Source organism: Pseudomonas pergaminensis, from assembly GCF_024112395.2.
In the GTDB taxonomy this organism is placed as follows: domain Bacteria; phylum Pseudomonadota; class Gammaproteobacteria; order Pseudomonadales; family Pseudomonadaceae; genus Aquipseudomonas; species Aquipseudomonas pergaminensis.
The window spans coordinates 5,899,072-5,954,765 of sequence record NZ_CP078013.2 but is presented as its reverse complement, the minus strand read 5'-3'; the positions used below and the strand labels follow the sequence as shown (position 1 = coordinate 5,954,765).

Genomic DNA, 55,694 nt, shown 5'->3' with positions numbered 1-55,694 from the left:
GGGGATAACAGGCTGATACCGCCCAAGAGTTCATATCGACGGCGGTGTTTGGCACCTCGATGTCGGCTCATCACATCCTGGGGCTGAAGCCGGTCCCAAGGGTATGGCTGTTCGCCATTTAAAGTGGTACGCGAGCTGGGTTTAGAACGTCGTGAGACAGTTCGGTCCCTATCTGCCGTGGACGTTTGAGATTTGAGAGGGGCTGCTCCTAGTACGAGAGGACCGGAGTGGACGAACCTCTGGTGTTCCGGTTGTCACGCCAGTGGCATTGCCGGGTAGCTATGTTCGGAATAGATAACCGCTGAAAGCATCTAAGCGGGAAACTAGCCTCAAGATGAGATCTCACTGGAACCTTGAGTTCCCTGAAGGGCCGTCGAAGACTACGACGTTGATAGGTTGGGTGTGTAAGCGCTGTGAGGCGTTGAGCTAACCAATACTAATTGCCCGTGAGGCTTGACCATATAACACCCAAGCAATTTGACTACTCTAACGAGCATCAGATTGCGGTGTGTGAAGACGAAATGAACCGAAAGTTCGACGTTCACAAAACACCGAAAGCTGTCACATACCCAATTTGCTGAAGCGAGGCCATCTGGCCACGACTCAGTACCCGAATTTCTTGACGACCATAGAGCATTGGAACCACCTGATCCCATCCCGAACTCAGTAGTGAAACGATGCATCGCCGATGGTAGTGTGGGGTTTCCCCATGTGAGAGTAGGTCATCGTCAAGATTAAATTCCGAAACCCCATTTGCGAAAGCAGATGGGGTTTTGTTTTGGGCGGTCGAAAAGTACGTAGCGGCTCGCGTCAATAGTCTCCAGTACTAAAGTCCGGCCTTTCTATGCAATGACCCTGCGCATAGCTATCATGCGTGCCTCATTGTGAGGCGATACTTGCATGCTGACGTTGTTGAAACTTCTGAAAGATGGCCGGTTCCACTCCGGAGAAGCACTTGGTGCTGCCCTTGGCGTCAGTCGTAGTGCTGTCTGGAAGCAGCTCCAGCACCTGGAGGCTGAATTGAACCTGCCCATCCATAAGGTTCGTGGCAAGGGGTATCAGTTGGCATCACCGCTGGTGTTCTTGAGTGCTGAAGATATTGCGCTGAATGCGCCGTCCTTGGCGTGGCCCGTTCATATCTCTGACTCCATTGACTCCACGAATGCCGAGGCTTTGCGACTTGTGGGTGCTGAGTGCACCGCGCCGTTTCTGGTGCTAGCGGAGCAGCAAACGGCGGGGAGAGGCAGGAGGGGGCGAAAGTGGGTTAGTCCGTTTGCACAAAACGTTTATTACAGTCTTGTATTGCGTATTGAGTCGGGGTTGCGCCAGTTGGAGGGGCTAAGTCTTGTTGTCGGCTTGGCAGTCATGCAGGCCTTGCGTGAGACAGGTGTGCAGGGAGCGGCGCTGAAATGGCCAAACGATGTATTGGTGGGGCAGAAGAAGATTGCCGGGATTTTGCTGGAGTTGGTAGGAGACCCTGCTGATATCTGCCACGTTGTCCTGGGAATAGGCATCAACGTCAATATGCAGAGGGCTGATGAGGTCGATCAGCAATGGACTTCGGTGCAGCTCGAGACAGGTTCGCCTGCTGATCGTAACGTTCTAGTTGCGCAGTTAGGGCTGCAGCTGCAGGGCTACCTTTATCGACATCGGGAGGGCGGTTTTGTCGCTCTTCAGCAGGAGTGGGAGCAGTATCATGCCTGGCAGGGGCGGTCGGTATCCCTCATCGCAGGTGTCAACCAGGTCGATGGAGTTGTGCTGGGGGTAGATCGCCAGGGGGCATTGCGCTTGAGTGTCGATGGTGTCGAGAAAATATACAGTGGTGGTGAGCTAAGCCTGAGGTTGCGTGATGATTCTTGAGCTCGACTGTGGGAATAGCTTTATCAAATGGCGCGTGCTTGGTTCGGATGACGCCAGTGCATCGAACGAGGGGGTTGTCGGTTCGGATCTGGCGTTGATTGAAAGCCTGGTGGCACTTCCTGGATTGTTGCTCACGCGCTGCCGATTAGTGAGCGTTCGCGCCCAAGAAGAAACAAGCAAGCTCGTGTTGGCTCTGCAGGAGGCTTTCGGTGTTGCCGTTTCCTGTGCTGCTCCTGCAAGGGAGATGGCTGGGGTACGAAACGGTTACGAAGATTTCGAGCGTCTGGGGCTTGATCGCTGGCTGGCGATGCTGGGTGGGTTCAAGCTCGCTCGCGGCGCTTGTCTGGTGCTTGATTTCGGCACGGCTGCCACAGCAGATTTTATTGCGGCAGATGGTGATCACTTGGGTGGTTTCATTTGTCCAGGTATGCCCCTCATGCGCAACCAGCTACGAACACACACGCGCAAGATACGCTATGACGACGCCGCTGCTGAAAGGGCGTTGGAGCGCCTTTCGCCAGGGCGTACGACTGTAGAGGCGGTAGAGCGCGGGTGTACGCTCATGCTGAGAGGGTTTGTGCTCACTCAATTAGAATTGGCGCGAAGCTATTGGGGTGATGAATTTACCGTGTTCCTGACCGGGGGGGATGCTGATTTGGTGGCGGACGCAGTGCCGCAAGCGCGACTCGTCCCTGATCTGGTGTTTGTCGGTTTGGCGATGGCTTGCCCTTTGTCCTGAGGTGATTATGCGTTGGCTGTTTTTGCTTTTACTTGTTCTCAACGCCTTCTACTACATTTGGCATCAGCAAGAGGCGCCGTTGCGCGCTAAAGATGTCACGCCTTTGAGTCTATACAAGGGCTCGCAGCAGGACATTCGCCTGCTCAGCGAGTCCTCTGATGCTGTGGTGCGAAGGGACCGTGCAAAAGCAACCGATGCGCAGAACACTTGCTTGTACATCGGTGGTTTTGCCGATCAGCGCCAAGCGCAGTCAGTTGAGCAGCGGCTCACGAGCCTGGATATAAAGGTCAAGGTCCAATTGTTGAATACTGCGGATGCTTCTGGCTACTGGCTCCGTGTGGCTCCTGAAAGTCGACGCTTGGCTGATGATCTGTCCTTTGAAAACCTTGCTAAGGAATTCAATGAGTTAAAACATAAAATAATGTTGTGCGAAGGCGTTGCAACTCTCGAATAGTTTGCATAGAATGGCGCCCGCTTCGCAGTGAAGACCTTTAAGGTCAGCGATGTGAAGCAAAGGTCAACGCAGCTAACCTCATATTTTTAAATGAGAAAATGCTTGACAGAAGGTCGGCGTAATGTAAAATGCCGGCTCGCTTAGGAGGGGTTCCCGAGCGGCCAAAGGGATCAGACTGTAAATCTGACGTCTACGACTTCGAAGGTTCGAATCCTTCCCCCTCCACCATTTTTAGCGTGAGCTGCAAGCTCCGCGGGTATAGTTTAGTGGTAGAACCTCAGCCTTCCAAGCTGATGATGCGGGTTCGATTCCCGCTACCCGCTCCAAGTTTGCAGGTTGTGCAGGTGTTTTGCTCTTGTAGCTCAGTTGGTAGAGCACACCCTTGGTAAGGGTGAGGTCAGCGGTTCAAATCCGCTCAAGAGCTCCATATAACAAGGCAGATATGAAAATATCTGCCTTTGTTTTAACAGCTATCTCGGCTTGATGGTGTTGGCCTGGTGTTATCAGGTGATTTCAAGTCTCTTGGGGTTGGTTGTTGTAAAGTCTTTTTCAGGCCTGCATAATGGTCGGCCTGATTTTGTTTTAGGTCAGTAGCTCAATTGGCAGAGCGACGGTCTCCAAAACCGTAGGTTGGGGGTTCGATTCCCTCCTGACCTGCCAGATTCACGTGGTGTATCTGGCTTTCTTTTCACAGGATCTTCATAGATGACTCCTAAGGCTGAAGCTCAAAGCTCTCGTTTCGATCTCGTCAAGTGGCTCGCTGTAGTCGCATTGGTGGTCGTAGGCGTTGTTGGCAATCAGTACTATTCTGCTTCGCCGATCCTGTACCGTGTACTCGCTTTGCTTGTCCTTGCTGCTGTAGCTGCCTTTGTAGGTCTGCAGACTGCCAAAGGCAAGTCTTTCGCGGTCCTGGTAAAGGAAGCTCGCACCGAAATTCGTAAAGTCGTTTGGCCGACTCGCCAAGAAACCACGCAGACCACGTTGATTGTTGTGGCTGTTGTTCTGGTTATGGCGTTGCTGTTGTGGGGTCTTGATTCCCTGCTCGGCTGGCTTGTTTCCTTGATTGTTGGCTAAGGGTGTCCCGTGGCTAAGCGTTGGTACGTTGTGCATGCTTACTCGGGTTACGAGAAGCATGTTATGCGCTCTTTGCTGGAGCGCGTAAAGCTGGCAGGCATGGAAGATGGCTTCGGCGAAATTCTGGTTCCCACTGAAGAAGTGGTTGAAATGCGGAATGGTCAGAAGCGCAAAAGCGAACGCAAGTTCTTCCCTGGCTATGTGCTGGTTCAGATGGACATGAATGAAGGTACTTGGCACTTGGTCAAGGACACTCCTCGTGTCATGGGTTTCATTGGCGGTACTGCTGATAAGCCTGCTCCTATCACTGATAAAGAGGCAGAAGCCATTCTGCGTCGTGTTGCTGATGGTAGCGACAAGCCTAAGCCGAAGACGCTTTTCGAGCCGGGTGAGGTTGTTCGTGTCACAGATGGTCCGTTTGCTGATTTCAACGGTACTGTCGAAGAAGTTAACTACGAAAAGAGCCGGATCCAGGTGGCAGTGCTTATTTTCGGTCGCTCTACTCCGGTAGAGTTGGAGTTCAGCCAGGTCGAGAAGGTCTAGCTGAGCAAGCATCCCAACCCCGCAGCCTTAGGCTGTGGGGTTTTGTCGTCACTGGGATAAACGCGCAAGTAACCGGGGAGCCTTTCGAGGCGTTTGAACCCGTAATTGGAGTGCCTCATGGCCAAGAAGATTACCGCTTACATCAAGCTGCAAGTGAAGGCCGCTCAGGCCAACCCTAGCCCACCCGTCGGTCCAGCTTTGGGTCAGCACGGCGTGAACATCATGGAATTCTGCAAGGCCTTCAACGCCCGTACTCAGGGTCTTGAGCCAGGTCTGCCGACTCCAGTGATCATCACTGTATACAGCGACCGTAGCTTCACTTTCGAAACCAAGTCGACTCCGGCTTCGGTTCTGTTGAAGAAAGCTGCTGGTCTGACTAGCGGTTCCGCTCGTCCGAACACCGTTAAGGTTGGCACCGTAACTCGTGCTCAGCTGGAAGAAATCGCGAAAACCAAAAACGCGGATCTGACTGCAGCTGATATGGATGCAGCCGTGCGTACCATCGCCGGTTCTGCTCGTAGCATGGGCCTTAACGTGGAGGGTGTGTAATGGCTAAGCTGACCAAGCGCCAAAAGGCTATCGCCGGCAAAATCGAAGCAGGCAAGGCCTACAACTTTGTAGACGCCGCTGCCCTGCTGACTGAGCTGTCGACTGTCAAGTTCAGCGAGTCCGTTGACGTTGCTGTAAACTTGGGTGTTGACCCACGTAAATCCGACCAGGTCGTTCGTAGCGCAACTGTGCTGCCACACGGTACTGGCAAGACTGTACGTGTAGCTGTCTTCACCCAAGGCCCGGCAGCTGAAGCTGCTCTGGCCGCCGGCGCTGACCGCGTTGGCATGGACGACCTGGCTGCCGAAATGAAAGGCGGCGACCTGAACTACGACGTAGTTATTGCTTCCCCGGATGCAATGCGCGTTGTAGGTCAGTTGGGTCAGATCCTGGGTCCACGTGGCCTGATGCCTAACCCTAAAGTCGGCACCGTAACACCAGACGTAGCCACCGCGGTTAAAAACGCCAAGGCTGGTCAGGTTCGTTATCGCACCGACAAAAACGGCATCATTCACACCTCCGTTGGCAAAGTCGGCTTCGATGCCGTCAAGCTGAAGGAAAACGTTGAAGCCCTGATCGCTGATCTGAAGCGTATCAAGCCTGCTTCCTCGAAAGGTATCTACGTCAAGCGCGTTACCCTGAGCACCACTATGGGCCCGGGTCTGGTCATCGACCAAGGTTCGCTGGACGTATAAGACACAGATTGGCGTGAGCGATCACGCCAGTTGAAAAAATTGGGGTCCCTGCCTGGCGGGGGCTATCCAAGACCGTAGGCGGCGCAAGTCTTAAACCACAAGCCTACGCAGATGGTGCTCCCGGTTCCTTACCGAATCAGACACCAAAACGACATCCGGCTCCGGCCAGATGAAACGGTAACAAGCAGGAGTTAAACCCGTGGCAATTAATCTCGAAGACAAGAAGGCCATCGTCGCTGAAGTCAACGAGGCTGCCAAAGCTGCTCTGTCCGCTGTCGTGGCTGATGCCCGTGGTGTGACAGTAGGCGCTATGACCGGACTCCGTAAAGAGGCTCGTGAAGCTGGCGTATACGTACGTGTTGTACGTAACACCCTGCTCAAGCGCGCCGTTGCTGACACTGAATACAGTGTCCTTAACGACGTGTTCACCGGCCCGACTCTGATCGCGTTCTCCAAAGAACATCCAGGCGCTGCTGCCCGTTTGTTCAAAGAATTCGCCAAGAGTCAGGAAAAGTTCGAGATCAAGGCAGCTGCGTTCGAGGGCAAGTTCCTCGCAGCTAACCAAATCGACGTACTGGCAACACTGCCGACCCGCGACGAAGCCATTTCGCAGCTGATGAGCGTGATTCAAGGCGCTACCAGCAAGCTGGCTCGTACTCTGGCCGCAGTTCGCGAGCAAAAAGAAGCCGCCGCAGCCTAAGGCTGAGCGACTTATCTCGCGTATTTTTGTTTATTTCGATGGCCGAGTAGGCCGTCCCCCAATTCAGGAAATACAGCAATGTCTATCTCCCAAGACGATATCCTCAACGCCGTAGCTGAAATGTCGGTTCTGCAGGTTGTTGAGCTGATCAAAGCTTTCGAAGAAAAATTCGGCGTTTCCGCTGCCGCTGCTTCCGCTGGCCCAGCTGTTGCTGCTGTTGCTGCTGAAGAGCAAACCGAATTCAACGTCATGCTGGTGGAAGCTGGCGAGAAGAAAGTAAACGTGATCAAGGCAGTACGTGAACTGACCGGTCTGGGCCTGAAAGAAGCCAAGGCTGTAGTTGACGGCGCTCCTGCCCAGGTTCTGGAAGCAGTGTCGAAAGACGCCGCTGACAAAGCCAAAGCTGTTCTGGAAGAAGCAGGCGCTAAAGTCGAGCTGAAGTAAGCATCGACCTTGCGTCTCCAGCCCAAGCGTTAAGCTGAAGGCTGATGGCTGGTGGCTCTTGCCACCGGCCTTTTTCCGTTCTTGGCTGTCGACTCGGTCGCCGCCATTAACGCGCTGTAGCCACCCGATGCGGTGGTGCAAACCATGGGGTTTGCGAGATTTTCTGGCTGCTCCCGTCGGGGGGGCCAAACAAGCAGGTGACCAAGCTGGGGAACGCTGATGGCTTACTCATATACTGAGAAAAAACGTATCCGCAAGGACTTTAGCAAGTTGCCGGACGTCATGGATGTCCCGTACCTTCTGGCTATCCAGCTGGATTCGTATCGTGAATTCTTGCAGGCGGGAGCGACCAAAGATCAGTTCCGCGACGTGGGCCTGCATGCGGCCTTCAAATCCGTTTTCCCGATCATCAGCTACTCCGGCAATGCTGCGCTGGAGTACGTCGGTTATCGCCTGGGCGAACCGGCATTTGATGTCAAAGAATGCGTGTTGCGCGGTGTTACGTACGCCGTACCTTTGCGGGTAAAAGTCCGCCTGATCATTTTCGACAAAGAATCGTCGAACAAAGCGATCAAGGACATCAAAGAGCAAGAAGTCTACATGGGCGAAATCCCACTGATGACTGAGAACGGTACCTTCGTTATCAACGGTACCGAGCGTGTGATCGTTTCCCAGCTGCACCGTTCCCCGGGCGTGTTCTTCGACCACGACCGCGGCAAGACGCACAGCTCCGGTAAGCTCCTGTACTCCGCGCGGATCATTCCGTACCGTGGTTCGTGGTTGGACTTCGAGTTCGACCCGAAAGACTGCGTGTTCGTGCGTATCGACCGTCGTCGCAAGCTGCCGGCCTCGGTACTGCTGCGCGCGCTCGGCTATACCACTGAGCAAGTGCTGGACGCTTTCTACACCACCAACGTATTCAGCCTGAAGGATGAAACCCTCAAGCTGGAGCTGATCGCTTCCCGTCTGCGTGGTGAAATTGCCGTCCTGGACATCCAGGATGAAAAGGGCAAGGTCATTGTTGAGGCGGGTCGTCGTATTACTGCGCGCCACATCAACCAGATCGAAAAAGCCGGTATTACAGAGCTGGAAGTGCCTCTGGACTACGTCCTGGGTCGCACGACCGCCAAGGTTATTGTTCACCCGGCGACAGGCGAAATCCTGGCTGAGTGCAACACCGAGCTGAACACCGAGATCCTGGCCAAAATCGCCAAGGCTCAGGTTGTTCGCATCGAGACCCTGTACACCAACGACATCGACTGCGGTCCGTTCATCTCCGACACGCTGAAGATCGACTCCACCAGCAACCAATTGGAAGCGCTGGTCGAGATCTATCGCATGATGCGTCCTGGTGAGCCACCAACCAAAGACGCTGCCGAGACCCTGTTCAACAACCTGTTCTTCAGTCCTGAGCGCTATGACCTGTCTGCGGTCGGCCGGATGAAGTTCAACCGTCGTATCGGTCGTACCGAGATCGAAGGTTCGGGCGTGCTGTGCAAGGAAGACATCGTCGCGGTACTGAAGACCCTCGTCGACATCCGTAACGGTAAAGGCATCGTCGATGACATCGACCACCTGGGTAACCGTCGTGTTCGCTGCGTAGGCGAGATGGCCGAGAACCAGTTCCGCGTTGGCCTGGTACGTGTTGAGCGTGCGGTCAAAGAGCGTCTGTCGATGGCTGAAAGCGAAGGCCTGATGCCGCAAGACCTGATCAACGCCAAGCCAGTGGCTGCGGCGGTGAAAGAGTTCTTCGGTTCCAGCCAGCTTTCCCAGTTCATGGACCAGAACAACCCGCTCTCCGAGATCACCCACAAGCGCCGTGTATCTGCACTGGGCCCGGGCGGTCTGACCCGTGAGCGTGCTGGCTTTGAAGTTCGTGACGTACACCCGACGCACTACGGTCGTGTTTGCCCGATCGAAACGCCGGAAGGTCCGAACATCGGTCTGATCAACTCCCTGGCTGCTTATGCGCGCACCAACCAGTACGGCTTCCTCGAAAGCCCGTACCGCGTGGTGAAAGACGCTCTGGTCACCGACGAGATCGTGTTCCTGTCCGCCATCGAAGAAGCCGATCACGTGATCGCTCAGGCTTCGGCCACGATGAACGACAAGAAAGTCCTGATCGACGAGCTGGTAGCTGTTCGTCACTTGAACGAGTTCACCGTCAAGGCGCCGGAAGACGTCACCTTGATGGACGTTTCGCCGAAGCAGGTAGTTTCGGTTGCAGCGTCGCTGATCCCGTTCCTGGAGCACGATGACGCCAACCGTGCGTTGATGGGTTCCAACATGCAGCGTCAAGCTGTACCCACTCTGCGTGCCGACAAGCCGCTGGTAGGTACGGGCATGGAGCGTAACGTAGCCCGTGACTCCGGCGTTTGCGTCGTGGCTCGTCGTGGCGGCGTGATCGACTCTGTTGATGCCAGCCGTATCGTGGTTCGTGTTGCCGATGACGAAGTTGAAACTGGCGAAGCCGGTGTTGACATCTACAACCTGACCAAATACACCCGCTCGAACCAGAACACCTGCATCAACCAGCGTCCGCTGGTGAGCAAGGGTGATCGCGTTCAGCGTAGCGACATCATGGCCGACGGCCCGTCCACCGACATGGGTGAACTGGCACTGGGTCAGAACATGCGCATCGCGTTCATGGCATGGAACGGCTTCAACTTCGAAGACTCCATCTGCCTGTCCGAGCGTGTTGTTCAAGAAGACCGTTTCACCACGATCCACATTCAGGAACTGACCTGTGTGGCCCGTGACACCAAGCTTGGGCCAGAGGAAATCACTGCAGACATCCCGAACGTGGGTGAAGCTGCACTGAACAAACTGGACGAAGCCGGTATCGTTTACGTAGGTGCTGAAGTAGGTGCAGGCGACATCCTGGTCGGTAAGGTCACTCCGAAAGGCGAGACCCAACTGACTCCGGAAGAGAAGCTGTTGCGTGCCATCTTCGGTGAAAAAGCCAGCGACGTTAAAGACACCTCCCTGCGTGTACCTACCGGTACCAAAGGTACTGTCATCGACGTACAGGTCTTCACCCGTGACGGCGTTGAGCGTGATGCTCGTGCACTGTCCATCGAGAAGACCCAACTCGACGAGATCCGCAAGGACCTGAACGAAGAGTTCCGTATCGTTGAAGGCGCGACCTTCGAACGTCTGCGTTCCGCCCTGGTAGGCCACAAGGCCGAAGGCGGTGCAGGTCTGAAGAAAGGTCAGGACATCACCGACGAAGTCCTCGACGGTCTTGAGCACGGCCAGTGGTTCAAACTGCGCATGGCTGAAGATGCTCTGAACGAGCAGCTCGAGAAGGCCCAGGCCTACATCGTTGATCGCCGCCGTCTGCTGGACGACAAGTTCGAAGACAAGAAGCGCAAACTGCAGCAGGGCGATGACCTGGCTCCAGGCGTGCTGAAAATCGTCAAGGTTTACCTGGCAATCCGTCGTCGCATCCAACCGGGCGACAAGATGGCCGGTCGTCACGGTAACAAAGGTGTGGTCTCCGTGATCATGCCGGTTGAAGACATGCCGCACGATGCCAATGGCACCCCGGTCGACGTCGTCCTCAACCCATTGGGCGTACCATCGCGTATGAACGTTGGTCAGATCCTCGAAACTCACCTGGGCCTCGCAGCCAAAGGTCTGGGTGAGAAGATCAACCGTATGATTGAAGAGCAGCGTAAGGTCGCAGACCTGCGTAAGTTCCTGCACGAGATCTACAACGAGATCGGCGGTCGCAACGAAGAGCTGGACACTTTCTCCGACCAGGAAATCCTGGATCTGGCGAAGAACCTGCGCGGCGGTGTTCCAATGGCTACCCCGGTGTTCGACGGTGCCAAGGAAAGCGAAATCAAGGCCATGCTGAAACTGGCAGACCTGCCAGAAAGCGGCCAGATGCAGCTGTTCGACGGCCGTACCGGCAACAAGTTCGAGCGCCCGGTTACTGTTGGCTACATGTACATGCTGAAGCTGAACCACTTGGTAGACGACAAGATGCACGCTCGTTCTACCGGTTCGTACAGCCTGGTTACCCAGCAGCCGCTGGGTGGTAAGGCTCAGTTCGGTGGTCAGCGTTTCGGGGAGATGGAGGTCTGGGCACTGGAAGCATACGGTGCTGCTTACACTCTGCAAGAAATGCTCACAGTGAAGTCGGACGATGTGAACGGTCGGACCAAGATGTACAAAAACATCGTGGACGGCGATCACCGTATGGAGCCGGGCATGCCCGAGTCCTTCAACGTGTTGATCAAAGAAATTCGTTCCCTCGGCATCGATATCGATCTGGAAACCGAATAACACGTGACGCGAATCGAGAGCGGGGCCGTTTAGCCCGCTCTCTGCTCCGCCAGGAGGAAAGGCCTTGAAAGACCTACTGAATTTGCTGAAAAACCAGGGTCAAGTCGAAGAGTTCGACGCCATCCGTATTGGATTGGCATCGCCTGAGATGATCCGTTCGTGGTCGTTCGGTGAAGTTAAAAAGCCGGAAACCATTAACTACCGTACGTTCAAACCTGAACGTGACGGCCTGTTCTGCGCCAAAATCTTTGGCCCGGTAAAGGATTACGAGTGCCTGTGCGGTAAGTACAAGCGCTTGAAGCACCGTGGTGTGATTTGCGAGAAGTGCGGCGTTGAAGTTGCACTGGCCAAGGTTCGTCGTGAGCGCATGGCGCACATCGAACTGGCTTCGCCAGTTGCCCACATCTGGTTCCTGAAATCGCTGCCGTCCCGTATCGGCTTGCTGATGGACATGACCCTGCGTGATATCGAACGCGTTCTCTACTTCGAGAGCTATGTCGTTATCGATCCAGGCATGACTACCCTTGAAAAGGGTCAGCTGCTGAACGACGAGCAGTACTTCGAAGCGCTGGAAGAGTTTGGCGACGATTTCGATGCCCGCATGGGTGCCGAAGCTGTCCGCGAACTGCTGCACGCTATCGATCTGGAGCACGAGATTGGCCGCCTGCGTGAAGAAATTCCGCAAACCAACTCCGAAACCAAGATCAAGAAGCTGTCCAAGCGTCTGAAGTTGATGGAAGCCTTCCAGGGTTCCGGCAACTTGCCAGAGTGGATGGTGCTGACTGTTCTGCCGGTTCTGCCGCCAGACCTGCGTCCGCTGGTACCGTTGGATGGCGGTCGTTTCGCGACTTCCGACCTCAACGACCTGTACCGTCGCGTGATCAACCGTAACAACCGCTTGAAGCGCCTGCTTGATCTGTCCGCTCCGGACATCATCGTGCGCAACGAAAAGCGTATGTTGCAAGAAGCTGTCGATGCCTTGCTCGACAACGGTCGTCGTGGCCGCGCTATCACCGGTTCCAACAAGCGTCCTCTGAAATCCTTGGCTGACATGATCAAGGGTAAGCAAGGTCGTTTCCGTCAGAACTTGCTCGGTAAGCGTGTTGACTACTCCGGTCGTTCGGTAATTACCGTAGGCCCGACCCTGCGTCTGCACCAGTGCGGTCTGCCTAAGAAGATGGCACTGGAGCTGTTCAAACCATTCATCTTCGGCAAGCTCGAAATGCGCGGTCTCGCGACCACCATCAAAGCGGCCAAGAAAATGGTCGAGCGCGAACTGCCAGAGGTTTGGGACGTTCTCGCTGAAGTGATCCGCGAACACCCGGTTCTCCTCAACCGTGCACCGACCCTTCACCGTCTGGGTATCCAGGCGTTTGAACCGGTACTGATCGAAGGTAAGGCTATCCAGCTGCACCCGCTGGTCTGTGCTGCGTACAACGCCGACTTCGACGGCGACCAAATGGCCGTGCACGTACCGCTGACACTGGAAGCCCAGTTGGAAGCGCGCGCGTTGATGATGTCGACCAACAACATTCTGTCGCCAGCCAACGGTGAGCCAATCATCGTTCCGTCGCAGGACGTTGTATTGGGTCTGTACTACATGACGCGTGAAGCGATCAACGCCAAAGGCGAAGGTCGTGTGTTCGCTGACCTGCAAGAAGTTGACCGTGTGTTCCGTGCCGGCGAAGCCGCACTGCACGCCAAGGTCAAAGTGCGGATCAACGAAACCGTCAACGACCGTGACGGCGGCAGCGTGAGCAACACTCGTATCGTCGACACCACTGTTGGCCGTGCGTTGTTGTACCAGGTTGTGCCAAAAGGTCTGTCGTACGATGTCGTCAACCTGCCGATGAAGAAGAAGGCGATCTCCAAGCTGATCAACCAGTGCTACCGCGTGGTTGGTTTGAAAGAGACCGTGATCTTCGCTGACCAGTTGATGTACACCGGTTTTGCTTACTCGACCATTTCCGGCGTTTCCATCGGTGTTAACGACTTCGTTATCCCGGATGAAAAGGCCCGCATCATCAGTGCTGCTACTGATGAAGTGAAAGAGATCGAAAGCCAGTACGCCTCCGGCCTGGTAACCCAGGGCGAGAAGTACAACAAGGTAATCGACCTTTGGTCCAAGGCGAACGACGAAGTTTCCAAGGCGATGATGGCCAACCTCTCGAAAGAGAAAGTCATCGACCGTCACGGCGACGAAGTTGACCAAGAGTCCTTCAACTCGATGTACATGATGGCCGACTCGGGCGCACGGGGTTCTGCTGCGCAGATCCGTCAGCTCGCCGGTATGCGTGGCCTGATGGCCAAGCCGGACGGTTCCATCATCGAAACGCCGATTACTGCGAACTTCCGTGAAGGTTTGAGCGTACTTCAGTACTTCATCTCGACTCACGGTGCTCGTAAAGGTCTGGCGGATACCGCGTTGAAAACCGCGAACTCCGGTTACCTGACTCGTCGTCTCGTAGACGTTGCGCAAGATCTGGTCGTAACCGAGATCGATTGCGGCACCGAGCATGGCTTGCTGATGACTCCGCACATTGAAGGCGGTGACGTTGTAGAGCCGCTGGGTGAGCGCGTATTGGGTCGTGTTATTGCCCGTGACGTATTCAAGCCAGGTACCGAGGAAGTTATCGTTCCTGCCGGCACCCTGGTAGATGAGAAGTGGGTCGAGTTCATCGAACTCAACAGCATCGACGAAGTGATCGTTCGCTCGCCGATCAGCTGCGAAACCCGCTACGGCATTTGCGCCAAGTGCTACGGCCGTGACTTGGCTCGTGGTCACCAGGTGAACATCGGTGAAGCGGTCGGCGTTATCGCTGCCCAGTCCATCGGTGAGCCGGGTACCCAGCTGACCATGCGTACGTTCCACATCGGTGGTGCGGCAAGCCGGACCTCCGCAGCTGACAGCGTTCAGGTGAAGAATGGCGGTACCGTCCGCTTGCACAACCTGAAGCACGTAGAGCGAGTGGATGGCCACCTGGTTGCTGTGTCCCGTTCCGGTGAGCTGGCAATCGCTGATGACTACGGTCGTGAGCGTGAGCGTTACAAGCTGCCGTACGGTGCTGTGATTTCGGTTAAAGAAGGTGACAAGGTCGACGCTGGCGCAATCGTGGCCAAGTGGGATCCGCACACTCACCCAATCGTTACCGAAATGAAAGGTACCGTGACCTACGTGGGCATGGAAGAAGGCATCACGATCAAGCGTCAGACTGACGAATTGACCGGTATGACCAACATTGAGGTACTCGACGCTAAAGATCGCCCAGCTGCCGGTAAAGACATCCGTCCTGCCGTGAAGATGGTCGATGACAACGGCAAGGATCTGTTGCTGCCAGGCACTGACGTAATCGCTCAGTACTTCCTGCCAGCCAACGCCCTGGTCGGTGTAGCGGACGGTGCGAAGATCGCGATCGGTGATGTTATCGCGCGTATCCCGCAAGAAACTTCGAAAACCCGTGACATCACCGGTGGTCTGCCGCGTGTTGCTGACTTGTTCGAAGCTCGTCGTCCGAAAGAAGCGTCGATTCTGGCTGAAGTCAGCGGCACCATCGCGTTCGGTAAAGAGACCAAGGGCAAGCGCCGTCTGGTCATTACTCCGAACGACGGTAGCGATCCGTATGAAGAGCTGATTCCGAAGTGGCGTCACCTGAACGTGTTTGAAGGCGAACAGGTAAACCGCGGCGAAGTCATCTCCGACGGCCCGAGCGATCCACACGACATCCTGCGCCTGCTGGGTGTGAGTGCGCTGGCCAAGTACATCGTTAACGAGATCCAGGACGTTTACCGCCTGCAAGGCGTGAAGATCAACGATAAGCACATCGAGACCATCCTGCGTCAGATGCTGCGTAAAGTTGAGATCGCTGAATCCGGCGATTCCAGTTTCATCAAGGGCGACCAGATGGAACTGACTCACGTACTGGTAGAGAACGAGCGTCTGGGCGCGGAAGACAAATTTGTCTCCAAGTTCACTCGCGTACTGCTGGGTATCACCAAGGCGTCGCTGTCCACTGAGTCGTTCATCTCGGCGGCCTCCTTCCAGGAGACCACTCGTGTTCTGACCGAAGCAGCGGTAACCGGCAAGCGCGATTACCTGCGCGGCCTGAAAGAAAACGTGGTTGTGGGTCGTCTGATCCCAGCCGGTACCGGTTTGGCTTACCACAGCGAGCGCAAGCGCCGCCGTGATGCTGACAAGCCGTTGCGCGTAAGCGCCAGTGAAGTGGAAGCTGCACTGACCGAAGCGCTGAACTCAAGCGGTAACTGAGTTCTGCGGTAAATAAGTCTGGGCCCTGGCAGCCCCATTCGTCGGATCGAGGCATTTTTGCCCCGGTTCGATGAGAGGGGAGGTCGGGGCCTTGCCTTGACTGGGGACAAGATCCTCTTTAGACTCTTGTACCCCTAAATTTGGCGGGAATTCGTTCCTGCCATTTTGCTTTTCTTGCAAGACAATAGCGTCGCAAGACAACAGTGGAGCTAGTAGATGGCAACTATCAACCAGCTGGTACGTCAGCCGCGTAAGCGTATCGTCGAGAAATCCGACGTACCTGCGCTGCAGAACTGCCCGCAACGTCGTGGCGTATGCACTCGCGTGTATACCACTACGCCGAAAAAACCTAACTCGGCACTGCGTAAAGTATGCCGTGTGCGCCTGACCAACGGTTTCGAGGTTTCCTCGTACATCGGTGGTGAAGGTCACAACCTGCAAGAGCACAGCGTGGTACTGATCCGCGGCGGTCGTGTAAAAGACTTGCCAGGTGTTCGTTACCACACCGTACGCGGCTCCTTGGATACTTCCGGCGTTAAAGGTCGTAACCAGGGTCGTTCGAAGTACGGTACCAAGAAGCCTAAGTAGTAGCGGCTTTTTGTAAAACTGAATCATCTTATTTTCTGAGTCGATAAGAGTAAGGTCGGAGGCGTCCCGCAAGGGCACCGATTCCGAACGAACCTGAAGACCGTTTGAGGGCTTATCCATGCCAAGAAGACGCGTAGCAGCCAAGCGCGAAGTGCTTGACGATCCAAAATACGGAAGCCAAATCCTGGCCAAGTTCATGAACCACGTGATGGAAAGCGGTAAGAAAGCCGTTGCCGAGCGTATCGTTTATGGCGCGCTGGAAAAGGTTAAAGAACGCAAGAACAGCGACCCCCTGGAAATCTTCGAGAAAGCTCTCGACGCCATCGCTCCGCTGGTCGAAGTGAAGTCGCGCCGTGTAGGCGGTGCTACTTACCAGGTTCCGGTTGAAGTTCGTCCGTCCCGTCGTAACGCTCTGGCAATGCGCTGGTTGGTAGACTTCGCCCGTAAGCGCGGCGAGAAGTCTATGGCTCTGCGTTTGGCCGGCGAGCTGTTGGACGCTGCTGAAGGTAAAGGTGCTGCTGTTAAGAAGCGTGAAGACGTGCACCGTATGGCTGAAGCTAACAAAGCTTTCTCGCACTACCGCTTCTAATCTTAGCTTCACTAATTTTGCGAGGGCTTTATGGCTCGTACTACTCCGATTAGCCGCTACCGTAACATCGGTATCGTTGCTCACGTGGATGCTGGTAAAACCACCACCACCGAGCGCGTACTGTTTTACACCGGCAAAAGTCACAAAATGGGCGAGGTGCATGACGGCGCCGCGACCACAGACTGGATGGTTCAGGAGCAGGAGCGTGGTATTACCATTACTTCTGCTGCTATTACCGCCTTCTGGAAAGGTTCCGAGAAGCAGTACAAAGACGAGCATCGCTTCAACGTAATCGATACCCCAGGCCACGTAGACTTCACCATTGAAGTTGAACGTTCCCTGCGCGTACTCGACGGCGCTGTCGTTGTGTTCTGCGGTACCTCGGGTGTTGAACCTCAGTCGGAAACCGTATGGCGTCAAGCCAACAAGTACGGCGTTCCACGTCTTGTTTATGTAAACAAGATGGACCGTGCTGGTGCCAACTTCCTGCGCGTGATCGGTCAGATCAAGCAGCGTCTGGGTCACACTCCGGTGCCAATCCAGTTGGCTATCGGTTCCGAAGATAACTTCCAGGGTCAGATCGATCTGATCAACATGGAAGCGGTCTACTGGAATGATTCCGACAAAGGCATGGTGCCTGTTCGTAAGCCTATCCCTGCAGAACTGCAGGAGCTGGCTGACGAGTGGCGCAACAACATGGTTGAGGCTGCCGCCGAAGCCAGCGAAGAGCTGATGAACAAGTACCTCGAAGGTGAAGAACTCACCAACGTGGAAATCAAGGCTGCTCTGCGTCAGCGTACTATCGCTGGTGAGATTGTCTTGGCTGTTTGCGGTTCTTCCTTCAAGAACAAGGGTGTTCCCCTGGTTCTCGACGCCGTTATCGACTACCTGCCGGCTCCAACCGACATTCCTGCTATCAAGGGTACCAACCCGGATAACGAGGAAGAAGAGATGGAGCGTCACGCCGATGACAGCGAGCCGTTCTCGGCTCTGGCGTTCAAGATTGCAACCGACCCATTCGTGGGTACTTTGACCTTCGTCCGCGTTTACTCGGGCGTGTTGGCCTCCGGCGACGGCGTGATCAACTCGGTTAAAGGCAAGAAAGAGCGCGTGGGTCGTATGGTGCAAATGCACGCAAACGCCCGTGAAGAGATCAAGGAAGTGCGCGCTGGTGACATCGCGGCCCTGATCGGCATGAAGGACGTCACCACTGGTGAGACTTTGTGCGACGCTGCCAAGCCAATCATCCTGGTTCGCATGGACTTCCCGGAGCCGGTTATTTCGGTTGCCGTAGAGCCTAAGACCAAGGATGACCAGGAAAAAATGGGTATCGCTCTGGGTAAACTTGCTCAGGAAGATCCATCTTTCCGCGTCAAAACTGATGAAGAGACTGGTCAAACGATCATCTCCGGCATGGGCGAGTTGCACCTGGACATCCTGGTTGACCGGATGCGCCGTGAGTTCAACGTCGAAGCCAACATCGGTAAGCCTCAGGTTTCCTATCGTGAGCGCATCACGAAGAACTGTGAAATCGAAGGCAAGTTCGTTCGTCAGTCCGGCGGTCGTGGTCAGTTCGGTCACTGCTGGATCCGTTTTGCTCCTGCTGACGAAGGTCAGGAAGGTCTGCAATTCGTGAACGAAGTAGTTGGTGGTGTGGTTCCTAAGGAATACATCCCGGCTATCCAGAAGGGTATCGAAGAGCAGATGAAGAACGGTGTTGTTGCCGGCTATCCGCTGATCGGCCTGAAAGCAACCGTTTTTGACGGTTCTTACCACGACGTCGACTCCAACGAGATGGCGTTTAAGGTGGCTGCTTCCATGGCAACCAAGCAACTGGCCCAGAAGGGCGGTGGTGAGTTGCTTGAGCCAATCATGGCGGTAGAAGTTGTTACACCTGAAGACTATATGGGTGATGTCATGGGCGACCTTAACCGTCGTCGCGGCATGATCTTGGGTATGGAAGACACGGTTTCCGGCAAAGTGATTCGCGCCGAGGTTCCGTTGGGTGAGATGTTCGGTTATGCGACCGACGTTCGCTCCATGTCCCAGGGTCGCGCAAGCTACTCTATGGAATTCAAAAAATACAACACAGCTCCGGCGCACATCGCTGAAACTGTATCCAAAAAACAAGGCTGATTCAGTCCTTTAGGCAAGGAGTTAATTGTCGTGGCTAAAGAAAAATTTGATCGTTCCCTACCGCACGTAAACGTTGGCACCATCGGCCACGTTGACCACGGTAAAACCACTCTGACCGCTGCTCTGACTCGCGTCTGCTCCGAAGTTTTCGGTTCGGCTCGTGTTGACTTCGACAAGATCGACAGCGCACCAGAAGAAAAAGCTCGTGGTATCACCATCAACACCGCTCACGTTGAGTACAACTCGACTATTCGTCACTACGCTCACGTTGACTGCCCAGGTCACGCTGACTACGTGAAGAACATGATCACTGGTGCTGCCCAGATGGACGGCGCGATCCTGGTTTGCTCGGCCGCTGATGGTCCGATGCCACAAACCCGTGAGCACATCCTGCTGTCCCGTCAGGTAGGCGTTCCGTACATCGTGGTTTTCCTGAACAAGGCTGACCTGGTAGACGACGCTGAGCTGCTGGAACTGGTTGAGATGGAAGTGCGCGATCTGCTGAGCACTTACGACTTCCCAGGTGACGACACTCCGATCATCATCGGTTCTGCTCGTATGGCTCTGGAAGGCAAAGACGACAACGAAATGGGCACTACTGCCGTTCGTAAACTGGTTGAAACTCTGGACAGCTACATCCCAGAACCAGTTCGTCTGACCGACAAGCCGTTCCTGATGCCAATCGAAGACGTATTCTCGATCTCCGGTCGCGGTACTGTTGTGACTGGTCGTATCGAGCGCGGTATCGTTCGCGTTCAGGATCCACTGGAAATCGTTGGTCTGCGTGATACCACCGTCACCACCTGCACCGGTGTTGAAATGTTCCGTAAGCTGCTCGACGAAGGTCGTGCTGGCGAGAACTGCGGCGTTCTGCTGCGTGGTACCAAGCGTGACGACGTTGAGCGTGGCCAGGTTCTGGTTAAGCCAGGTTCGGTCAAGCCGCACACCAAGTTCACCGCAGAAGTTTACGTTCTGAGCAAGGAAGAAGGCGGTCGTCACACTCCGTTCTTCAAAGGCTACCGTCCACAGTTCTACTTCCGTACTACTGACGTGACCGGTAACTGCGAACTGCCAGAAGGCGTTGAAATGGTAATGCCAGGCGATAACATTCAAATGACTGTTACCCTGATCAAAACCATCGCAATGGAAGACGGTCTGCGTTTCGCTATTCGCGAAGGCGGCCGTACCGTTGGTGCTGGCGTTGTAGCTAAAATCATCGAGTAATTATCTCTTCTGAGATAGCTCGGTTTTTTTGAGAAGGCCCCCGCTTAGCGGGGGCCTTTTTTATTGGGTTGACACCTATCGGGGGCGTCTATAGAATTGCGCCTCCTTTTAACGGGCGCATTGCGCCCGGTGGGAATAGCAGCCGGAGTCTGAAATCCAATGCAAAATCAGCAAATCCGTATCAGGTTGAAGGCTTTTGACCATCGCCTGATCGACCAATCCACCCAGGAAATCGTGGAAACCGCGAAACGTACTGGTGCTCAAGTGCGTGGTCCAATTCCACTGCCTACCCGTAAAGAGCGGTTCACCGTTCTGGTCTCCCCGCACGTCAACAAAGACGCGCGTGACCAGTACGAGATCCGTACTCATAAGCGCGTACTGGACATCGTCCAGCCAACGGATAAAACCGTTGATGCACTTATGAAGCTCGATCTGGCGGCCGGTGTGGAAGTACAGATCAGCCTCGGCTAAGACTTGGGTCTTAGTCGTGTAACGCTCTGAAATGGGCGGCCATAGCGGGTGAAAGCCCCGTACACTCATGAGGTTTACAACATGACTATTGGTGTAGTCGGTCGTAAATGCGGTATGACCCGTATTTTCACCGAAGAAGGTGTCTCCATTCCGGTCACGGTCATTGAGATCGAGCCGAATCGCGTCACCCAGTTCAAAACTGAAGAAACCGATGGCTATCGTGCAGTGCAAGTCACTGTCGGCGAGCGTCGTGCTTCGCGCGTGACTGCTGCTCAAGCAGGTCACTTCGCTAAAGCAAACGTTGCAGCTGGTCGTACTGTTATGGAGTTCCGTCTTGAAGACGGCGACTACCAGGCTGGCGATCTGATCAACGCTGAAATCTTCGCCGCTGGTCAACTGGTTGATGTAACCGGTCAGTCCAAAGGTAAAGGCTTCCAGGGTACGATCAAGCGTTGGAATTTCCGTGGCCAAGACAACACTCACGGTAACTCCGTTTCCCACCGCGTCCCGGGCTCTATTGGCCAGTGCCAGACTCCTGGTCGTGTATTCAAGGGCAAAAAAATGTCCGGTCATATGGGCGCTGAGCGCGTGACCGTGCAGTCCCTCGAAGTAGTGCGCGTCGACGCTGAACGCAATCTGTTGTTGGTCAAGGGTGCTGTTCCTGGCGCTACTGGCGGCAACCTGGTTGTACGTCCAGCGGCCAAGGCTCGCGGTTAAGGGGAAGCTGACATGCAATTAAATGTAAATGACGCTCAAGCGATCGAAGTTTCCGAACTGACATTTGGCGGCGAATTCAACGAGACGCTGGTTCACCAAGCAGTCGTGGCCTACATGGCCGGCGGCCGTCAAGGTAGCAAGCAGCAAAAGACCCGTTCCGACGTACGTGGTGGCGGTAAGCGCCCTTGGCGTCAGAAAGGCACTGGCCGTGCTCGTGCCGGTACCATCCGTAGCCCAATCTGGCGTGGCGGCGGTACCACTTTCGCAGCTCGTCCTCAGGATCACTCGCAGAAGCTCAACAAGAAGATGTACCGCGCAGCTCTGCGCTCCATCCTTGCTGAACTCGTGCGTACTGACCGTCTGGTCGTGGTTCAGGACTTCGCTGTTGAAAGCCCGAAAACCAAAGATCTGCTGGGCAAACTGAACAACATGAGCCTGACCGATGTTTTGATCGTGTCTGAAGCTGTTGATCAGAACCTGTACCTGGCTGCTCGCAACCTGCCACACGTTGATGTACGTGACGTGCAAGGTTCCGATCCAGTTAGTCTGATCGCATACGACAAGGTGTTGATCACCGTGTCGGCCGTGAAGAAATTCGAGGAGCTGCTGGGATGAACCAGGAACGCGTATTTAAAGTTCTGCTTGGCCCGCACGTTTCCGAAAAGGCTACGGTTCTGGCTGACAAGAAAGGCCAGTTCGTTTTCAAGGTTGCAACTGACGCAACCAAGCTGGAAATCAAGAAGGCCGTCGAAAGCCTGTTCAGCGTGAAAGTAGAGCGTGTTACTACCCTGAATGTTCTGGGTAAGAGCAAGCGCACTGCTCGCGGTCTGGGCAAGCGTAATGACTGGAAGAAGGCAGTTATCTCCCTTCAGCCAGGCCAAGATCTCGATTTCAGCAGCAGTGCTGAGTAAGGAAGGGGTGCATCATGGCAATCGTTAAATGCAAACCGACTTCCCCTGGCCGCCGTTTTGTGGTCAAGGTGGTCAACCAGGAGCTGCATAAAGGCGCTCCTCACGCACCGCTGCTCGAGAAAAAATCGAAGTCTGGTGGTCGTAACAACAATGGTCGCATTACCACTCGTCACATCGGTGGTGGCCATAAGCAGCATTATCGTCTGGTCGACTTCCGTCGCAACGACAAAGATGGCATCGCTGCCACTGTCGAGCGTATCGAATACGATCCAAACCGTACTGCTCACATCGCTCTGCTGCTGTACGCAGATGGCGAGCGTCGCTACATCATCGCCCCTAAAGGCGTGAGCGCTGGCGACCAGCTGATCGCAGGTGCTTTGGCACCGATCAAGCCGGGCAACGCTCTGCAACTGCGCAACATTCCAGTTGGTAGCACCGTACACGGCATCGAATTGAAGCCAGGTAAAGGCGCGCAAATCGCTCGTTCCGCTGGTGCTTCGGCTCAGCTGATCGCTCGTGAAGGTGTCTACGTGACCCTGCGTCTGCGTTCTGGTGAGATGCGTAAAGTGCTGGCTGAATGCCGCGCGACCTTGGGCGAAGTCTCGAACTCCGAGCACAGCCTGCGTTCGCTGGGTAAAGCTGGTGCCAAACGCTGGCGTGGCGTTCGCCCAACCGTTCGTGGTGTTGCCATGAACCCGGTTGACCACCCACACGGTGGTGGTGAAGGTCGTACCTCTGGTGGTCGTCATCCGGTATCTCCATGGGGCTTCCCGACTAAGGGCGCGAAGACTCGTGGTAATAAGCGTACCGACAAAATGATCGTCCGTCGTCGCAAGTAAATAGAGGGATACGACAGTGCCACGTTCTCTGAAAAAAGGTCCTTTTATTGATCTTCACCTACTGAAGAAGATCGAAGTGGCGGCGGAAAAGAACGATCGCAAACCAGTTAAGACCTGGTCGCGTCGTTCGATGATCCTGCCACAAATGGTCGGTCTGACCATCGCTGTACACAACGGTCGCTTGCACGTCCCAGTTCTTGTGAACGAAGACATGGTCGGCCACAAACTAGGCGAGTTTGCCGGTACCCGCACTTATCGTGGGCACGTGGCAGACAAGAAAGCCAAGCGTTAAGGGGTAAGGAAATGGAAGTAGCCGCTAAGTTGTCGGGCGCTCGAATCTCCGCCCAGAAAGCCCGCTTGGTCGCCGACCAGATCCGCGGGAAGAAGGTGGGCGAAGCGCTCAACCTGTTGGCTTTCAGCAGTAAGAAAGCCGCCGAGATCATGAAGAAAGTGCTGGAGTCGGCCGTAGCCAACGCCGAGCATAACGAAGGCGCAGACGTTGATGACCTGAAGGTCAGCACCGTTTTCGTCAACGAAGGGCGTTCGCTGAAGCGCATCATGCCACGTGCCAAAGGCCGTGCTGATCGCATCGTCAAGCGGTCTTGCCATATCACTGTCAAGGTTGCTGACAAGTAACGGAGTCGAAGAGATGGGTCAGAAAGTACATCCCATTGGCATTCGCCTGGGAATCGTCAAGGAGCACACCTCCGTCTGGTACGCAGACGGTCGGACTTATGCGGACTATTTGTTCGCTGATCTGAAGGTGCGTGAGTATCTCCAAGACAAACTAAAAAGCGCGTCCGTAAGCCGTATCGATATCCATCGTCCGGCGCAAACTGCACGTATCACCATCCACACCGCTCGTCCAGGTATCGTTATCGGGAAGAAAGGTGAAGATGTTGAGAAACTGCGTCAGGACCTGACCAAGCAAATGGGTGTGCCTGTGCACATCAATATCGAAGAGATCCGCAAGCCGGAGCTCGACGGTATGCTGGTTGCGCAGAGCGTAGCTCAGCAGCTGGAGCGTCGCGTAATGTTCCGTCGCGCTATGAAGCGCGCCGTACAGAACGCCATGCGCATTGGTGCCAAGGGCATCAAAATCCAAGTGAGCGGTCGTCTCGGCGGTGCTGAAATCGCACGTACTGAATGGTATCGCGAAGGTCGTGTGCCACTGCACACCCTGCGTGCCGACATCGACTATGCCAACTACGAAGCTCACACCACTTACGGTGTGATCGGTGTAAAGGTTTGGATCTTCAAAGGCGAAGTAATTGGTGGTCGCCAAGAAGAACTGAAACCACAAGCACCAGCGCCTCGTAAAAAAGCTGCTAAGTAAGGGGTACGCCAAATGTTGCAACCTAAGCGTACGAAGTTCCGCAAGCAGATGACAGGCCACAACCGTGGTCTGGCTCAGCGCGGTAGCAAAGTCAGCTTCGGCGAGTTCGCGCTGAAGTCTGTAGCTCGTGGTCGTCTCACCGCTCGTCAGATCGAGTCAGCGCGTCGTGCTCTGACCCGTCACGTAAAACGTGGCGGCAAGATCTGGATCCGTGTATTCCCGGACAAGCCGATCTCCAAAAAACCTCTCGAGGTTCGGATGGGTAAAGGTAAGGGTAACGTGGAATACTGGGTAGCCCAGATTCAGCCAGGCAAAGTCCTGTATGAAATCGAGGGTGTTTCTGAAGAGCTGGCGCGTGAGGCTTTCGCCCTGGCTGCTGCAAAGCTGCCGCTCGCCACCTCCTTTGTTAAACGGACGGTGATGTGATGAAAGCGAATGAACTTCGTGAAAAATCCGCACAGCAGCTGAACGAGCAACTGCTCGGCCTGCTGCGCGACCAGTTCAATCTGCGTATGCAGAAAGCAACTGGCCAGTTGGGGCAGTCTCATCTGCTCTCGCAAGTTAAGCGTGACATCGCTCGCGTGAAGACTGTGCTCAACCAGCAGGCAGGTAAGTGATCATGGCTGAAGCCGAAAAGACTGTCCGTACGCTGACTGGCCGTGTTGTCAGCGACAAGATGGACAAAACCATCACCGTTCTGATCGAGCGTCGCGTTAAGCACCCGATCTACGGTAAATATGTTAAGCGTTCGACTAAGCTGCACGCGCACGACGAAACCAATCAGTGCCACATCGGCGACAAAGTCACTATTCGTGAAACTCGTCCGCTGGCCAAGACCAAGTCTTGGGCACTGGTTGATGTTCTCGAACGCGCTGTGGAAGTCTAAGGACTAGGGGTCGGAGAAATTATATGATTCAGACTCAATCCATGCTCGATGTGGCCGATAACAGCGGCGCTCGCCGTGTTATGTGCATCAAGGTGCTGGGTGGCTCCCATCGTCGTTACGCTGGTATCGGTGACATCATCAAAGTTACCGTGAAGGAAGCAATTCCTCGCGGTAAAGTGAAAAAAGGCCAAGTGATGACTGCTGTTGTAGTCCGCACTCGTCACGGCGTACGCCGTGCTGATGGCTCCATTATCCGCTTTGATGGCAACGCTGCTGTTCTTCTGAACAACAAGCAAGAGCCGATCGGCACCCGTATCTTTGGGCCAGTGACCCGTGAACTTCGTACTGAGAAGTTCATGAAGATCGTCTCGCTCGCCCCAGAAGTGCTGTAAGGAGATCCGACATGCAAAAGATTCGTCGTGACGACGAGATCATCGTGATCGCCGGCAAAGACAAAGGTAAGCGCGGTAAGGTGCTGAAGGTTCTCGCTGACGACCGTCTGGTCGTTGGTGGTCTGAACCTGGTCAAGCGTCATACCAAGCCTAACCCGATGTCGGGCGTACAGGGCGGTATCGTCGAGAAAGAAGCGCCATTGCACGCTTCTAACGTCGCCATCTTCAACGGCGAAACCAACAAGGCTGACCGCGTTGGTTTCAAAGTAGAAGACGGTAAGAAAATTCGTGTCTTCAAGTCGACCCAAAAAGCGGTTGATGCTTGAACACTGCTAGGTAGATAAGACCATGGCACGACTACAAGAGATTTACCGGAAGGAAATCGCCCCCAAGCTTAAGGAAGAACTTAAGCTCGGGAACGTGATGGAAGTTCCGCGCGTCACCAAAATCACCCTGAACATGGGTCTGGGCGAAGCGATCGGCGACAAAAAAGTCATCGAGCACGCTGTTGCTGACCTGGAAAAGATCACCGGTCAAAAAGTCGTTGTGACTTACGCTCGGAAATCCATCGCTGGCTTTAAAGTCCGTGAAGGTTGGCCGATCGGCGTCAAAGTGACTCTGCGCCGTGAGCGTATGTACGAATTCCTGGATCGTCTGCTGTCGATCTCCCTGCCTCGGGTTCGCGACTTCCGCGGCCTGAATGCCAAGTCCTTCGATGGTCGTGGTAACTACAGCATGGGCGTGAAAGAGCAGATCATCTTCCCGGAAATCGACTACGACAAGATCGATGCTCTCCGCGGTCTGGACATCACCCTGACCACCACTGCCAAGAACGATGATGAAGGTCGCGCCCTGTTGCGTGCTTTCAAATTCCCGTTCCGCAACTGATTGGAGTAGGACCATGGCCAAGATGAGCATGAAAAACCGCGAGCTGAAGCGTCAGCTCACGGTTGCCAAGTACGCCAAGAAGCGTGCAGCACTGAAAGCGATCATCGTTGATCTGAACGCAAGTCCAGAAGCGCGTTGGGAAGCTACAGTAGCTCTGCAGAAGCAGCCACGTGACGCAAGCGCTTCGCGCATGCGTAACCGCTGCCGCCTGACCGGTCGTCCACACGGCGTTTACCGCAAGTTCGGCCTCGGCCGTAACAAACTGCGTGAAGCGGCAATGCGTGGTGACGTACCAGGTCTGGTTAAAGCCAGCTGGTAAGTACTTTCAGAGTCCAGGTGGTCGGCATCGCAAGATAACGACCACCGGTGACCTTGAATCTGGAACAAGCCCCTTTTGGGGCTTGTTTCATTTCCGGAGTGTGTCTAGAATACCCGGCTCGCCTGAGCCCGTGTTTTCTATGCCCGGAGATTCTCGGCGACATATGTAGCCGCAAGGCTAATTTTTTTGTATTAGGAGCGTCTAGCCCATGAGTATGCAGGACCCGTTAGCGGACATGCTAACTCGTATCCGTAATGCCCAGATGGCTGAAAAGTCCGTCGTAAGCATGCCATCTTCCAAGTTGAAGGTAGCTGTTGCCAAAGTCCTGAAAGACGAAGGCTACATTGCGGGTTATCAGATCAGCAGCGAAACCAAACCACTGCTGTCCATCGAGCTGAAGTACTTCGAAGGCCGTTCGGTCATCGAGGAAGTGAAGCGCGTTAGCCGTCCAGGCCTGCGTCAGTACAAGTCCGCTGAAGATCTGCCGAAAGTTCGTGGCGGTCTGGGCGTGTCTATCGTCTCCACCAACAAAGGTGTGATGACGGATCGTGCTGCGCGCGCTGCCGGTGTCGGCGGCGAAGTTCTTTGCACTGTGTTCTAAGGGGGGATAAGCATGTCTCGCGTCGCTAAGAACCCCGTTAAGCTGCCAGCCGGTGTCGAAGTCAAATTCGCAGGCCAACAGCTTTCGGTGAAGGGTGCCAAGGGTACTCTTGAACTGAACATCCATTCGTCCGTTGAGATCGTTGAAGAAGCTGGTGAGCTGCGTTTCGCTGCTCGCAATGGCGATCAACAAACTCGCGCAATGGCCGGTACCACGCGTGCGTTGGTAAACAACATGGTCCAAGGCGTAAGCCAAGGCTTCGAGCGTAAGCTCCAGCTGGTCGGTGTTGGTTACAAAGCGCAAGCAAAAGGCACGGTTTTGAACCTGGCCCTTGGCTTCTCGCACCCTGTGGATTACGAACTGCCAGCGGGCATCACTGCTGAGACCCCTAGCCAGACCGATATCCTGATCAAGGGCATCGATAAGCAGCTGGTAGGTCAAGTGGCCGCTGAGATCCGCGACTTCCGTCCACCAGAGCCGTACAAAGGCAAAGGTGTGCGCTACGCGGACGAAGTCGTCCGTCGTAAAGAAGCCAAGAAGAAGTAGGGCATAGCAAATGACCGACAAAAAAGTTACTCGACTGCGTCGCGCTCGCAAAGCACGCCTGAAAATGCACGAACTCGAAGTCGTGCGTCTCTGCGTGTTCCGCTCGTCGCAGCACATCTACGCCCAGGTCATCTCGGCCGACGGCAACAAAGTCCTGGCAAGCGCCTCGACTTTGGATAAAGAACTGCGTGATGGTGCCACTGGCAACATCGACGCGGCCACAAAGGTTGGCCAGCTGGTCGCTACGCGTGCTAAGGCCGCTGGCGTCTCGCAAGTGGCTTTCGACCGCTCTGGCTTCAAGTACCACGGTCGCGTGAAAGCGCTGGCTGATGCTGCTCGTGAAGCTGGGCTGGAGTTCTAAGTTATGTCAAATAACGACCAAAAGCGCGACGAAGGCTACATTGAGAAGCTGGTTCAAGTTAACCGCGTAGCCAAAACCGTTAAAGGCGGCCGTATCTTCACTTTCACCGCGTTGACCGTGGTTGGTGATGGTAAAGGGCGCGTTGGCTTCGGCCGTGGCAAGTCACGTGAAGTGCCTGCTGCGATCCAGAAGGCAATGGAAGCTGCTCGTCGCAACATGATCCAAGTTGATCTGAACGGCACCACTCTGCAGTACGCAATGAAGTCGGCCCATGGCGCTTCGAAGGTGTACATGCAGCCTGCTTCTGAAGGTACCGGTATCATCGCTGGCGGCGCTATGCGTGCTGTCCTCGAAGTTGCTGGCGTTCAGAACGTTCTGGCCAAGTGCTATGGCTCGACTAACCCTGTAAACGTGGTTCACGCCACTTTCAAAGGTTTGAAAGCTATGCAATCTCCTGAGTCCATCGCTGCCAAGCGTGGCCTTACTGTCAAGGAGATCTTCTGATCATGGCTACCGTTAAAGTAACGCTGATCAAAAGCATGACCGGCCGCATCCCTAACCACAAACTGTGTGTTAAAGGTCTGGGTCTGCGTCGCATCGGTCACACTGTAGAAGTCCAGGATACTCCCGAGAATCGCGGGATGATCAACAAGGCTTACTACATGCTGCGTGTAGAGGGTTAATCGATGAAACTCAATGATCTGAGTCCAGCGCCGGGTTCCCGTCGCGAAAAGCATCGTCCGGGCCGTGGTATCGGTAGCGGTTTGGGTAAGACTGGTGGCCGTGGCCACAAAGGTCAAACCTCCCGCTCCGGTGGTACCATCGCTCCAGGCTTTGAAGGCGGTCAACAGCCGCTGCATCGTCGCCTGCCTAAGTTCGGTTTCGTATCCCTGAAAGCCATGGACCGCGCAGAAGTGCGTCTGTCCGAGCTGGCTAAAGTGGAAGGCGACATCGTTACTGTGCAGACCCTGAAAGATGCCAACGTGATCAACGTCAACGTACAGCGTGTGAAAATCATGCTGTCCGGTGAAGTGACTCGCGCTGTCACTATCGGCAAGGGAATCGGCGCCACCAAAGGTGCGCGTTCGGCTATCGAAGCAGCTGGCGGCAAGTTCGAGGAATAAATGGCTAAGCAAGGTGCTCTCTCAGCGCTCGGCAAAGGCGGTATGTCTGAACTTTGGGCTCGTCTGCGTTTTCTGTTCCTGGCGATTATCGTCTACCGAATAGGCGCACACATCCCGGTTCCAGGTATCAACCCGGACCGACTCGCAGACCTGTTTCGACAGAATGAGGGGACCATTCTTAGCTTGTTCAACATGTTTTCCGGCGGCGCGCTGGAGCGGATGAGCATCTTTGCACTGGGGATCATGCCGTACATTTCGGCATCGATCATCATGCAACTGATGACCGCCGTCAGCCCGCAGCTGGAGCAGTTGAAGAAGGAAGGTGAAGCTGGCCGTCGCAAGATTAGCCAGTACACCCGCTACGGCACTGTCGTCCTCGCCCTGGTTCAAGCTATCGGCATGTCCGTTGGCCTGGCCGGGCAGGGCGTTGCGTTCACTGGTGACTTTGGCTTCCATTTCGTCGCGGTATCCACGTTTGTGGCTGGTGCGATGTTCATGATGTGGCTGGGTGAGCAGATTACTGAGCGTGGTGTTGGTAACGGTATCTCGATGTTGATTTTCGCAGGTATCGTCGCCGGTCTTCCGAGAGCGATTGGGCAGTCTTTCGAGTCTGCGCGTCAGGGTGATATCAATATTTTCGCCTTGGTTGCCATCGGTTTGCTGGCAGTAGCGATTATCGGTTTTGTGGTGTTCATTGAGCGTGGCCAGCGTCGTATTGCTGTTCACTACGCCAAGCGTCAGCAGGGCCGTAAGGTTTTTGCTGCGCAGACAAGCCACTTGCCGCTGAAAGTGAATATGGCCGGTGTTATTCCGGCAATTTTCGCGAGCAGCATTTTGCTGTTTCCGGCTTCGTTGGGTACCTGGTTTGGTCAGTCTGAAAATATGGGCTGGCTGCAGGACCTCTCTCAGTCGATCGCTCCTGGTCAGCCGTTGAATATTCTGCTGTTTAGTGCAGGGATTATTTTCTTCTGCTTCTTCTATACGGCGTTGATGTTCAATCCGAAAGACGTAGCGGAAAACCTGAAGAAGTCCGGTGCCTTTATTCCGGGCATCCGTCCAGGTGAGCAGTCTGCGCGCTACATTGATGGCGTTCTGACTCGTTTGACCCTGTTCGGTGCTCTATATATGACGGCCGTGTGCTTGTTGCCCCAGTTCCTGGTGGTTGCAGCAAACGTTCCGTTCTACCTTGGCGGGACCTCGTTGCTGATCGTGGTCGTGGTTGTGATGGACTTCATGTCCCAAGTACAATCGCACCTCGTTTCGCACCAGTACGAATCCCTGATGAAGAAAGCCAACCTGAAGGGCTACGGCAGCGGCATGTTGCGCTGAGTACCCCATAAGGTTCGAGGAGTTGGTGATGAAAGTTCGTGCATCGGTGAAAAAGCTGTGCCGTAACTGCAAGATTATTCGCCGCGAAGGTGTTGTTCGAGTAATTTGCAGCGCGGAACCGCGTCACAAACAGCGCCAAGGCTGAGTGTGATCCGCTTGAAGCCCGGCAGCTAGTGCGCTGCCGGGTTGATTATTTGTTATTACAGCGATATTATCTCGCGCCCTATTTCTTGGCTTCCGGGGCGTAGGTAGCTGTCAATTGGAGTCCCACTGAATGGCCCGTATTGCAGGCGTTAACATTCCAGATAACAAGCACACTGTTATCTCGCTGACCTACATCTATGGTGTTGGTCGCACTACTGCGCAGAAAATTTGCGCAGTTGCTGGGGTAAACCCAGCCGCTAAGATCAAGGATCTGAGCGACGAGCAGATTGAATCGCTGCGTGGCGAAGTGGCGAAGTTCACCACTGAAGGTGACCTGCGCCGTGAAATCAACATGAAAATCAAGCGTTTGATGGACCTCGGTTGCTATCGCGGTCTGCGTCATCGTCGTGGTCTTCCAGTACGCGGTCAGCGTACCAAGACTAACGCGCGTACCCGTAAAGGTCCGCGTAAGCCGATCCGCAAGTAATCGCCCCAGCGAATCGACAGGAAAATTATCATGGCAAAACCTGCTGCTCGTCCTCGTAAAAAAGTTAAAAAGACAGTGGTTGATGGCATCGCCCACATCCATGCTTCTTTTAACAACACCATCGTGACCATCACCGACCGTCAAGGTAACGCGCTTTCTTGGGCTACCTCCGGTGGTTCGGGTTTCCGCGGTTCCCGCAAGTCCACCCCGTTTGCTGCTCAAGTAGCTGCTGAACGTGCTGGCCAAGCTGCGCTGGAATATGGCCTGAAAAACCTCGACGTTAACGTCAAAGGTCCAGGTCCAGGTCGTGAGTCTGCTGTCCGTGCTTTGAACGGCTGTGGCTATAAGATCGCCAGCATCACCGACGTGACGCCAATCCCGCACAACGGGTGCCGTCCGCCGAAGAAGCGCCGCGTGTAATCCAGGAGATTGTAAAGAATGGCTCGTTACATTGGTCCAAAATGCAAACTCGCTCGTCGCGAAGGCACCGATCTCTTCCTGAAGAGCGGCGTGCGCGCGATCGAATCGAAGTGCAACATTGAAGCAGCACCTGGTATCCACGGCCAACGCCGCGGTCGCCAGTCCGATTACGGCACCCAACTGCGTGAAAAGCAGAAGGTCCGTCGTATCTACGGCGTTCTCGAGCGTCAGTTCAGCGGCTACTATAAAGAAGCTGCTGGCAAAAAAGGTGCAACCGGTGAAAACCTGCTGCAACTGCTCGAATGCCGTCTGGACAACGTTGTATACCGTATGGGCTTTGGTTCGACTCGTGCCGAATCCCGTCAGCTGGTATCGCACAAGTCGATCAGCGTTAACGGTCAGACCGTAAACGTTCCGTCCTACCAGGTTCGTGCTGGTGACGTGGTCGCAGTTCGCGAGAAAGCAAAAAACCAACTTCGCATTGTCCAAGCTCTCGATCTGTGTGCCCAACGTGGCCGCGTAGAATGGGTAGAAGTAGACACTGAGAAGAAGTCGGGCGTTTTCAAGAACGTTCCTGCTCGCAGTGATCTGTCCGCCGACATCAACGAAAGCCTGATTGTCGAGCTCTACTCCAAGTAAGGGCTAGAAAATAGGTGCATCCATGCAGATTTCGGTAAATGAGTTCCTGACACCCCGCCACATTGATGTGCAGGTTGTCAGTCCAACCCGCGCCAAAATTACTCTCGAGCCTCTCGAGCGTGGTTTTGGCCACACCCTGGGCAACGCGCTGCGCCGCATCCTGTTGTCCTCAATGCCCGGCTGTGCAGTAGTCGAGGCCGAGATTGACGGTGTGCTCCACGAGTACAGCGCCATCGAAGGTGTACAGGAAGACGTAATTGAAATCCTGTTGAACCTTAAAGGTCTGGCTATCAAGCTGCACGGCCGTGACGAAGTTACGCTGACCTTGTCGAAGAAGGGTTCGGGGGTGGTTACCGCTGCCGATATTCAGCTGGATCATGATGTCGAGATCGTTAACCCCGATCACGTAATCGCTAACCTGGCGTCTAACGGCGCCCTGAACATGAAGCTCACCGTAGCTCGTGGTCGTGGTTATGAACCGGCCGACTCGCGTCAGAGCGATGAAGACGAAAGCCGCAGCATTGGTCGCTTGCAGCTTGACTCTTCGTTCAGCCCGGTTCGCCGTATCGCATACGTGGTGGAAAACGCCCGTGTCGAGCAGCGTACTAACCTGGACAAGCTGGTTATTGATCTGGAAACCAACGGTACTCTGGATCCTGAAGAGGCTATTCGCCGCGCTGCAACCATTCTGCAACAGCAGTTGGCTGCGTTCGTCGACCTCAAAGGTGACAGCGAACCAGTGGTAATCGAGCAGGAAGACGAGATCGATCCGATCCTGCTTCGCCCGGTTGACGATCTGGAACTGACTGTACGTTCGGCTAACTGCCTTAAGGCGGAAAACATTTACTACATCGGCGACCTGATTCAGCGTACCGAAGTAGAACTGTTGAAGACTCCGAACCTGGGCAAGAAATCCTTGACTGAAATCAAGGACGTTCTGGCCTCCCGCGGTCTGTCCCTCGGCATGCGCCTCGACAACTGGCCGCCTGCAAGTCTTAAGAAGGACGACAAGGCGACTGCCTGATCGTCGTAATCACCGAACGTGAGTTTGGTAAGGAATGAACCATGCGTCATCGTAAAAGTGGTCGTCACCTGAGCCGTACCAGCTCGCACCGCAAGGCCATGTTCCAAAACATGGCGGTGTCGCTGTTCGAGCACGAGCTGATCAAAACTACACTGCCGAAAGCTAAAGAACTGCGTCGCGTTGCTGAGCCGCTGATCACTTTGGCCAAGACAGACAGCCTGGCTAACCGCCGTCTGGCTTTCGACCGTACTCGTTCGAAAGCTATCGTTGGTAAGCTCTTCAACGACCTGGGCAAGCGTTACGCTACCCGTGAGGGTGGCTACCTGCGCATCCTCAAGTGCGGTTTCCGCACTGGCGACAACGCGCCTATGGCGTACGTCGAGTTGGTTGATCGTGCTACTGCCGGCGAAGCTGTAAGCGCCGAGTAAGACGACAAGCTGTAACGAAGAACCGGGCCTAGTGCCCGGTTTTTTGTGCGCGTAACAAAAGCGCGATTTGTACAAGCGCCCACGGGTTGTGGTCGGCACTATGAAAGCTGGGGAGTCTGGTAGTTATTCTCTATCGACGCCTACAATTTAATGAATTTGTAGACGTCATATTGATGATCAATACTTCCTCCAAGCCGATTAGCCGGCAGTTCCAAGTCCGACCTGAGGGAAATTGAGCATGAGTCAGAATAAAATCCTTACCACCGCCAGCGGCGCTCCCGTTGCGGACAACCAGAATTCCCGCTCCGCCGGCCCGCGTGGCCCGCTGCTGCTCGACGATTTTCATCTGATCGAGAAGCTTGCCCACTTCAACCGTGAAAACATTCCTGAGCGCCGTGTACACGCCAAGGGCTCGGGCGCCTATGGCACCTTCACCGTTACCCAAGACATTACGCAGTACACCAGCGCCAAGCTGTTTGAGTCCGTCGGCAAGCAAACCCCGACCTTCCTGCGGTTTTCTACCGTAGGCGGTGAGCGTGGTTCGGCTGACACCGAGCGCGATCCACGTGGCTTTGCCCTGAAGTTCTACACCGAAGAAGGCAACTGGGACATCGTGGGTAACAACACCCCTGTGTTCTTCATTCGCGACCCATTGAAGTTCCCGGACTTTATTCACACTCAGAAGCGCCTGCCGCAAAGCAACCTGAAGAGTGCGCAAATGATGTGGGACTTTTGGTCGCACTCTCCTGAGGCGCTGCACCAGGTCACCATTCTGTTCTCGGACCGTGGCATCCCCGATGGGTACCGTCACATGCACGGCTTCGGCAGCCACACCTACAGCCTGATCAACGCCGCCGGCGAGCGTCACTGGGTCAAGTGGCACTACAAGACCAAGCAGGGCATCAAGAACCTGGCGCCGGCCGAAGCTGCACGCCTGGCCGGTACTGACCCTGATTACGCTCAGCGCGATTTGTTTGGTGCAATCGAGCGCGGTGATTTTCCGAAATGGCGCGTCTGCATTCAGATCATGACCGAGGCCCAGGCCAACGCTCATTACGAGAATCCATTCGACGTGACCAAGACCTGGTCGCAGAAAGAATTCCCGTTGATCGAAGTCGGCGAGCTGGAGCTGAACCGCAACCCGCAAAACTACTTCGCAGAGGTGGAACAGGCTGCGTTCGGTCCTAGCAACATGGTTCCAGGTGTAGGTCTGTCACCAGACCGTATGCTGCAAGGCCGCGTGTTTGCATATGCCGATGCTCACCGCTACCGTGTTGGCACCAACCACCAGCAACTGCCGGTCAACGCTCCACGTAGCCCGGTGAACAGCTACCAGCGTGATGGTTCGATGGCATTTGGCAGCAATGGCGGTGCGGCGCCTAACTACGAGCCGAACAGCTACGCGGATGCACCGAAACAGGCACCGCAGTACGCTGAGCCTGCTTTGGCCTTGAGCGGTGCGGCTGATCGTTACGATCACCGGGAAGACACCGATTACTACAGCCACGCCGGTGCGCTGTTCCGCCTGATGAACGATGAGCAGAAAGCGTTGCTCACCAGTAACATCGCCGGTGCGATGGGTGGGGTTTCCAGTGATGTCGTCCAGCGTCAGTTGCAGCACTTCTACAAGGCAGATCCTGCTTATGGAGAAGCAATCGCAAAGGCACTGGGTGTATCGCTTAACTAACTCTAAACGATAAGCAGAACCGCCCTCATTTGGGCGGTTTTTGCGTTATTTCAGCTACTTTTCTCCGGAAATCTTCACTTTTCTGCCGTTGGTCCCGTGACCTTCGAGTCATCATGGTTCAAACTACAGACTTTCAAGCAGGGAGATGTAGGGCGATGCAAGGTCACCCCGACGTAATCGATTACCTCAACACGTTGCTGACGGGCGAACTGGCTGCTCGTGACCAATATTTCATCCACTCGCGCATGTACGAAGACTGGGGCTTTACCGAGCTCTATGAGCGTATCAACCACGAGATGGAAGAAGAGGCACAGCACGCCGACGCACTGATGCGCCGTATCCTCATGCTCGAGGGCACGCCGCGCATGCGTCCCGATGACCTGGATGTGGGCACCACGGTACCTGACATGCTCGCCGCCGACCTGCGTCTTGAGTACAAGGTCCGTGCCGCGCTCTGCAAGGGCATCGAGCTCTGTGAGCAGCACAGCGACTTCGTCACCCGTGAAATCCTGCGGGTGCAGTTGAACGACACCGAAGAAGATCACACCTACTGGCTTGAAAAGCAGTTGGGCCTGATCAAGTTGATCGGCCTGGAGAATTACCTGCAATCGCAGTTCTGATTCCCGGCTACGAAAAAGCCCCTGTCACCGTAAAGTGACAGGGGCTTTTCATTGGGCCTGAATAAGTCAGGCCCGGTCGCGTTCCAGCAAGGGTTTCAAGTAGTAACCGGTGTGCGACTGCGGCATTTCGGAGACCTGCTCCGGCGTGCCAACCGCGATGATCTGGCCGCCCTTGGAGCCGCCTTCCGGCCCCAGGTCGACCAGCCAATCCGCGGTCTTGATCACATCAAGGTTGTGCTCGATCACCACCACCGTGTTGCCGTGGTCGCGCAGGCGGTGCAACACGTCCAGCAGCTGCTGGATATCCGCGAAGTGCAGGCCGGTGGTCGGCTCATCGAGGATATACAGGGTCTTGCCGGTATCGCGCTTGGACAGCTCGCGGGACAGCTTCACCCGCTGCGCCTCACCACCTGACAGCGTGGTCGCCGATTGCCCCAGCTTGATGTACGACAAGCCTACGTCCATCAGCGTCTGCAGCTTGCGCGCCAGCGCCGGGACTGCGTCGAAGAACACCCGCGCTTCCTCGATGGTCATCTCGAGGGTTTCGTGGATGCTCTTGCCCTTGTATTTGATCTCCAGGGTCTCGCGGTTGTAGCGCTTGCTCTTGCACACATCGCACGGCACGTAGATGTCCGGGAGAAAGTGCATCTCTACTTTGATCAGGCCATCGCCTTGACATGCTTCACAGCGACCACCCTTGACGTTGAACGAGAACCTGCCCGGCCCGTAACCCCGTGAACGGGATTCCGGAACACCCGCAAACAGCTCGCGAATCGGCGTGAACAAACCGGTGTAGGTTGCCGGGTTGGAGCGTGGTGTACGGCCAATCGGGCTCTGGTCGATATCGACCACCTTGTCCAGATGCTCCAGGCCTTTGATGCTGTCATGGGCCGCGGCTTCCAGGGTGGTCGCGCCATTCAGCGCGGTGGCACTCAAGGGGAACAGCGTGTTGTTGATCAGTGTCGATTTGCCCGAGCCGGAAACCCCGGTCACGCAGGTCAGCAGACCTAGCGGAATTTCCAGGTCGACATTGCGCAAGTTGTTGCCACGCGCGCCCTTGAGGTGCAGTGCCAGCTTCTTGTTGCGCGGGGTACGTTTGGCCGGTACTTCGATCTTCACACGACCGGACAGGTATTTGCCGGTCAGCGAATCGGGATGAGCCATGACTTCGGCAGGCGTGCCCTCGGCGACGATATGTCCGCCATGCACACCCGCACCCGGGCCAATGTCGACCACGTAGTCCGCCAGGCGGATTGCGTCTTCATCGTGCTCGACCACAATCACCGTGTTGCCGATATCCCGCAGATGTTTCAACGTGCCTAGCAGGCGGTCGTTGTCGCGCTGGTGCAAGCCAATCGACGGTTCATCGAGGATGTACAACACACCCACAAGGCCAGCACCAATCTGGCTGGCCAATCGAATGCGTTGAGCTTCGCCGCCGGACAAGGTGTCGGCACTGCGATCCAGCGACAGGTAATCCAAGCCAACGTTGACCAGGAACTGCAAGCGCTCGCGGATTTCCTTGAGGATCTTGTCAGCGATTTCGCCACGGCGACCGGTAAGCTTGAGTACACCAAAGTACTCACAGGCATCGCCGATCGGTAGGTTGGTCACTGCTGGCAATGTCTTCTCGCCCACCCATACATGCCGCGCCTCACGACGCAGGCGGGTGCCACGGCAATCCGGGCAGGGCTGGGTGCTGAGGAATTTCGCCAACTCTTCGCGCACGCTGGCCGACTCGGTCTCACGGTAGCGACGCTCGAGGTTCGGCACGATGCCTTCGAACGGGTGTGAACGCTTGACGATATCTCCACGGTCGTTCAGGTACTTGAAGTCCACGTTCTGCGAACCGCTGCCGTTGAGGATAACCTTCTGCTGGTCTGCCGGCAGTTGGTTGAACGGCACTTCCAGGCTGAATTTATAGTGCGACGCCAACGACCCCAGCATTTGGAAGTAATAGACGTTGCGCCTGTCCCAGCCGCGTATGGCACCCTCCGCCAACGTCAGGTCACCGTTGACCAGGCGCTTGATGTCGAAGAACTGCTTCACCCCCAGGCCATCACAGGTCGGGCAGGCGCCGGCTGGGTTGTTGAAGGAAAACAGCTTGGGTTCCAGCTCGCTGATGGCATGGCCACAGATCGGGCAGGCAAAGCGCGCGGAGAAGATGATCTCTTCGCCCGGCTCGTCATCCATCGGCGCCACCAGGGCAATGCCGTCCGCCAGCTTCAACGCGGTTTCAAAGGATTCCGCCAGGCGCTGCTGCAGATCGGCACGCACTTTGAAACGATCAACGACCACATCAATAGAGTGTTTCTTCTGCTTGTCGAGCTTCGGCGCTTCGTCCAGCTCATACAGCTTGCCGTTGATCCGCGCGCGCACGAAACCTTGGGCGCGCAACTCTTCGAAGACGGAAAGGTGTTCGCCCTTGCGCTCACGGATCACCGGCGCCAGCAGCATCAGCTTGGCGCCTTCCGGCTGGGCCAGCACCAGGTCGACCATCTGGCTGACGGTCTGGGCTTCCAGTGGAATGTCGTGGTCCGGGCAACGCGGAATACCGACGCGTGCATACAGCAGGCGCAGGTAGTCGTAGATTTCGGTAATGGTGCCCACGGTGGAGCGCGGGTTATGGGAGGTCGACTTCTGCTCGATGGAGATCGCCGGCGACAGGCCTTCAATGGTGTCGACGTCGGGCTTTTCCATCATCGACAGGAACTGGCGGGCATAGGCCGACAGCGATTCCACATAACGACGCTGGCCTTCGGCGTACAGCGTGTCGAACGCCAGGGACGACTTGCCGGACCCGGACAAGCCGGTGATGACGATCAGTTTGTCCCGGGGCAGGGTCAGGTCGATGTTCTTCAGGTTGTGGGTTCTAGCCCCACGAATCAGGATCTTGTCCAAGATGGCCTCGCACGGCGGGCGTAAATAATGCCGGAGTATACGGCTAAAGACTGGATGAATATACACTGTCAAAAGGCCGCTTGCAGCCTTACATGAAAGCTGCGCGGCAAAGCGCCGCATATACCCTCTCAATCGATGGGACTGGTAGAATCGCCGCCGGTTCACACGAGGTTTTTCCATGCACGATCCCCACAGCGAACGCATGAGTAGCGGCGAGACCCGAGCGGCAAGCGGTCTGGCCCTGGTGTTCGCCTTCCGTATGCTGGGCATGTTTATGGTGTTGCCAGTGCTGGCGACCTATGGGATGGATCTCGCAGGTGCGACCCCGGCATTGATCGGCTTGGCAATTGGCGCCTATGGCCTGACCCAGGCGATTTTCCAGATCCCGTTCGGGATCATTTCCGACCGCATTGGCCGCCGTCCGGTGATCTACCTGGGGCTGATCGTGTTCGCGCTGGGCAGCGTGCTCGCCGCGCAGTCCGATTCGATCTGGGGTGTGATTGCCGGGCGTATCCTGCAAGGCGCCGGTGCGATTTCCGCGGCAGTCATGGCGTTGCTGTCCGACCTGACCCGCGAGCAACACCGCACCAAGGCCATGGCCATGATCGGCATGACCATCGGCCTGTCGTTTGCCGTGGCGATGGTGGTCGGGCCCTTGCTGACCCGCGCGTTCGGCCTGCACGGGCTGTTCCTGGCCACTGGTGGCATGGCGTTGTTCGGTATCGTGATCGTGGCCTTTATGGTGCCTCGTTCTACCGGCACGTTGCAGCACCGCGAGTCCGGCGTCGCCCGCCAGGCATTGCTGCCAACGCTCAAGCACCCGGACCTGCTGCGCCTGGATTTGGGTATCTTCGTGTTGCACGCAATGCTGATGTGCAGCTTCGTCGCCTTGCCCCTGGCGCTGGTGGAAAAAGCCGGCCTGCCCAAGGAGCAGCACTGGTGGGTGTACCTCACCGCCTTGTTGATTTCGTTCTTCGCCATGATCCCGTTCATTATCTATGGCGAGAAAAAACGCAAAATGAAACGAATCCTGCTCGGCGCCGTCGCGACGCTGATGCTCACTGAGCTATTCTTCTGGCAGTTCGGCGACAGCCTGCGGGCGCTGGTAATCGGCACGGTGGTGTTTTTCACCGCGTTCAACCTGCTGGAGGCTTCGTTGCCTTCGCTGATCAGCAAAGTTTCACCGGCCGGCGGCAAAGGGACGGCGATGGGTGTGTATTCCACCAGCCAGTTTCTGGGTTCTGCACTGGGCGGCATCATGGGTGGCTGGATGTTCCAGCATGGCGGTTTGTCGGTTGTGTTTCTTGGATGCGCAGGTCTGGCTGCCCTCTGGCTAGCCTTTGCTGTTACCATGCGCGAACCTCCCTATGTGACGAGTCTGCGTTTGCCGTTATCGCCTGAAGCGATCCGCGAAGCCGGTCTGGTCGAGCGCCTTAAGGCCGTTACAGGGGTTACCGATGCCGTGGTTGTCGCTGAAGAAGCCGCCATCTACATCAAATTGGACACCGAATTATTGGATCGCGCGACGCTCGAGCAACTGGTCAACCCAGTGCCGACAGCGCGCCCAGCCTAGGAGAACGTTATGGCCCGTGGGGTTAACAAAGTCATATTGGTCGGTACATGCGGCCAGGATCCCGAAGTTCGCTACTTGCCTAACGGTAACGCCGTGACCAACCTGAGTCTGGCGACCAGCGAACAGTGGACCGACAAGCAGACCGGCCAGAAGGTCGAGAAAACCGAATGGCACCGTGTGTCGATGTTCGGCAAGGTCGCAGAGATCGCCGGTGAGTACCTGCGCAAAGGTTCGCAGGTGTACATCGAAGGCAAGCTGCAGACCCGCGAGTGGGAAAAAGACGGCATCAAGCGTTACACCACCGAAATCGTGGTCGACATGCAAGGCACCATGCAACTGCTGGGCGGCCGTCCACAGGGCGACCAACAGGGCCAGGGCGGCATGTCCAACTCGGCACCGCGTCCACAGCAGTCGCGTCCGCAGCCAAGCCAGCAGCCACAGCGTGAGTCGCGTCCAGCGCCACAGCAGGCCGCGCCGCAGCCAGCGCCGGATTTCGACAGCTTTGATGACGATATCCCGTTCTGAACCGCAGCTTTTTCAGAACCGTAAACATTAGAAGCGAAGCCATTGATTTGGCTTCGCTTTTTTATTGGTTACAGATTTTTGCGGATTAAGAGCTACATTTGTTAAGTGTTTACCTCTCAAGGGTGTAAACAAATGACTCTGAATCCGTATGCGATAAAGATGATTGTCTTGAGCTCTGGGGAGCGCTTGCCTGTGCTGATAGCACTGGCCTCTGGTGCGCCCTTATTTGAATCGCCTCGGGTTTCGTAGACACCTCTTTGCCTTAAACTGAGGCCAATTAGGAGGTGCCATGAGCAACCCACGTTATCCCGAAGAATTCAAAATCCAAGCGGTCAATCAAGTGGCCGAAAAGAAGCTGCCTGTCGCTGAGGTGGCAGCACGTCTTGGTGTGTCGACGCATAGCCTCTATGCCTGGATAAAGCGCTACAGCAAACCTCTAGAAGAACGACAGCAAGACGATGATCAACACGCTGAACTGCGTCGTCTGCGAGCGGAGCTCAAGCGCGTCACTGAAGAGCGAGATATCTTAAAAAAGGCCGCCGCGTACTTTGCCAAGGAGTGCGGTTGAAGTACGCCTTTATCAAGCAGCGAGCCGGCGACTATTCCATTCGACGGCTTTGCCTGACGCTGAAAGTCCATCCAAGTGGCTATTACGCCTGGTTGTCTGAGCCGCAATCTGCACGCGCCAAAGACAACCAGCGACTGCTGGGTTTGATCAAGCATTCATGGCTGGAAAGTGGCGGCGTTTATGGCTATCGCAAAATCCATGACGATCTGCGCGAGGTCGGTGAAGTTTGCGGGCGCCATCGCGTGGCAAGGCTGATGCGTCTTGAAGGGCTGCGCTCTCAGACAGGTTATCGACGCCGCCCTGGAAAGTACGGCGGTAAGCCAGCGGTCGCCTCACCCAATTTGCTGAAGCGCCAGTTCGATGTCGTGGAACCCAACAAGGTTTGGGTCACCGACATCACCTACATTCGTACGTATGAAGGCTGGTTGTATTTGGCGGTGGTGCTGGATCTGTTTTCTCGTCAGGTCGTTGGCTGGTCAATGAAGGCGCAGATGACCAGTGATTTGGCTATTGATGCGTTGTTGATGGCGGTTTGGAGGCGTAAACCGAAGCAAGAGGTGATGGTTCATTCCGACCAGGGCAGCCAGTACAGCAGCTCCGACTGGCGCAGCTTTTTGAGCGCAAACAATTTGGTTGCCAGCATGAGTCGCCGAGGCAACTGTCATGACAACGCCGTGGCCGAGAGCTTTTTCCAGCTTCTAAAACGGGAACGGATCAAGCGAAAAATCTACATCACGCGGGAAGATGCTCGTAGTGATGTGTTCGATTACATCGAGATGTTCTACAACGTAAAACGCCGCCATGGTTTCAACAATCAGCTGTCACCGGTAGAGTTTGAAAAGCGTTACGCAATGAGCTTGCAAGGTGTCTAGAGAATCCGGGGCGATTCAATGAGTTGACCACTACAAATGCGTACGCTTATGAGAGGCTGCTGTTGGCCGATCTGCCTGTCACCTCATGAGTCCGAATTGACTAGTTTCGGATGGCGAGTAGGCTCGCGAAGCGGGTGTCTATTTTCATTTTTTAAGTTTTTTGTTGACGATCCTGCGTCCTCTGTTAAGAATACAAATTCTTGCTAGTCGGTCTTGAGATCGGCTGACACGGTAGAGAGCTGGTCTACTCAAATAAACAGCCACCCAACCTTCGCATCACCGCATCGCTTAACTACCCATCGGGACCCGTCCCATGCGGCGGTTCCCCTTTTTCAAGGACAGTCGCTTCATTAATCTATTCCTCCTGTTCCCATGACCGCCACATCTCATTCGCAAGACGAGATGTAAACAAATACGCGTAAAAGATCCGATTTATTGACAAAAAACTGAACAGAAGTGCTGTCTACACAGCCTACTGCTTGATTTCCAAAGATAAATCGCGATGCTTGCTGTTTTGAGGTAGGCATAACCATTTTAAGGTTTAACACCCGGAACGCACAAAACCCCCGTTGGCTCAGGCCACGGGGGGTTTTTTATTACCCGTGATCCGCTTCAGTCGACGCGGCGGTGACGACCATGTCCTTGAACCGTTGTAACACCGCCGAGCCATCCCCAATCCGCGTCGCCAAATGCAACGGCGCCACCAGGCTCCGGCACTCCGTCAACTCCCGATAAACAATGCCGTCACCGCGCAACCGCTGCATCGATGCCGGCACGATGGAGACCCCAAGCCCAGCCGCTACCAGGCTCAGTGTCGCGGTCATGCGCGGCGCTTCCTGCACCACCTGCGGGCTGAACCCGGCTTCGCGGCAGGCCACCAGGATCGCGTCATACAACCCCTGGCCCACGCGACGGCGATACAGCACGAAGGACTCGGTCGCCAAGGCCGCCAAGGGCAGGGGGGATGCGAAGTCGCTTGCCAGCGGGTGGTCCGTCGGCAGCGCCAGCAGCATGGGCTCCACCAGGATCGGTTCGTCCTGCAGCGACTGCGTCCCGCTGAGCGGCGAACGGATAAACGCCGCGTCGAGTTTCTCGTGCGCCAGCGCGTCCAGCAGTTCGCCGGTACCGGCTTCCTCCAACACCACGGTGACGCCGACAAAGGTTTCACGAAACAGCCGCAGCACGCTCGGCACGAAGGGATGCAGTGCCGCCGAACTGGTGAAGCCGATCGCCAGCCGCCCGCGTTCACCGCGCGCCGCGCGGCGTACTACCTCTGCAATCCCTTCGGCTTGGGCGAGCATCTCCCGCGCTTCGTCCAGCAAGGCGAGCCCGGCAGTCGTAGGGCGCACGCCACGGGGCAAGCGCTCCATCAACACCACGCCCAACTCGGCTTCGAGGCTTTGCAGCATTCGGGTCAACGGTGGCTGCTGCATGCCCAGGCGTTCGGCGGCACGGGTGATGTAGCCTTCTTCGGCGATGGCGACGAAGGCCTTGAGTTGGCGAAGCTCCAGCATAGGGATACTTTTCAGGTATGGGAGGGCTCCAATCCTGGCATTTGTTCTCATGGCTCTCAAGAATTAGGCTGTAGCCAACCTCAAAAAGAAGGAAAGCCGTGATGACCTGGTCAGCCAAGCAATACACGATGTTCGAACAGCAGCGCACCCGTCCCGTCCGTGACCTGGTCGCGGCTATTCCGAATACTGAGGTGCATACTGCCGTCGACCTGGGCTGCGGCCCCGGCAACTCCACCGAAGTACTGGCCGAGCGCTATCCACGGGCCCACGTCACCGGCATGGACAGCTCCGATGACATGCTGGTCGACGCCCGCAAACGGCTGCCGGCGCTGAATTTTGAACTGGCGGATATCGGGGTGTGGCACCCGACGCAAGCCTTCGATGTGATCCTGGCCAATGCGTCGCTGCAATGGCTGCCCGATCACGCAGCGTTGTACCCGCACCTGGTCCGCCAACTGACACCGGGCGGTACGCTGGCGGTGCAAACGCCGGACAACCTCGACGAGCCCGCCCACCGGCTGGCCCGCGAAGTCGCCGCTGATGGGCCTTGGTCTACCAAGATCGGCGCGGTCAAACACAATGAACGCCATGCGGCGGGTTACTACTACGAGCTGCTGAGTCAGCATTGCAGCAGTGTCGATGTGTGGCGTACCACGTATTTGCATCCGTTGGCGGATCACGCGGCGGTGGTGGAGTGGTTCAAGGCTTCGGCACTGAGGCCATTCCTCGCGCCTTTGGATGACAGCGAAAAAGCTGCCTTCCTACAGGAATACCAGGCGCGGATTACTCAGGCTTACCCAGCACTGGCCGATGGCACCGTGCTGTTGCCCTTTCCGCGCCTGTTCATCATCGCCACTGCGTAGGCCGTAACGACGCTATTGCCGGCAGCCTCCTACACGGGGGCGAGGAATTCATCGGTCGACACGACGGTTGCATAGCCGAACGCCAGTGATGCCATATAAGCGTCATGCACCTGCGCCGCCGGGATCACCTTGCCATTGAACTCCAGATCTCGCGTGGCGCAGGCGTCATGGATCAGCGTGACCTTGTAGCCCAAGTCCGCTGCCGCCCGTACCACCGCGTCGATGCACATGTGACTCATGCTGCCGACCACCACCAGTTCCGTGATGCTGCGTTGTTCCAGCAGGGCGCGCAGGTTGGTCTCGCGAAACGCATTCACGAAGTGCTTGAGCACCACCGGCTCACTGCCCTCGTTCGACACCTTGCTATGCAGGTGCGCACCCTCGGAACCCGGAGTGAAGAACGGCGCATCCTCGGAGGTGAACTCATGACGCACGTGAATCACCGCATCGCCCGCCTGCCGGAATGCCTGCAACACCTGCGCGGCCTTGTCTGCCGCGGCGTCCACGCCGGCGAGTGGCCACTTGCCCTGGGGGAAGTAGTCGTTCTGGATATCGATTAGGATGAGCGCTTGCTTGGCCATGTGTGTTGCCTCGTGATGGGTTGATGGGCTCAGTATCTTAGCTGGCGCCTGCACCTGGGATTGGCTGCACCGACAATAACAGGGGGAAAACTGACAATGGTCGTTGTTGAGCTGGGCGTGTTGATCTACCAAGGTGCGCAACTGGCGGCCGTGCATGGCCTGACCGACCTGTTCGGCGTAGCCAACCGCATTGCCGCCGAGCATCAATCCGCGCAGTTGCCGCTGCTGCGGGTCAGCCATTGGCAGGTGGACGCGACCGGCACACCGGTGCGCGCATTCAGCAGCCACCCCGGCCCGGATCAACCGATGATGGCCGTGCTGGTGCCGCCCTCGATTGGGGAGTTTACCGAAGACCAGGCGCCCCCTGCGTTACTGGAATGGCTTCGTCAGCAACACGCGGCGGGCACTGTGCTGGGTGGCGTGTGTATTGGCTCGATCATGCTGGCGCGCAGTGGATTGCTTGATGGCCGCGGCGCCACCACCCACTGGTCCTCCGCCAAATCCTTCGCAGCCCGCTTCCCGGCCGTACGCTTGGAGGCGGATAAGCCGATCGTCGATGACGGCGACCTGATCACCACCGCCGGCTTGATGGCCTGGTCCGAACTTGGCCTGCGCCTGGTCGACCGCCTGATGGGCCCCAGCATCGCGGCCGATACGGCGCGTTTCCTGGTGATCGAGCACAGTGACAGTGCCAGCCAGTGCGGCAGCAACTTTGCGCCGATTCTCGGCCACGGTGATGCAGCCATCCTCAAAGTTCAGCACTGGTTGCAGGCCAGTGGTGCAGTGGAGGTTTGCGTGGCGGCGATGGCCCAAGAGGCAGGCCTGGAAGAGCGTACGTTCCTGCGGCGTTTTCGCAATGCCACCGGTTTGAAACCCACCGAGTACTGCCAGCACCTGCGTGTGGGCAAGGCGCGGCAGATGCTTGAGTTCACCAATGGCACCATTGACCATATCGCCTGGACCGTGGGTTATCAGGACCCCAGCGCCTTCCGCGCCACCTTCAAGAAAATCACCGGCCTGGCGCCCAGCGATTACCGCAGCCGTTTTGGCGTCTGAATCGTGCAGAACGCCGCGACACCAACGCAACGTCGTGCAGAATGAGGCAGGCCAACTGCCATCGGTGTTCGGGCAACTGCTTGATTCGAAAACCATCTTCTGCGAAATAGCCTTGGCCTGATCCCTGCAACCTTCTCGGCACACACAGGGCGCGATAGCCAAGGGGGACGCATGACCCCAACTCAACGCAAGAAGCTGGTAGTGGCTCACTCCACACGCGAGGGCGCGCCGCTGCACGAGGTCGAAACCAACCGCGCCCTGGCGCGCTGGCTGGCGCAGATACTCGGGCTCAAATTCGGCGGCAGCTACGACCCCGATCTGCATGCGGGGCGCGCGCTGTACCTGCTGCCCACGCAAACCCTGGTCGGCCCAGCGCAGGCGCGGGCGCTCAGCATCAATGGCCCGGAGGATCTGTGGGGCGGGTACGTCGACCACGACTTCATCTGCACCAAAGCGATCAGCCATGGCTTGCTCGGCCCTGAGGCCAAGGCGCCGGAAGGCTGGTCGGCATTGTTTTGCGAGCGTGTGCGACCGGTGGTGCTGGATGGCTTGAGCGTGTTCGCCTTGGAGGACGCACGGCCCGCCGCCACCCGCCTGCTCTACAGTGGGCCCCTGCGTTTGAAACCCGTGCACGCCTGCGCGGGCCGTGGGCAGGAAGTTATCCACAGCCTTGATGAATTCGACGCCGTGCTGGCGCGACCCGACGCCGCAGAACTGTTCAACCAAGGCGTGGTGCTGGAGCAAGACCTGCACGACGTGATCACCCACAGTGTCGGCCAGAGCTTTATCGGCGAGCACGTGTTCAGCTACTGCGGCGAGCAATACCTGACGAAAGACGGGCAGGGCGAAGACGTCTATGGCGGCTCCAACCTGCTGGTGGTGCCCGGTGGCTACGAAAACCTGTTAACGCTCGACTTGCCCGGTGACGTACGCGAAGCCATCGAACAAGCCCAGGTTTTCGACAGTGCCGCCGATGAGGCCTACCCGGGTTTTTATGCCTCTCGGCGCAATTACGACATCGCCCAAGGCCTGGACAGTAACGGCCAGCGGCGCAGTGGCGTGCTCGAACAATCCTGGCGCATGGGCGGGGCGAGCAGCGCGGAAGTCGCGGCGTTGCAGAGTTTTATCAATCATCCCGGCTTGCGCGCGATCCACGTGTCCTCGGTGGAAACCTACGTGGACCAACCCCTGCCGGCCGATGCTATCGAGGTGTATCGCGGGCCGGCGGAAAACAGCGAGTTTCTTCTCAAGTACGTGACGGTTAAATCTTATGACGGCTAGAAGCGAAAGCATTGCGATCGATATCGACGACGAACAGATGAGCGGCACCTTCCTGAGTCCCAAATCCAAAGTACCGGGGGTGCTGTTTGTACACGGCTGGGGCGGCAGCCAGGAGCGCGACCTCGAACGCGCCAAAGGCATCGCCGGCCTTGGGTGCGTGTGCCTGACCTTCGACCTGCGTGGCCACGCCGGCACGGGCATTCCATTGTCCCGCGTCACCCGTGAGGACAACCTGCGTGACCTGCTGGCGGCCTACGACCGGTTGTTGTCCCACCCGGCCATCGACACCTCGGCGGTGGCGGTGGTGGGCACCAGCTACGGCGGGTACCTGGCCGCCATCCTCACCTCACTGCGCCCGGTGCGCTGGCTGGCGCTGCGCGTACCGGCGCTGTACCGCGACCAGGAATGGCTCAAGCCCAAGCGTGATCTGGATAAGGCCGATCTGATGGATTACCGCAGCACGCTGGTGCATGCCGAAACGAACCGCGCCTTGCACGCGTGCTCGGCGTTTACCGGAGATGTGCTGATCGTCGAGTCTGAAACCGATGATCATGTGCCCCATGCCACCATCATGAGTTACCGCGCGGCGTGCCAGCAGACGCACTCCCTGACCCATCGCATCATCGATGGCGCCGACCATTCTCTCAGCGATCCGGTGTCGCAGCAGGCCTATACCTCGATCCTGGTGGATTGGATCACCGAGATGGTGGTGGGTGAACGGTTGAGCATCATCCAGTCTCAGTAGGGGGTGTTCTTTAGATTGCTATCGCCGGCAAGCTGAACTGGCTCCTACAGGGGGACGCATTCAAACTGTAGGCGTTGGCGTGCCAGCGATAGTGATCAAGCCGTTGTCTTCTTCACCCGCAACGCCTTGGCCTTCGCCTCCACCCCCAGGTACATCACCAGCGCAATCAGCAGCGGCACAATAAAATAGATCGCCCGGTACGCAATCAACCCGGCGAGCAAACTGCCCCGTGACGCCTCATGCTGCAGCAGTGCAATAAACACCGCCTCCAGCACGCCTAACCCGGCCGGTATATGGGTGAGCACCCCGGCAATCGCGCTGATCAACAGCACACCCAGTACCAATGGATAGTCGAGTTTCGCCGGCAGCAGGGTGAAGATCACCGCCGCCATCAGCGACCAGTTCAACGCGCCCAACAGCAACTGCAGGCACGCCATGCGCACCGACGGCAGGTTGATCTCCATGCCGCGAATGGTCCACGCGCGTTTCTTAGAAAACTGGCAGGCCACCAGGTAACCCAGGCTGGCCAGCACCAACAGCGCGCCGATGCCTTGCAGAGCCGTGGTGCTGACTTTCCACCCCGGCGGCATGGTGACCAGCCCGCTGCTGAATACCACTCCGGCGATCGCCATATAGCCGAACCAGTTGGTGGCCAGGCTCAGTCCGAGGATCTTGGCGATATTACCGGTGCTCACCCCCAGCCGCGAATACAGCCGGTAACGCATGGCGATACCGCCGACCCACGCGCTCAGGTTGAGGTTGAACGCGTAGCTGATGATGCCCACGGGTAGGATCTGCTTCCACACCAGGTTCTGGCGAATGTAGGTGCGACCGATCAGGTCGAAGCTGGCGTAGACCAGGAAACTGCACAGCGTCAGCGCGCTGGCGATCACCAAGGTGCGCACCTTGAAGTCGCCCAGGGTCTGCACCACCTCGCTCCAGTCGATGCGGCGTGCGAGCAGGGTGAACAGGACGATCAGCACCAGGAAGAAGGCGATGGTCAGCGGTTTTTTCCAACGCTTGAATCGCGAACCTTGGGTTTCAGACGTCATGGTGCTGGGCCTCAAACGGCTTGAGTCGCGGTTTGTGCGCCGGCAGCCAGCCCGTCAGCGCAGGGAAGTGGCGCATCACATGGAACACCAGGAAACCCACGGTCAAGCGCCACAGCCACAGGCGCGGCTTGCGGTTCTCGGGCATGGTCTGGCAGTGGTTCTTGGCCAGGGTTTCCAGGCGTTCATACAACTGCTGATTGAACGCCCGGTCACGAATCAATACGTTGGCTTCCAGGTTCAATGCCAGGCTCAGCGGGTCGAGGTTGCTTGAGCCCACGGTGCTCCAGTCGTCATCCACCAGCGCCACCTTGCCGTGCAGCGGGCGCTGGCAATATTCGTGAATCACCACGCCATCCTTGAGCAGGTAGTCGTAGAGCATGCGTGCCGCCAGCTTGGCCAACAGCACGTCGGGCTGACCCTGCATGATCAGTTGCACCTGCACGCCACGGCGCGCGGCATTGCGGATTTCCCGCAGCAGGCGGTAGCCGGGGAAGAAATACGCGTTGGCGATCACCGCGCGTTTTTGCGCTTGGCTCAGTGCATGGATATAGGCTTCTTCGATGTCATCGCGGTGCTGCACATTGTCGCGATAAATCAGGCGCACCTGGCCGTCGCCTTTGTCGGTGGACCACAGCGCAGGCCGTTGCTGGCGCCGTCGCCAGCCCCGACGCGTGCGTGGCTGGCGGCCGCTTTGTGCCAGGGCGAAATGATGCAAGTCCGCCACCGCCGGGCCAATCACGCGTACCGCGTAATCCTGCTTGGCTTCGGGGCCGTAATCACCCAGGTGGTCGGCGGAAAAATTGATCCCGCCGATGAAGGCGACCTCGGCGTCCACCACCACGATCTTGCGGTGCAAGCGGCGAAACCAATTGGTGCGAATGCCCAGCGTCTTGGAGGCCGGGTCGAACATCTGCACGGCCACCCCAGCCTCGGCCAGCTCGCCGAGAAATGCCGGGCTCAGCTCGCCGCAACCAAAGCCATCCAGGCTCACCACCACTTTCACGCCGCGCTGCGCGGCCTCGATCAGAATGCCCTGCAGTTCATGGCCCACCTTGTCCTCGAAGAGGATGAAGGTCTCCAGCAGAATCTCGCGCCGGGCCTCGCGCAGGGCTTCGAAAACCTTGGGAAAGTACGCCTCGCCGTTCTCCAGCAACTCGACCTGGTTGCCGCTCTGCCAGCCGTAATCCAGGTCGCGGGCCTTGGCCTCGTCGGGCGGCTGATCGGTGGAAATATGCTCAATGGCCACGTTCATAGCTCGATCTCCACCGACAGCGGCACATGGTCGGACAGATGGGACCAGGGCCGCGTCGTCAGCACACGGGGGTTATGCACCTTCAAGTTTCGTACGTAGATGCGATCCAGCGGTAGCAACGGCAGGCGCGCTGGGAAGGTGCGCGCGGGTTTGCCCAGGGTTTGCACGAATACTTCCTTCAGGCCGCTCTGGCTCAAGTCGGCCTTCTGGCGCCAGTCATTGAAATCGCCAGCGACAATCAGCGGCGCGTCGGCCGGGATCTCGCTGATACGCTGCTCGATCAGACGCAATTGCTGTTGGCGATGCACCTCGCGCAAGCCCAGGTGGATACAGATCGCATGCACCTCCTGGCCGGTGCCCGGCAGGCGCAGCACGCAGTGCAACAGGCCACGGTTTTCATGGCCGCTTTGGGAAATATCCAGGTTGTCGTGGCGCACGATCTGGAATTTCGACAGCAGCGCATTGCCGTGGTCGCCGTGGGGGTAGACCGCATTGCGGCCATAAGCGAACTGCGGCCAGATGCTGTCGGCCAGGAACTCGTATTGCGGCATGTTCGGCCAGTCGCTGAAGCGCTGGGGGTGACGCTCGTGGGTGCCGTGGATTTCCTGCAGGAACACCATGTCGGCGCCCACGCTGCGCACCGCTTCCCGTAGCTCGGGCAGGATGAAACGTCGATTCAGGGCGGTGAAGCCCTTGTGGATATTGACCGTCAGCACCGTGAAGCGTGTGATGGCGACGCTGGGGGTGATGGGCACCCAGTCGGGTATCGCAGCCATGGTTGCTCCTGTGAAAGAAGGGGGGCCAGGCCCCCGTTTATGGCTGACTACGATTTTTGGCCGAAAGTTTCCCCCTTTCTACAGACGGCATTAACCAACTGTGGAGCGGGCTTGCCCGCGATTACGGTGTGTCAGTCGCTGAATGATTGACTGACCCACCGCATTCGCGGGCAAGCCCGCTCCCACATTGGTTCGATGGTGGGAGCGAGTCAGTGCCCGGCCACGACCCGGGGCGACGACTCGGCATGCACCGGCCCCAACCGATCAAGTCGGCCACTCCAGGCGGTCAGTGCCAATGCCACCAGCACCACCAGCCCACCGATCCAGGCGGTGTGAATCAGGCCCATATGCGCCACGATCAAGCCGCCGCCCCAGGCGCCTCCGGCGATCCCCAGGTTGAACGCGGCGATATTCAGCCCCGAGGCCACATCCACCGCTTGCGGCGTGTGATGCTCGGCCTGGCGCACCACATACACCTGCAGGCCCGGCACGTTACCGAAAGCGACCGCACCCCACACCAGCACGGTGGCCAGGGCCAGCCAGGGGTTGCCGGCGGTGAAGGTCAGCACGAACAATACGGCGGCGAGCAGGGCAAAGATGATTTTCAGCGCGCTGATCGGGCCGCGTTTATCCGCCAGCTTGCCGCCCCAGATGTTGCCGGCGGCCACCGATACGCCGTACACCAGCAGCACCAGGCTCACGGTGCTGGCGCTGAACCCGGAAATATCCTGAAGGATCGGCGCCAGGAAAGTGAACGCGATAAACGAGCCGCCGTAGCCGATGGCCGTCATGGCGTATACCAGCAGCAAGCGCGGTTGCTTGAGCACCTGCAGTTGTTGCAGCAAGGACGCGGGTTTGCTGTGGGCGATGTTGTTCGGCACGTAAATCAGGCTGCCGATAAACGCGATCACACCCAGCGCCGAAACGGCGAGGAAGGTTTCACGCCAGCCGAAATGCTGGCCGATAAACGTACCCAGCGGCACGCCGGTGACCAGCGCGACGGTCAGGCCGGTAAACATGATCGCAATCGCACTGGCGGCTTTTTCCTTGGGCACCAGGCTGGTGGCGATGGTCGAACCAATCGAGAAAAACACGCCGTGGGCCAGGCCGGTGACGATCCGCGCCAGCACCAGGGATTCATAGCTCGGCGCCTTCCAGGCCAGCAGGTTGCCGAGGGTGAACAGCACCATCAGCGACAGCAGCAGGAATTTGCGCGGCACCTTGCCGGAAAGGGCCGTGAGCACCGGCGCGCCGATGGCCACACCCAGAGCGTAGAGGCTGACCAGCAGGCCGGCGGAGGGCAGGTCGACGCCGAGGTCGGCGCCAATGGTGGGTAGCAAGCCAACGATGACGAACTCGGTCGTCCCGATGGCGAAAGCGCTGAGGGTCAGCGCGAGCAAGGCAATGGGCATGGCTGCAACTCCGGTGGGTTTCAATCAGGAGCGCAGTGTCGGGGGTCGGCTGTTGCTGAAAAAGCCAGGGATTGGCATTTGATATTTGCCTGCAAGTCAAAGATGCCGCAGAAGGGGAACGATCAAGGCTCAAACCCGTCAGTTCCTTACAGACCCTGTTGAAGGAGCCCGGTGTTTTGCTGAACCTAAAGACTGCATTACTGCTCGGCGCGCTGCTGTTTTGCGGCAGCGGCGCACTGCAAGCCGCGGCCACCGCGCCTGAACCCGAAGCGCCGGCCAAGCCGGAGTTGTTGGTGGAGGGCGGGCTTCTAGGGGCGATCAGTTCCAGCATTGATGACGTGCAGCAGAAGCTGGACCTCAACCAGAACTTCATTGACGAATGGCGCCTGCGTGCAGACCGGGCCGCCAACGAAGTCGGGCGGCTGGTCAACCAAACCACTGAGCGCTCGCCGTGGAGCGTCGCCGGGGACTTTTTGTTGCTGTCCGGTGTGTGGATCGGTGCCTTTACGCTGTTGACGTTACTGGGGCGTGTGATTGTGCGGCGCCTGGGGCATCGCACGTTTTTCGAACGGCGCCACCGCCTCCACTCCGTGCTGGGCTACGTAGTGCCTTACACACTGCCGGCGCTGGTGTGCCTGCCGCTCACGTTGTATGTCAGCCATTTTCTGCCCACCTCCGTGGGGCGCGCGCTGGCGCTGTGTTTTGCCTACGCCACCAGCAGCGGCATCTTTTCCACCTCGATGCTGCTGTGCGTGATCGTCATGTTCAATGTCGGCCACAAGCGCCCGGCGGTGCAGATCATTCGCGACTACTGCCCCAAGCCGCTGTTCCTGATCGGCTTCCTCGCCGCCCTCAGCGACGCCTTGACCAGCCCGCAGATCGCACACCAATTGGGCGGCAATATCACCAGCAGCATCGCGGTCTTCACCGGCCTGTTTGCGACGGTGATCTTCGGTGTGCTGGTGGTTCGCCTGCGCCGCCCGGTCGCGCACTTGATCCGCAACCGGCCATTGGCCCAGCGCCTCAAACACCCGGCCTTGCAGCAATCACTGCGCATCTTTTCGGGGCTGTGGTACTGGCCGATCCTGCTGATGGTGCTGGTCTCGGCGATCAACCTGATCGGGGCCGGCGACGACAACCAGAAGGTGCTGCGCTGTGCGTTGTTCACGACGATCTTGCTGATCGGCACGGTATTCCTCAGCACGGTACTGCAACACCTGTTCAAATCCCGCAGCCAAGTGGCGATCCAGCGCAGCAGTGCCTACAAAGAGCGCTTCCTCAGTCTGCTGCATGCGCTGTTGCGCATCGTAATGGCGGTGGCATTTATCGAGGTTCTCGGGCGCATCTGGGGCGTGTCGTTGTTTGAATTCGCCGAGCGCAACTCGATTGGCCGCGCGATCAGCGACTCGCTCAGCAGCATCGGCCTGATCCTGCTGATGACCTGGCTGTTCTGGGTGGTGCTCGACACGGCCATCCAGGAAGCATTGAAACCACCGGTCAACAAACGCTCCAGCCGCCAGCCCAGCACGCGGGTCAAGACCATCCTGCCGCTGCTGCGCAATGCGGTGAAAATCATCCTGGTGGTGATTTGCGCAATCACCACCATGGCGAACCTGGGTATCAACGTTGCGCCGCTGCTGGCAGGTGCCGGGGTGGTCGGCCTGGCCATCGGTTTCGGTTCGCAGCAACTGGTGCAGGACGTGATCACCGGCCTGTTCATCATCATCGAAGACACCCTGTCCATTGGCGACTGGGTGGTACTCGACTCCGGCCACGCCGGCACGGTCGAAGGCCTGACCATCCGCACCTTGCGCCTGCGCGACGGCAAGGGCTTTGTGCACTCGGTGCCGTTCGGGCAAATCAAGGCGGTCACCAACCAGTCGCGACAATTCGCCTACGCGTTCTTCTCGGTGCAGTTCACCTACGACACGGACGTGGACAAGGCCGTAGAGTTGATCCGTGAAGCAGGGCAGTCGATCCGCGATGACGTGTTCCTCAAGTACAACCTGCAAGGGCCGCTGGAGGTGTTTGGCGTCGACAAAATGGACCTTAACGGCGTGGTACTCACTGCGCAGTTCCGCACCGTGTCGGGCGGGCAATATGCGGTGAGTCGTGCGTTTAACCAGCGGTTGAAAAAGCTTGTGGATAACTGTGATGAGGTGCACTTCGCGCAGACTTATCCACAGCAGGTGCTGTTGCCCAAGCGTACGCCGCAGGTGGATGAGCCGGATGAGGAAGTACCGACGTCGGTGGTGTTGACGGAGCAGCCCAGGCCTCAATAAGTGATGTTGACGGTTGAGCCCTCATCGCGGGCAAGCCAGCTCCCACACTTGGAATGCACGCCCATGTGGGAGCCGGGCCTGCCCGCGATGAGGGCAGCAGGGTCAATACAGGCTCAATGC

Annotated in this window: 61 protein-coding genes, 4 tRNA genes and 2 rRNA genes (2 of these 67 only partly in view); 59 read left to right on the top strand and 8 right to left on the bottom strand. The window is 56.9% G+C overall.

What is annotated here, in order from left to right:
* The 51 genes from KUA23_RS27170 to bfr form a co-directional block, all read left to right on the top strand.
* Positions 1-461, top strand: a 23S ribosomal RNA gene (locus tag KUA23_RS27170) (it extends 2,431 nt beyond the left edge of the window).
* A 157-nt stretch (positions 462-618) separates the two neighbouring features.
* A 5S ribosomal RNA gene (gene rrf / locus KUA23_RS27165) occupies positions 619-734 on the top strand.
* 166 nt (positions 735-900) lie between these two features.
* Positions 901-1,860, top strand: coding sequence for a bifunctional biotin--[acetyl-CoA-carboxylase] ligase/biotin operon repressor BirA (gene birA, locus KUA23_RS27160; RefSeq protein ID WP_099491117.1), 960 nt, complete (start codon positions 901-903; stop codon positions 1,858-1,860).
* Complete coding sequence (locus KUA23_RS27155; protein ID WP_078050401.1) at positions 1,850-2,599, top strand: pantothenate kinase; 750 nt, start codon at positions 1,850-1,852, stop codon at positions 2,597-2,599. Before birA ends, KUA23_RS27155 begins: the two co-directional genes overlap by 11 nt.
* A gap of 7 nt (positions 2,600-2,606) precedes the next feature.
* Positions 2,607-3,053 carry a hypothetical protein gene (locus tag KUA23_RS27150; RefSeq protein WP_252993130.1) on the top strand — a complete coding sequence of 149 codons (447 nt, stop codon included), beginning with the start codon at positions 2,607-2,609 and terminating at the stop codon, positions 3,051-3,053.
* Positions 3,054-3,196: 143 nt separating this feature from the next.
* Positions 3,197-3,281, top strand: a tRNA-Tyr gene (locus tag KUA23_RS27145).
* Positions 3,282-3,305: 24 nt separating this feature from the next.
* A tRNA-Gly gene (locus tag KUA23_RS27140) sits at positions 3,306-3,379 on the top strand.
* A 25-nt stretch (positions 3,380-3,404) separates the two neighbouring features.
* Positions 3,405-3,480, top strand: a tRNA-Thr gene (locus KUA23_RS27135).
* A 157-nt stretch (positions 3,481-3,637) separates the two neighbouring features.
* Positions 3,638-3,713: transfer RNA gene (locus tag KUA23_RS27130), tRNA-Trp, on the top strand.
* A gap of 45 nt (positions 3,714-3,758) precedes the next feature.
* Complete coding sequence (secE, locus tag KUA23_RS27125) at positions 3,759-4,127, top strand: preprotein translocase subunit SecE (protein ID WP_025857211.1); 369 nt, start codon at positions 3,759-3,761, stop codon at positions 4,125-4,127.
* A 9-nt stretch (positions 4,128-4,136) separates the two neighbouring features.
* Positions 4,137-4,670 carry a transcription termination/antitermination protein NusG gene (gene nusG, locus KUA23_RS27120; protein WP_003176436.1) on the top strand — a complete coding sequence of 178 codons (534 nt, stop codon included), beginning with the start codon at positions 4,137-4,139 and terminating at the stop codon, positions 4,668-4,670.
* 117 nt (positions 4,671-4,787) lie between these two features.
* Positions 4,788-5,219, top strand: a complete 432-nt coding sequence (rplK, locus tag KUA23_RS27115) for a 50S ribosomal protein L11 (RefSeq protein WP_003176435.1) — start codon at positions 4,788-4,790, stop codon at positions 5,217-5,219.
* The gene (gene rplA / locus KUA23_RS27110) at positions 5,219-5,914 is read left to right on the top strand and encodes a 50S ribosomal protein L1 (RefSeq protein WP_003232403.1); all 696 of its coding nucleotides are present in this window, start codon (positions 5,219-5,221) and stop codon (positions 5,912-5,914) included. Before rplK ends, rplA begins: the two co-directional genes overlap by 1 nt.
* Before the next feature lie 199 nt (positions 5,915-6,113).
* Positions 6,114-6,614, top strand: coding sequence for a 50S ribosomal protein L10 (rplJ, locus tag KUA23_RS27105; protein WP_010206364.1), 501 nt, complete (start codon positions 6,114-6,116; stop codon positions 6,612-6,614).
* 78 nt (positions 6,615-6,692) lie between these two features.
* Positions 6,693-7,058, top strand: coding sequence for a 50S ribosomal protein L7/L12 (rplL, locus tag KUA23_RS27100; protein ID WP_071489831.1), 366 nt, complete (start codon positions 6,693-6,695; stop codon positions 7,056-7,058).
* Between the two features lie 219 nt (positions 7,059-7,277).
* Positions 7,278-11,351, top strand: a complete 4,074-nt coding sequence (gene rpoB, locus KUA23_RS27095; RefSeq protein WP_034101000.1) for a DNA-directed RNA polymerase subunit beta — start codon at positions 7,278-7,280, stop codon at positions 11,349-11,351.
* A 64-nt stretch (positions 11,352-11,415) separates the two neighbouring features.
* Positions 11,416-15,615 (top strand): DNA-directed RNA polymerase subunit beta', encoded by a 4,200-nt coding sequence (rpoC, locus tag KUA23_RS27090; protein WP_078050399.1) that lies wholly within the window; start codon positions 11,416-11,418, stop codon positions 15,613-15,615.
* A 216-nt stretch (positions 15,616-15,831) separates the two neighbouring features.
* Entirely contained in the window at positions 15,832-16,203 is a 372-nt protein-coding gene (gene rpsL / locus KUA23_RS27085) for a 30S ribosomal protein S12 (protein ID WP_002555494.1), read from the top strand.
* Between the two features lie 118 nt (positions 16,204-16,321).
* On the top strand, positions 16,322-16,792 hold the full coding sequence (gene rpsG, locus KUA23_RS27080) for a 30S ribosomal protein S7 (RefSeq protein WP_002555493.1): 471 nt from the start codon (positions 16,322-16,324) through the stop codon (positions 16,790-16,792).
* Positions 16,793-16,822: 30 nt separating this feature from the next.
* Positions 16,823-18,928, top strand: coding sequence for an elongation factor G (gene fusA / locus KUA23_RS27075; protein WP_010206921.1), 2,106 nt, complete (start codon positions 16,823-16,825; stop codon positions 18,926-18,928).
* Between the two features lie 30 nt (positions 18,929-18,958).
* Positions 18,959-20,152, top strand: coding sequence for an elongation factor Tu (gene tuf / locus KUA23_RS27070; protein WP_010206920.1), 1,194 nt, complete (start codon positions 18,959-18,961; stop codon positions 20,150-20,152).
* A gap of 159 nt (positions 20,153-20,311) precedes the next feature.
* Positions 20,312-20,623, top strand: a complete 312-nt coding sequence (rpsJ, locus tag KUA23_RS27065; RefSeq protein WP_003186070.1) for a 30S ribosomal protein S10 — start codon at positions 20,312-20,314, stop codon at positions 20,621-20,623.
* A gap of 81 nt (positions 20,624-20,704) precedes the next feature.
* Complete coding sequence (gene rplC / locus KUA23_RS27060; RefSeq protein WP_003194649.1) at positions 20,705-21,340, top strand: 50S ribosomal protein L3; 636 nt, start codon at positions 20,705-20,707, stop codon at positions 21,338-21,340.
* A 12-nt stretch (positions 21,341-21,352) separates the two neighbouring features.
* Positions 21,353-21,955 (top strand): 50S ribosomal protein L4, encoded by a 603-nt coding sequence (gene rplD, locus KUA23_RS27055; RefSeq protein ID WP_003176424.1) that lies wholly within the window; start codon positions 21,353-21,355, stop codon positions 21,953-21,955.
* Entirely contained in the window at positions 21,952-22,251 is a 300-nt protein-coding gene (rplW, locus tag KUA23_RS27050) for a 50S ribosomal protein L23 (protein WP_002555488.1), read from the top strand. The genes rplD and rplW overlap by 4 nt, the downstream gene beginning before the upstream one ends.
* A gap of 14 nt (positions 22,252-22,265) precedes the next feature.
* On the top strand, positions 22,266-23,090 hold the full coding sequence (gene rplB, locus KUA23_RS27045; RefSeq protein WP_003186055.1) for a 50S ribosomal protein L2: 825 nt from the start codon (positions 22,266-22,268) through the stop codon (positions 23,088-23,090).
* Positions 23,091-23,106: 16 nt separating this feature from the next.
* The gene (gene rpsS / locus KUA23_RS27040; protein ID WP_003232420.1) at positions 23,107-23,382 is read left to right on the top strand and encodes a 30S ribosomal protein S19; all 276 of its coding nucleotides are present in this window, start codon (positions 23,107-23,109) and stop codon (positions 23,380-23,382) included.
* A gap of 11 nt (positions 23,383-23,393) precedes the next feature.
* Positions 23,394-23,726, top strand: a complete 333-nt coding sequence (gene rplV, locus KUA23_RS27035) for a 50S ribosomal protein L22 (RefSeq protein ID WP_003103908.1) — start codon at positions 23,394-23,396, stop codon at positions 23,724-23,726.
* 13 nt (positions 23,727-23,739) lie between these two features.
* Positions 23,740-24,426 (top strand): 30S ribosomal protein S3, encoded by a 687-nt coding sequence (gene rpsC / locus KUA23_RS27030; protein ID WP_003176422.1) that lies wholly within the window; start codon positions 23,740-23,742, stop codon positions 24,424-24,426.
* A 12-nt stretch (positions 24,427-24,438) separates the two neighbouring features.
* Entirely contained in the window at positions 24,439-24,852 is a 414-nt protein-coding gene (gene rplP, locus KUA23_RS27025) for a 50S ribosomal protein L16 (RefSeq protein ID WP_003176421.1), read from the top strand.
* Positions 24,852-25,043: a 50S ribosomal protein L29 gene (rpmC, locus tag KUA23_RS27020; RefSeq protein ID WP_002555481.1), complete on the top strand. Its 192-nt coding sequence runs from the start codon at positions 24,852-24,854 to the stop codon at positions 25,041-25,043. The genes rplP and rpmC overlap by 1 nt, the downstream gene beginning before the upstream one ends.
* A 2-nt stretch (positions 25,044-25,045) precedes the next feature.
* Positions 25,046-25,312 (top strand): 30S ribosomal protein S17, encoded by a 267-nt coding sequence (rpsQ, locus tag KUA23_RS27015; RefSeq protein WP_003176419.1) that lies wholly within the window; start codon positions 25,046-25,048, stop codon positions 25,310-25,312.
* Positions 25,313-25,335: 23 nt separating this feature from the next.
* Positions 25,336-25,704 (top strand): 50S ribosomal protein L14, encoded by a 369-nt coding sequence (rplN, locus tag KUA23_RS27010; RefSeq protein WP_002555479.1) that lies wholly within the window; start codon positions 25,336-25,338, stop codon positions 25,702-25,704.
* Positions 25,705-25,715: 11 nt separating this feature from the next.
* The gene (gene rplX / locus KUA23_RS27005; RefSeq protein ID WP_007896770.1) at positions 25,716-26,030 is read left to right on the top strand and encodes a 50S ribosomal protein L24; all 315 of its coding nucleotides are present in this window, start codon (positions 25,716-25,718) and stop codon (positions 26,028-26,030) included.
* A 22-nt stretch (positions 26,031-26,052) separates the two neighbouring features.
* Positions 26,053-26,592 (top strand): 50S ribosomal protein L5, encoded by a 540-nt coding sequence (gene rplE, locus KUA23_RS27000; protein ID WP_003194642.1) that lies wholly within the window; start codon positions 26,053-26,055, stop codon positions 26,590-26,592.
* A gap of 13 nt (positions 26,593-26,605) precedes the next feature.
* The gene (gene rpsN, locus KUA23_RS26995) at positions 26,606-26,911 is read left to right on the top strand and encodes a 30S ribosomal protein S14 (protein ID WP_003176414.1); all 306 of its coding nucleotides are present in this window, start codon (positions 26,606-26,608) and stop codon (positions 26,909-26,911) included.
* Positions 26,912-27,119: 208 nt separating this feature from the next.
* Positions 27,120-27,512 carry a 30S ribosomal protein S8 gene (rpsH, locus tag KUA23_RS26990; RefSeq protein WP_010566853.1) on the top strand — a complete coding sequence of 131 codons (393 nt, stop codon included), beginning with the start codon at positions 27,120-27,122 and terminating at the stop codon, positions 27,510-27,512.
* A 12-nt stretch (positions 27,513-27,524) separates the two neighbouring features.
* The gene (rplF, locus tag KUA23_RS26985) at positions 27,525-28,058 is read left to right on the top strand and encodes a 50S ribosomal protein L6 (protein ID WP_003194640.1); all 534 of its coding nucleotides are present in this window, start codon (positions 27,525-27,527) and stop codon (positions 28,056-28,058) included.
* 10 nt (positions 28,059-28,068) lie between these two features.
* Entirely contained in the window at positions 28,069-28,419 is a 351-nt protein-coding gene (rplR, locus tag KUA23_RS26980; RefSeq protein WP_003186037.1) for a 50S ribosomal protein L18, read from the top strand.
* Between the two features lie 3 nt (positions 28,420-28,422).
* Entirely contained in the window at positions 28,423-28,923 is a 501-nt protein-coding gene (gene rpsE, locus KUA23_RS26975) for a 30S ribosomal protein S5 (protein ID WP_003176409.1), read from the top strand.
* A 2-nt stretch (positions 28,924-28,925) separates the two neighbouring features.
* Positions 28,926-29,102, top strand: a complete 177-nt coding sequence (gene rpmD, locus KUA23_RS26970; protein ID WP_003176408.1) for a 50S ribosomal protein L30 — start codon at positions 28,926-28,928, stop codon at positions 29,100-29,102.
* Positions 29,103-29,105: 3 nt separating this feature from the next.
* A complete protein-coding gene (rplO, locus tag KUA23_RS26965) occupies positions 29,106-29,543 on the top strand; it encodes a 50S ribosomal protein L15 (RefSeq protein WP_003176407.1) in 438 nt (145 codons plus the stop codon).
* Positions 29,544-30,872, top strand: coding sequence for a preprotein translocase subunit SecY (gene secY / locus KUA23_RS26960; RefSeq protein WP_003194637.1), 1,329 nt, complete (start codon positions 29,544-29,546; stop codon positions 30,870-30,872).
* Positions 30,873-30,900: 28 nt separating this feature from the next.
* Positions 30,901-31,017 (top strand): 50S ribosomal protein L36, encoded by a 117-nt coding sequence (gene rpmJ, locus KUA23_RS26955; protein WP_002555468.1) that lies wholly within the window; start codon positions 30,901-30,903, stop codon positions 31,015-31,017.
* A 129-nt stretch (positions 31,018-31,146) separates the two neighbouring features.
* On the top strand, positions 31,147-31,503 hold the full coding sequence (gene rpsM / locus KUA23_RS26950; RefSeq protein WP_076964124.1) for a 30S ribosomal protein S13: 357 nt from the start codon (positions 31,147-31,149) through the stop codon (positions 31,501-31,503).
* Positions 31,504-31,533: 30 nt separating this feature from the next.
* The gene (gene rpsK / locus KUA23_RS26945) at positions 31,534-31,923 is read left to right on the top strand and encodes a 30S ribosomal protein S11 (RefSeq protein WP_002555466.1); all 390 of its coding nucleotides are present in this window, start codon (positions 31,534-31,536) and stop codon (positions 31,921-31,923) included.
* Positions 31,924-31,941: 18 nt separating this feature from the next.
* Positions 31,942-32,562: a 30S ribosomal protein S4 gene (rpsD, locus tag KUA23_RS26940; RefSeq protein WP_003176404.1), complete on the top strand. Its 621-nt coding sequence runs from the start codon at positions 31,942-31,944 to the stop codon at positions 32,560-32,562.
* Between the two features lie 22 nt (positions 32,563-32,584).
* Positions 32,585-33,586, top strand: a complete 1,002-nt coding sequence (locus KUA23_RS26935) for a DNA-directed RNA polymerase subunit alpha (RefSeq protein WP_003176403.1) — start codon at positions 32,585-32,587, stop codon at positions 33,584-33,586.
* Positions 33,587-33,627: 41 nt separating this feature from the next.
* The gene (rplQ, locus tag KUA23_RS26930) at positions 33,628-34,014 is read left to right on the top strand and encodes a 50S ribosomal protein L17 (protein WP_007918448.1); all 387 of its coding nucleotides are present in this window, start codon (positions 33,628-33,630) and stop codon (positions 34,012-34,014) included.
* A 238-nt stretch (positions 34,015-34,252) separates the two neighbouring features.
* Positions 34,253-35,701, top strand: a complete 1,449-nt coding sequence (locus KUA23_RS26925) for a catalase (protein ID WP_078050398.1) — start codon at positions 34,253-34,255, stop codon at positions 35,699-35,701.
* Between the two features lie 155 nt (positions 35,702-35,856).
* Positions 35,857-36,321, top strand: coding sequence for a bacterioferritin (gene bfr / locus KUA23_RS26920; protein WP_033900044.1), 465 nt, complete (start codon positions 35,857-35,859; stop codon positions 36,319-36,321).
* A 66-nt stretch (positions 36,322-36,387) separates the two neighbouring features.
* Here the strand turns inward: bfr and uvrA are convergent, their stop codons facing one another.
* Positions 36,388-39,222: an excinuclease ABC subunit UvrA gene (gene uvrA / locus KUA23_RS26915; RefSeq protein WP_025857202.1), complete on the bottom strand. Its 2,835-nt coding sequence runs from the start codon at positions 39,220-39,222 to the stop codon at positions 36,388-36,390.
* A 178-nt stretch (positions 39,223-39,400) separates the two neighbouring features.
* On the opposite strand from uvrA, the gene KUA23_RS26910 reads away from it, so the two are divergent.
* The 3 genes from KUA23_RS26910 (at position 39,401) to KUA23_RS26900 (ending at position 42,760) form a co-directional block, all read left to right on the top strand.
* Positions 39,401-40,795 (top strand): MFS transporter, encoded by a 1,395-nt coding sequence (locus KUA23_RS26910; protein ID WP_078050397.1) that lies wholly within the window; start codon positions 39,401-39,403, stop codon positions 40,793-40,795.
* A gap of 9 nt (positions 40,796-40,804) precedes the next feature.
* Entirely contained in the window at positions 40,805-41,320 is a 516-nt protein-coding gene (locus KUA23_RS26905; protein ID WP_003232445.1) for a single-stranded DNA-binding protein, read from the top strand.
* Positions 41,321-41,609: 289 nt separating this feature from the next.
* Positions 41,610-42,760 (top strand): IS3 family transposase gene (locus tag KUA23_RS26900; RefSeq protein ID WP_100490110.1). Its coding sequence is split into 2 segments (ribosomal slippage): positions 41,610-41,844 and positions 41,844-42,760, totalling 1,152 coding nucleotides; the frame shifts between segments, so codons are not numbered across the junction.
* 596 nt (positions 42,761-43,356) lie between these two features.
* Here KUA23_RS26900 and KUA23_RS26895 read toward each other — a convergent pair.
* Positions 43,357-44,274: a LysR family transcriptional regulator gene (locus KUA23_RS26895; RefSeq protein WP_252993129.1), complete on the bottom strand. Its 918-nt coding sequence runs from the start codon at positions 44,272-44,274 to the stop codon at positions 43,357-43,359.
* Between the two features lie 101 nt (positions 44,275-44,375).
* Between KUA23_RS26895 and tam the strand changes: the two genes are divergently transcribed.
* Positions 44,376-45,137 carry a trans-aconitate 2-methyltransferase gene (gene tam / locus KUA23_RS26890; RefSeq protein WP_252993128.1) on the top strand — a complete coding sequence of 254 codons (762 nt, stop codon included), beginning with the start codon at positions 44,376-44,378 and terminating at the stop codon, positions 45,135-45,137.
* Positions 45,138-45,166: 29 nt separating this feature from the next.
* Here the strand turns inward: tam and KUA23_RS26885 are convergent, their stop codons facing one another.
* Positions 45,167-45,718 (bottom strand): cysteine hydrolase family protein, encoded by a 552-nt coding sequence (locus tag KUA23_RS26885; protein WP_214498365.1) that lies wholly within the window; start codon positions 45,716-45,718, stop codon positions 45,167-45,169.
* A 96-nt stretch (positions 45,719-45,814) separates the two neighbouring features.
* Between KUA23_RS26885 and KUA23_RS26880 the strand changes: the two genes are divergently transcribed.
* From KUA23_RS26880 to KUA23_RS26870, 3 genes are all read left to right on the top strand, one after another.
* Positions 45,815-46,774 carry a GlxA family transcriptional regulator gene (locus KUA23_RS26880; RefSeq protein ID WP_252993127.1) on the top strand — a complete coding sequence of 320 codons (960 nt, stop codon included), beginning with the start codon at positions 45,815-45,817 and terminating at the stop codon, positions 46,772-46,774.
* Between the two features lie 171 nt (positions 46,775-46,945).
* Positions 46,946-48,055: a DUF3182 family protein gene (locus tag KUA23_RS26875; RefSeq protein ID WP_252993126.1), complete on the top strand. Its 1,110-nt coding sequence runs from the start codon at positions 46,946-46,948 to the stop codon at positions 48,053-48,055.
* Positions 48,045-48,800, top strand: coding sequence for an alpha/beta hydrolase family protein (locus tag KUA23_RS26870; RefSeq protein WP_025857195.1), 756 nt, complete (start codon positions 48,045-48,047; stop codon positions 48,798-48,800). Before KUA23_RS26875 ends, KUA23_RS26870 begins: the two co-directional genes overlap by 11 nt.
* 95 nt (positions 48,801-48,895) lie before the next feature.
* Here the strand turns inward: KUA23_RS26870 and KUA23_RS26865 are convergent, their stop codons facing one another.
* From KUA23_RS26865 to KUA23_RS26850, 4 genes are all read right to left on the bottom strand, one after another.
* Positions 48,896-49,852, bottom strand: a complete 957-nt coding sequence (locus KUA23_RS26865; protein ID WP_252993125.1) for a lysylphosphatidylglycerol synthase domain-containing protein — start codon at positions 49,850-49,852, stop codon at positions 48,896-48,898.
* Positions 49,842-51,104 (bottom strand): cardiolipin synthase ClsB, encoded by a 1,263-nt coding sequence (gene clsB / locus KUA23_RS26860; RefSeq protein WP_078050389.1) that lies wholly within the window; start codon positions 51,102-51,104, stop codon positions 49,842-49,844. The genes KUA23_RS26865 and clsB overlap by 11 nt, the downstream gene beginning before the upstream one ends.
* The gene (locus KUA23_RS26855; protein ID WP_078050388.1) at positions 51,101-51,880 is read right to left on the bottom strand and encodes an endonuclease/exonuclease/phosphatase family protein; all 780 of its coding nucleotides are present in this window, start codon (positions 51,878-51,880) and stop codon (positions 51,101-51,103) included. The genes clsB and KUA23_RS26855 overlap by 4 nt, the downstream gene beginning before the upstream one ends.
* A gap of 209 nt (positions 51,881-52,089) precedes the next feature.
* Positions 52,090-53,292, bottom strand: coding sequence for an MFS transporter (locus KUA23_RS26850; RefSeq protein WP_100492032.1), 1,203 nt, complete (start codon positions 53,290-53,292; stop codon positions 52,090-52,092).
* 176 nt (positions 53,293-53,468) lie between these two features.
* Between KUA23_RS26850 and KUA23_RS26845 the strand changes: the two genes are divergently transcribed.
* Positions 53,469-55,574, top strand: a complete 2,106-nt coding sequence (locus tag KUA23_RS26845; protein ID WP_252993124.1) for a mechanosensitive ion channel family protein — start codon at positions 53,469-53,471, stop codon at positions 55,572-55,574.
* A 113-nt stretch (positions 55,575-55,687) separates the two neighbouring features.
* Here KUA23_RS26845 and KUA23_RS26840 read toward each other — a convergent pair whose 3' ends face one another.
* Positions 55,688-55,694 carry the end of a DEAD/DEAH box helicase gene (locus tag KUA23_RS26840; protein WP_252993123.1) on the bottom strand. The gene runs 4,253 nt beyond the window's last position, so only the last 7 of its 4,260 coding nucleotides appear in the window; the start codon falls outside the window, past its right edge — the gene reads right to left on this strand; its stop codon occupies positions 55,688-55,690.

Coding starts and splice junctions, on each gene's coding strand:
- birA (WP_099491117.1), top strand. CDS start 901: ATGCTGACGTTGTTGAAACTTCTGAAAGATGGCCGGTTCCACTCCGGA.
- KUA23_RS27155 (WP_078050401.1), top strand. CDS start 1,850: ATGATTCTTGAGCTCGACTGTGGGAATAGCTTTATCAAATGGCGCGTG.
- KUA23_RS27150 (WP_252993130.1), top strand. CDS start 2,607: ATGCGTTGGCTGTTTTTGCTTTTACTTGTTCTCAACGCCTTCTACTAC.
- secE (WP_025857211.1), top strand. CDS start 3,759: ATGACTCCTAAGGCTGAAGCTCAAAGCTCTCGTTTCGATCTCGTCAAG.
- rplK (WP_003176435.1), top strand. CDS start 4,788: ATGGCCAAGAAGATTACCGCTTACATCAAGCTGCAAGTGAAGGCCGCT.
- rplA (WP_003232403.1), top strand. CDS start 5,219: ATGGCTAAGCTGACCAAGCGCCAAAAGGCTATCGCCGGCAAAATCGAA.
- rplL (WP_071489831.1), top strand. CDS start 6,693: ATGTCTATCTCCCAAGACGATATCCTCAACGCCGTAGCTGAAATGTCG.
- rpoB (WP_034101000.1), top strand. CDS start 7,278: ATGGCTTACTCATATACTGAGAAAAAACGTATCCGCAAGGACTTTAGC.
- rpsL (WP_002555494.1), top strand. CDS start 15,832: ATGGCAACTATCAACCAGCTGGTACGTCAGCCGCGTAAGCGTATCGTC.
- rpsG (WP_002555493.1), top strand. CDS start 16,322: ATGCCAAGAAGACGCGTAGCAGCCAAGCGCGAAGTGCTTGACGATCCA.
- fusA (WP_010206921.1), top strand. CDS start 16,823: ATGGCTCGTACTACTCCGATTAGCCGCTACCGTAACATCGGTATCGTT.
- rpsJ (WP_003186070.1), top strand. CDS start 20,312: ATGCAAAATCAGCAAATCCGTATCAGGTTGAAGGCTTTTGACCATCGC.
- rplC (WP_003194649.1), top strand. CDS start 20,705: ATGACTATTGGTGTAGTCGGTCGTAAATGCGGTATGACCCGTATTTTC.
- rplD (WP_003176424.1), top strand. CDS start 21,353: ATGCAATTAAATGTAAATGACGCTCAAGCGATCGAAGTTTCCGAACTG.
- rplW (WP_002555488.1), top strand. CDS start 21,952: ATGAACCAGGAACGCGTATTTAAAGTTCTGCTTGGCCCGCACGTTTCC.
- rplB (WP_003186055.1), top strand. CDS start 22,266: ATGGCAATCGTTAAATGCAAACCGACTTCCCCTGGCCGCCGTTTTGTG.
- rplV (WP_003103908.1), top strand. CDS start 23,394: ATGGAAGTAGCCGCTAAGTTGTCGGGCGCTCGAATCTCCGCCCAGAAA.
- rpsC (WP_003176422.1), top strand. CDS start 23,740: ATGGGTCAGAAAGTACATCCCATTGGCATTCGCCTGGGAATCGTCAAG.
- rplP (WP_003176421.1), top strand. CDS start 24,439: ATGTTGCAACCTAAGCGTACGAAGTTCCGCAAGCAGATGACAGGCCAC.
- rpmC (WP_002555481.1), top strand. CDS start 24,852: ATGAAAGCGAATGAACTTCGTGAAAAATCCGCACAGCAGCTGAACGAG.
- rpsQ (WP_003176419.1), top strand. CDS start 25,046: ATGGCTGAAGCCGAAAAGACTGTCCGTACGCTGACTGGCCGTGTTGTC.
- rplN (WP_002555479.1), top strand. CDS start 25,336: ATGATTCAGACTCAATCCATGCTCGATGTGGCCGATAACAGCGGCGCT.
- rplX (WP_007896770.1), top strand. CDS start 25,716: ATGCAAAAGATTCGTCGTGACGACGAGATCATCGTGATCGCCGGCAAA.
- rplE (WP_003194642.1), top strand. CDS start 26,053: ATGGCACGACTACAAGAGATTTACCGGAAGGAAATCGCCCCCAAGCTT.
- rpsN (WP_003176414.1), top strand. CDS start 26,606: ATGGCCAAGATGAGCATGAAAAACCGCGAGCTGAAGCGTCAGCTCACG.
- rpsH (WP_010566853.1), top strand. CDS start 27,120: ATGAGTATGCAGGACCCGTTAGCGGACATGCTAACTCGTATCCGTAAT.
- rplF (WP_003194640.1), top strand. CDS start 27,525: ATGTCTCGCGTCGCTAAGAACCCCGTTAAGCTGCCAGCCGGTGTCGAA.
- rplR (WP_003186037.1), top strand. CDS start 28,069: ATGACCGACAAAAAAGTTACTCGACTGCGTCGCGCTCGCAAAGCACGC.
- rpsE (WP_003176409.1), top strand. CDS start 28,423: ATGTCAAATAACGACCAAAAGCGCGACGAAGGCTACATTGAGAAGCTG.
- rpmD (WP_003176408.1), top strand. CDS start 28,926: ATGGCTACCGTTAAAGTAACGCTGATCAAAAGCATGACCGGCCGCATC.
- rplO (WP_003176407.1), top strand. CDS start 29,106: ATGAAACTCAATGATCTGAGTCCAGCGCCGGGTTCCCGTCGCGAAAAG.
- secY (WP_003194637.1), top strand. CDS start 29,544: ATGGCTAAGCAAGGTGCTCTCTCAGCGCTCGGCAAAGGCGGTATGTCT.
- rpmJ (WP_002555468.1), top strand. CDS start 30,901: ATGAAAGTTCGTGCATCGGTGAAAAAGCTGTGCCGTAACTGCAAGATT.
- rpsM (WP_076964124.1), top strand. CDS start 31,147: ATGGCCCGTATTGCAGGCGTTAACATTCCAGATAACAAGCACACTGTT.
- rpsK (WP_002555466.1), top strand. CDS start 31,534: ATGGCAAAACCTGCTGCTCGTCCTCGTAAAAAAGTTAAAAAGACAGTG.
- rpsD (WP_003176404.1), top strand. CDS start 31,942: ATGGCTCGTTACATTGGTCCAAAATGCAAACTCGCTCGTCGCGAAGGC.
- KUA23_RS26935 (WP_003176403.1), top strand. CDS start 32,585: ATGCAGATTTCGGTAAATGAGTTCCTGACACCCCGCCACATTGATGTG.
- rplQ (WP_007918448.1), top strand. CDS start 33,628: ATGCGTCATCGTAAAAGTGGTCGTCACCTGAGCCGTACCAGCTCGCAC.
- KUA23_RS26925 (WP_078050398.1), top strand. CDS start 34,253: ATGAGTCAGAATAAAATCCTTACCACCGCCAGCGGCGCTCCCGTTGCG.
- bfr (WP_033900044.1), top strand. CDS start 35,857: ATGCAAGGTCACCCCGACGTAATCGATTACCTCAACACGTTGCTGACG.
- KUA23_RS26910 (WP_078050397.1), top strand. CDS start 39,401: ATGCACGATCCCCACAGCGAACGCATGAGTAGCGGCGAGACCCGAGCG.
- KUA23_RS26905 (WP_003232445.1), top strand. CDS start 40,805: ATGGCCCGTGGGGTTAACAAAGTCATATTGGTCGGTACATGCGGCCAG.
- KUA23_RS26895 (WP_252993129.1), bottom strand. CDS start 44,274: ATGCTGGAGCTTCGCCAACTCAAGGCCTTCGTCGCCATCGCCGAAGAA.
- tam (WP_252993128.1), top strand. CDS start 44,376: ATGACCTGGTCAGCCAAGCAATACACGATGTTCGAACAGCAGCGCACC.
- KUA23_RS26885 (WP_214498365.1), bottom strand. CDS start 45,718: ATGGCCAAGCAAGCGCTCATCCTAATCGATATCCAGAACGACTACTTC.
- KUA23_RS26880 (WP_252993127.1), top strand. CDS start 45,815: ATGGTCGTTGTTGAGCTGGGCGTGTTGATCTACCAAGGTGCGCAACTG.
- KUA23_RS26875 (WP_252993126.1), top strand. CDS start 46,946: ATGACCCCAACTCAACGCAAGAAGCTGGTAGTGGCTCACTCCACACGC.
- KUA23_RS26870 (WP_025857195.1), top strand. CDS start 48,045: ATGACGGCTAGAAGCGAAAGCATTGCGATCGATATCGACGACGAACAG.
- KUA23_RS26865 (WP_252993125.1), bottom strand. CDS start 49,852: ATGACGTCTGAAACCCAAGGTTCGCGATTCAAGCGTTGGAAAAAACCG.
- clsB (WP_078050389.1), bottom strand. CDS start 51,104: ATGAACGTGGCCATTGAGCATATTTCCACCGATCAGCCGCCCGACGAG.
- KUA23_RS26855 (WP_078050388.1), bottom strand. CDS start 51,880: ATGGCTGCGATACCCGACTGGGTGCCCATCACCCCCAGCGTCGCCATC.
- KUA23_RS26850 (WP_100492032.1), bottom strand. CDS start 53,292: ATGCCCATTGCCTTGCTCGCGCTGACCCTCAGCGCTTTCGCCATCGGG.